41 protein-coding genes and 2 pseudogenes (1 of these 43 cut by a window edge) are annotated in these 43835 nt (G+C 69.9%); 24 read left to right on the top strand and 19 right to left on the bottom strand.

The genetic code is table 11. The annotated features are described in order from the left end of the window. Positions 1-270: 270 nt before the first annotated feature. Complete coding sequence (locus ACIP9H_RS32670; RefSeq protein WP_401596338.1) at positions 271-846, top strand: TetR/AcrR family transcriptional regulator; 576 nt, start codon at positions 271-273, stop codon at positions 844-846. Positions 847-1059: 213 nt separating this feature from the next. On the opposite strand, the gene ACIP9H_RS32665 is transcribed toward ACIP9H_RS32670, so the two are convergent. After that, positions 1060-1884, bottom strand: coding sequence for an SDR family NAD(P)-dependent oxidoreductase (locus ACIP9H_RS32665; RefSeq protein WP_401596341.1), 825 nt, complete (start codon positions 1882-1884; stop codon positions 1060-1062). A gap of 300 nt (positions 1885-2184) precedes the next feature. Here ACIP9H_RS32665 and ACIP9H_RS32660 point away from each other — a divergent pair, with 300 nt between their 5' ends. From ACIP9H_RS32660 to ACIP9H_RS32645, 4 genes are all read left to right on the top strand, one after another. Next, positions 2185-3630, top strand: coding sequence for an aldehyde dehydrogenase family protein (locus ACIP9H_RS32660; RefSeq protein WP_401596344.1), 1446 nt, complete (start codon positions 2185-2187; stop codon positions 3628-3630). A 114-nt stretch (positions 3631-3744) separates the two neighbouring features. Further along, positions 3745-4872 (top strand): MFS transporter, encoded by a 1128-nt coding sequence (locus ACIP9H_RS32655; RefSeq protein WP_401596346.1) that lies wholly within the window; start codon positions 3745-3747, stop codon positions 4870-4872. Positions 4873-4875: 3 nt separating this feature from the next. After that, positions 4876-5178 carry a hypothetical protein gene (locus tag ACIP9H_RS32650; protein ID WP_401596349.1) on the top strand — a complete coding sequence of 101 codons (303 nt, stop codon included), beginning with the start codon at positions 4876-4878 and terminating at the stop codon, positions 5176-5178. Between the two features lie 1040 nt (positions 5179-6218). Further along, the gene (locus ACIP9H_RS32645) at positions 6219-7181 is read left to right on the top strand and encodes a hypothetical protein (protein ID WP_401962422.1); all 963 of its coding nucleotides are present in this window, start codon (positions 6219-6221) and stop codon (positions 7179-7181) included. Positions 7182-7400: 219 nt separating this feature from the next. Here the strand turns inward: ACIP9H_RS32645 and ACIP9H_RS32640 are convergent, their stop codons facing one another. From ACIP9H_RS32640 to ACIP9H_RS32625, 4 genes and pseudogenes are all read right to left on the bottom strand, one after another. Further along, positions 7401-7805: a hypothetical protein gene (locus ACIP9H_RS32640; RefSeq protein WP_401596356.1), complete on the bottom strand. Its 405-nt coding sequence runs from the start codon at positions 7803-7805 to the stop codon at positions 7401-7403. Positions 7806-8119: 314 nt separating this feature from the next. Continuing rightward, positions 8120-9826 (bottom strand): annotated as a pseudogene (dnaK, locus tag ACIP9H_RS32635) (molecular chaperone DnaK); the annotation flags it as partial. Positions 9827-10213: 387 nt separating this feature from the next. After that, a pseudogene (locus ACIP9H_RS32630) lies at positions 10214-10849 on the bottom strand (caspase domain-containing protein); the annotation flags it as partial. Next, the gene (locus tag ACIP9H_RS32625; protein ID WP_401596359.1) at positions 10836-11228 is read right to left on the bottom strand and encodes a hypothetical protein; all 393 of its coding nucleotides are present in this window, start codon (positions 11226-11228) and stop codon (positions 10836-10838) included. The gene ACIP9H_RS32625 and the pseudogene ACIP9H_RS32630, both read right to left, overlap by 14 nt. A 352-nt stretch (positions 11229-11580) precedes the next feature. Between ACIP9H_RS32625 and ACIP9H_RS32620 the strand changes: the two genes are divergently transcribed. The 3 genes from ACIP9H_RS32620 (at position 11581) to ACIP9H_RS32610 (ending at position 13043) form a co-directional block, all read left to right on the top strand. Next, positions 11581-12132, top strand: coding sequence for a hypothetical protein (locus ACIP9H_RS32620; RefSeq protein WP_401596361.1), 552 nt, complete (start codon positions 11581-11583; stop codon positions 12130-12132). 300 nt (positions 12133-12432) lie between these two features. After that, a complete protein-coding gene (locus ACIP9H_RS32615; RefSeq protein WP_401596364.1) occupies positions 12433-12669 on the top strand; it encodes a hypothetical protein in 237 nt (78 codons plus the stop codon). Next, the gene (locus ACIP9H_RS32610; protein WP_401596367.1) at positions 12669-13043 is read left to right on the top strand and encodes a fic family toxin-antitoxin system, toxin component; all 375 of its coding nucleotides are present in this window, start codon (positions 12669-12671) and stop codon (positions 13041-13043) included. Before ACIP9H_RS32615 ends, ACIP9H_RS32610 begins: the two co-directional genes overlap by 1 nt. Before the next feature lie 139 nt (positions 13044-13182). Here the strand turns inward: ACIP9H_RS32610 and ACIP9H_RS32605 are convergent, their stop codons facing one another. The 4 genes from ACIP9H_RS32605 to ACIP9H_RS32590 all read right to left on the bottom strand — a co-directional run bounded on the left by ACIP9H_RS32605 (position 13183) and on the right by ACIP9H_RS32590 (position 17280). After that, positions 13183-14214, bottom strand: a complete 1032-nt coding sequence (locus ACIP9H_RS32605) for a PP2C family protein-serine/threonine phosphatase (protein ID WP_401596370.1) — start codon at positions 14212-14214, stop codon at positions 13183-13185. A gap of 852 nt (positions 14215-15066) precedes the next feature. After that, positions 15067-16407: an FG-GAP repeat domain-containing protein gene (locus ACIP9H_RS32600; RefSeq protein ID WP_401962417.1), complete on the bottom strand. Its 1341-nt coding sequence runs from the start codon at positions 16405-16407 to the stop codon at positions 15067-15069. Between the two features lie 194 nt (positions 16408-16601). Then, complete coding sequence (locus ACIP9H_RS32595) at positions 16602-16778, bottom strand: hypothetical protein (RefSeq protein ID WP_401596376.1); 177 nt, start codon at positions 16776-16778, stop codon at positions 16602-16604. Between the two features lie 178 nt (positions 16779-16956). Continuing rightward, the gene (locus ACIP9H_RS32590; protein ID WP_401596379.1) at positions 16957-17280 is read right to left on the bottom strand and encodes a hypothetical protein; all 324 of its coding nucleotides are present in this window, start codon (positions 17278-17280) and stop codon (positions 16957-16959) included. 293 nt (positions 17281-17573) lie between these two features. Between ACIP9H_RS32590 and ACIP9H_RS32585 the strand changes: the two genes are divergently transcribed. Together ACIP9H_RS32585 and ACIP9H_RS32580 are read left to right on the top strand one after the other, a co-directional pair. Then, the gene (locus tag ACIP9H_RS32585; RefSeq protein ID WP_401596382.1) at positions 17574-18452 is read left to right on the top strand and encodes a LuxR C-terminal-related transcriptional regulator; all 879 of its coding nucleotides are present in this window, start codon (positions 17574-17576) and stop codon (positions 18450-18452) included. A gap of 180 nt (positions 18453-18632) precedes the next feature. Next, complete coding sequence (locus ACIP9H_RS32580) at positions 18633-19709, top strand: hypothetical protein (protein WP_401596384.1); 1077 nt, start codon at positions 18633-18635, stop codon at positions 19707-19709. Positions 19710-19799: 90 nt separating this feature from the next. On the opposite strand, the gene ACIP9H_RS32575 is transcribed toward ACIP9H_RS32580, so the two are convergent. Further along, positions 19800-20681 (bottom strand): hypothetical protein, encoded by an 882-nt coding sequence (locus tag ACIP9H_RS32575; RefSeq protein ID WP_401596387.1) that lies wholly within the window; start codon positions 20679-20681, stop codon positions 19800-19802. A 510-nt stretch (positions 20682-21191) separates the two neighbouring features. Between ACIP9H_RS32575 and ACIP9H_RS32570 the strand changes: the two genes are divergently transcribed. Further along, positions 21192-23072 (top strand): ATP-binding cassette domain-containing protein, encoded by a 1881-nt coding sequence (locus ACIP9H_RS32570; protein WP_401596389.1) that lies wholly within the window; start codon positions 21192-21194, stop codon positions 23070-23072. Positions 23073-23256: 184 nt separating this feature from the next. Here the strand turns inward: ACIP9H_RS32570 and ACIP9H_RS32565 are convergent, their stop codons facing one another. The 3 genes from ACIP9H_RS32565 to ACIP9H_RS32555 all read right to left on the bottom strand — a co-directional run bounded on the left by ACIP9H_RS32565 (position 23257) and on the right by ACIP9H_RS32555 (position 25688). Next, positions 23257-23646 (bottom strand): hypothetical protein, encoded by a 390-nt coding sequence (locus ACIP9H_RS32565; protein WP_401596391.1) that lies wholly within the window; start codon positions 23644-23646, stop codon positions 23257-23259. A 122-nt stretch (positions 23647-23768) separates the two neighbouring features. Continuing rightward, entirely contained in the window at positions 23769-24854 is a 1086-nt protein-coding gene (locus ACIP9H_RS32560) for a hypothetical protein (RefSeq protein WP_401596393.1), read from the bottom strand. A 210-nt stretch (positions 24855-25064) separates the two neighbouring features. Continuing rightward, positions 25065-25688: a TetR/AcrR family transcriptional regulator gene (locus ACIP9H_RS32555; protein ID WP_401596396.1), complete on the bottom strand. Its 624-nt coding sequence runs from the start codon at positions 25686-25688 to the stop codon at positions 25065-25067. 174 nt (positions 25689-25862) lie between these two features. Here ACIP9H_RS32555 and ACIP9H_RS32550 point away from each other — a divergent pair, with 174 nt between their 5' ends. The 3 genes from ACIP9H_RS32550 to ACIP9H_RS32540 all read left to right on the top strand — a co-directional run bounded on the left by ACIP9H_RS32550 (position 25863) and on the right by ACIP9H_RS32540 (position 28357). After that, positions 25863-26477: a flavodoxin family protein gene (locus ACIP9H_RS32550; protein WP_401596399.1), complete on the top strand. Its 615-nt coding sequence runs from the start codon at positions 25863-25865 to the stop codon at positions 26475-26477. Positions 26478-26509: 32 nt separating this feature from the next. After that, positions 26510-26956 carry a nitroreductase family deazaflavin-dependent oxidoreductase gene (locus ACIP9H_RS32545; protein ID WP_401596402.1) on the top strand — a complete coding sequence of 149 codons (447 nt, stop codon included), beginning with the start codon at positions 26510-26512 and terminating at the stop codon, positions 26954-26956. A 189-nt stretch (positions 26957-27145) separates the two neighbouring features. Continuing rightward, positions 27146-28357 carry a HEAT repeat domain-containing protein gene (locus tag ACIP9H_RS32540; protein ID WP_401596405.1) on the top strand — a complete coding sequence of 404 codons (1212 nt, stop codon included), beginning with the start codon at positions 27146-27148 and terminating at the stop codon, positions 28355-28357. 44 nt (positions 28358-28401) lie between these two features. On the opposite strand, the gene ACIP9H_RS32535 is transcribed toward ACIP9H_RS32540, so the two are convergent. Together ACIP9H_RS32535 and ACIP9H_RS32530 are read right to left on the bottom strand one after the other, a co-directional pair. Beyond that, positions 28402-28653: a DUF3253 domain-containing protein gene (locus tag ACIP9H_RS32535; protein WP_401596471.1), complete on the bottom strand. Its 252-nt coding sequence runs from the start codon at positions 28651-28653 to the stop codon at positions 28402-28404. Positions 28654-28718: 65 nt separating this feature from the next. Then, a complete protein-coding gene (locus tag ACIP9H_RS32530) occupies positions 28719-29708 on the bottom strand; it encodes a helix-turn-helix transcriptional regulator (RefSeq protein ID WP_401596408.1) in 990 nt (329 codons plus the stop codon). Between the two features lie 94 nt (positions 29709-29802). On the opposite strand from ACIP9H_RS32530, the gene ACIP9H_RS32525 reads away from it, so the two are divergent. Beyond that, the gene (locus tag ACIP9H_RS32525; protein WP_401596411.1) at positions 29803-30201 is read left to right on the top strand and encodes a VOC family protein; all 399 of its coding nucleotides are present in this window, start codon (positions 29803-29805) and stop codon (positions 30199-30201) included. Positions 30202-30215: 14 nt separating this feature from the next. Here ACIP9H_RS32525 and ACIP9H_RS32520 read toward each other — a convergent pair whose 3' ends face one another. Both ACIP9H_RS32520 and ACIP9H_RS32515 read right to left on the bottom strand, forming a co-directional pair. Further along, positions 30216-30617, bottom strand: a complete 402-nt coding sequence (locus ACIP9H_RS32520) for a PPOX class F420-dependent oxidoreductase (RefSeq protein ID WP_401596413.1) — start codon at positions 30615-30617, stop codon at positions 30216-30218. Then, the gene (locus tag ACIP9H_RS32515) at positions 30598-31239 is read right to left on the bottom strand and encodes a TetR/AcrR family transcriptional regulator (RefSeq protein WP_401596416.1); all 642 of its coding nucleotides are present in this window, start codon (positions 31237-31239) and stop codon (positions 30598-30600) included. The genes ACIP9H_RS32520 and ACIP9H_RS32515 overlap by 20 nt, the downstream gene beginning before the upstream one ends. 97 nt (positions 31240-31336) lie before the next feature. Between ACIP9H_RS32515 and ACIP9H_RS32510 the strand changes: the two genes are divergently transcribed. Then, the gene (locus tag ACIP9H_RS32510; RefSeq protein ID WP_401596419.1) at positions 31337-32293 is read left to right on the top strand and encodes an oxidoreductase; all 957 of its coding nucleotides are present in this window, start codon (positions 31337-31339) and stop codon (positions 32291-32293) included. 64 nt (positions 32294-32357) lie between these two features. On the opposite strand, the gene ACIP9H_RS32505 is transcribed toward ACIP9H_RS32510, so the two are convergent. Continuing rightward, the gene (locus ACIP9H_RS32505) at positions 32358-33059 is read right to left on the bottom strand and encodes an SDR family oxidoreductase (RefSeq protein WP_401596422.1); all 702 of its coding nucleotides are present in this window, start codon (positions 33057-33059) and stop codon (positions 32358-32360) included. A 104-nt stretch (positions 33060-33163) separates the two neighbouring features. Here ACIP9H_RS32505 and ACIP9H_RS32500 point away from each other — a divergent pair, with 104 nt between their 5' ends. Together ACIP9H_RS32500 and ACIP9H_RS32495 are read left to right on the top strand one after the other, a co-directional pair. Continuing rightward, positions 33164-33760, top strand: a complete 597-nt coding sequence (locus ACIP9H_RS32500; protein WP_401596424.1) for a TetR/AcrR family transcriptional regulator — start codon at positions 33164-33166, stop codon at positions 33758-33760. Between the two features lie 804 nt (positions 33761-34564). Next, the gene (locus ACIP9H_RS32495; RefSeq protein WP_401596427.1) at positions 34565-35569 is read left to right on the top strand and encodes an L-dopachrome tautomerase-related protein; all 1005 of its coding nucleotides are present in this window, start codon (positions 34565-34567) and stop codon (positions 35567-35569) included. Positions 35570-35608: 39 nt separating this feature from the next. Here ACIP9H_RS32495 and ACIP9H_RS32490 read toward each other — a convergent pair whose 3' ends face one another. After that, positions 35609-36712, bottom strand: a complete 1104-nt coding sequence (locus ACIP9H_RS32490; RefSeq protein WP_401596430.1) for a Gfo/Idh/MocA family protein — start codon at positions 36710-36712, stop codon at positions 35609-35611. Between ACIP9H_RS32490 and ACIP9H_RS32485 the strand changes: the two genes are divergently transcribed. From ACIP9H_RS32485 to ACIP9H_RS32460, 6 genes are all read left to right on the top strand, one after another. After that, entirely contained in the window at positions 36700-37185 is a 486-nt protein-coding gene (locus ACIP9H_RS32485) for a hypothetical protein (protein WP_401596433.1), read from the top strand. The two genes, ACIP9H_RS32490 and ACIP9H_RS32485, sit on opposite strands and share 13 nt — an antisense overlap. Before the next feature lie 195 nt (positions 37186-37380). Further along, positions 37381-37881, top strand: a complete 501-nt coding sequence (locus ACIP9H_RS32480) for a hypothetical protein (RefSeq protein ID WP_401596436.1) — start codon at positions 37381-37383, stop codon at positions 37879-37881. A 755-nt stretch (positions 37882-38636) separates the two neighbouring features. Next, on the top strand, positions 38637-41531 hold the full coding sequence (locus ACIP9H_RS32475; protein ID WP_401596439.1) for an AAA family ATPase: 2895 nt from the start codon (positions 38637-38639) through the stop codon (positions 41529-41531). After that, the gene (locus tag ACIP9H_RS32470) at positions 41512-42459 is read left to right on the top strand and encodes a metallophosphoesterase family protein (RefSeq protein ID WP_401596441.1); all 948 of its coding nucleotides are present in this window, start codon (positions 41512-41514) and stop codon (positions 42457-42459) included. The genes ACIP9H_RS32475 and ACIP9H_RS32470 overlap by 20 nt, the downstream gene beginning before the upstream one ends. Continuing rightward, complete coding sequence (locus tag ACIP9H_RS32465; protein ID WP_401596444.1) at positions 42456-43181, top strand: 4'-phosphopantetheinyl transferase; 726 nt, start codon at positions 42456-42458, stop codon at positions 43179-43181. The genes ACIP9H_RS32470 and ACIP9H_RS32465 overlap by 4 nt, the downstream gene beginning before the upstream one ends. A gap of 176 nt (positions 43182-43357) precedes the next feature. Further along, on the top strand, positions 43358-43835 hold the 5' portion of the coding sequence (locus ACIP9H_RS32460; RefSeq protein WP_401962404.1) for a flavin monoamine oxidase family protein. It continues 1184 nt past the right edge of the window; only the first 478 of its 1662 coding nucleotides appear in the window; its start codon is at positions 43358-43360; the stop codon falls past the right edge of the window.

The raw sequence follows: 43835 nt of genomic DNA, 5'->3' as shown, positions 1-43835 counted from the left end.
CGCAACGGCCCCCCGGCCCCCTGGCTCCCTGACGACGCCCAGCGACTCGACTTCGAAGCCGGCGACTGAGCAAGATCGTGTTACGAGCTCATAGGCGCATTCCCGCAAGCGGAAGGGAAGGCACAAGCTGCCTGCGGCACCGAAGCGTCCGCCCTGTTCCGCAACAACGCCGGGGGCGAGGCCAGCTGCCGGCGACTGCCGAACGAACTGGTTCGAATCATACGCCTTCAACGTAGACGAAAGAGCTGGTTCGTTCGGTAGTCTCGCGGCATGCCCAAAGACTCCAGCGCCACCAAGGCACGCATCCTCGAGGCGGCCTACCGCGAGTTCGCCGCTTACGGCTTGGCCGGCTCCCGTATCGACCGGATCGCCGAGAACGCAAAAGCGAACAAGCGTGCGATTTACGAATACTTCGGCAAGAAAGAGGAGCTGTTCGACCTTGTGGTCGCGGAGCGCCTGGGGTTCGCCGTGGAGAGGGTGCAGGCTTCCTTCGAGGATCTCCCCCAGGTGGCCGGTGCCGTCTTCGACTACTACGCCGCCGAGCCCGACCGAGTGCGCCTGACCCTGTGGCGTCAGTTGGAGCGACCCGCCCCCACCCAGCCGGAGCTCGACTACTATCAGCAGCGCCTCGCCATGCTGGCGGAAGCGCAACCAGGCCAGGCGCTCGCGCCCGCCGATCTCTACGCAATCAACTGGGCCATCCAGCACGTGCAGGCACTCACTCCACTGGGCCTGCAAGTCGCCGACGGCGGCGCGCCATGGTCGGCTGATCGATGGCAGCAATTGAGGGCCGCGGTGGTCACCGCTGTCAGCCGGATCGTCCAGGACGAACCCTCGAAGCCCTGACAGCACGTCACATCGCAGCTGCCCTGGTTCCGGTAGACCTCACCCCGCACGCCTGCGCTCTGCCTCACAGGCATCTGCAGCGCACTCGCCGCTTGTTGATGTGCCGGATCGCGTCGAGCAGCGCGAGGACGCACCGCTCGACGCGGTCGGCGATGCCTTTCCACGTTCGGCCGTCACGCCGTTCGCTCGGGCCACGCCTTGGGTGCTTCCTCCTCAGGCCTGTGAGCCCTGGGCGAGCACTGCGAGGTGATTCCACTTCTCCCATTCGGCGAGACGCTGGGCGTATGCGGCCTTCGCCAACGTCAGCGGCCCGTCCCCGAGGAAGAGCCGCAGCGGCGGTTCGCTGCTGTCCACCAGTTCGAGAATGGCCGGTGCGGTGGCGGTCGGATCACCTTGCGGGACGGAGGCGCCAAGGGCTGCTCGTTCTTCGGTCAGAGCCTCGTACGCCGGGGAAGGGTGTGCCTGGACGGAGGAGGAGCGGCCCCAGTCCGTTGCGTAGAAGCCCGGTTCGACCATGGTGACTTTGATGCCGAAACCGGCCACCTCCTTGGCGAGTCCCTCGCTCAGGCCCTCCACGGCGAACTTCGTGGCGTTGTAGAGCGCGAAGAGAGGCCATGCGACGACTCCGCCGACACTGGAGACGTTGATGATGTGGCCCGTCCCTGCGGCTCGCAGGTGCGGTAGCGCGGCCTGGGTGACCCAGAGCGTGCCGAGGACGTTGGTGTCCATCTGCCGGCGGGCCTGCTCCTCGCCGATGTCCTCGACGGCGCCGAACAACCCGTAACCGGCGTTGTTGACCACGACGTCGAGCCTCCCGAAGTAGCTGTGCGCGCGGTCGACGGCCTCAACCGCGGCCGAGCGGTCGGTGACGTCGAGCGGCAACGGGAGGAGCCGGTCGCCGGCCTTCTCGCGCAGGGCCTCCAGTGCCCGCGTGTCCCGTGCTGTCGCCGCCACGAGGTCACCACGACTCAAGGCGGCTTCGGCCCAGATACGGCCGAACCCCCGGGAGGCACCGGTGATGAACCACACCTTCGTCATGACGTGCTTTCCTCTTCCGTCGGTCACTGCAGCTCCGGTCGCAGAGTGCTGTCCGGGCTGGTGGGCAAGCCTGTGTTGCGGTGCTTCGGGACGCCGTCGATCGCGCGGGTCCACCCGGAGACGGGTGCGCGCCGGTGCAGGTGCTCCACCCCTGATCAAGGGCCTCGCCCGAGCGGCTTCGCCACCGCACCGAACGAACTAGTTCTGGACAAACAGCGTCGCGGTGCATAGGCTCCGAACTAGTTCGTTCGGTACAAGGTCATCGCCGATCAAGGCGCGACCGCACAAGGAGGGACGCTCATGTCCACATTCACGCCGGCCACACCCCTGACGGCCACGATCGCCGGCCAGGCCCATCCCATCCGGGCCGGCATACCCGTGATCAATCCGGCCACCGGCGAGGTCTTCGCCTCCGCCCCGGACGCCACGGCGGAGGACGTCGACGCCGCGGTGAAAGCCGCCTACGACGCGTTCGCCGCCTGGCGGTCGGACCCGGCCGCGCGTCGGGCCGCCCTGCACGCCGCCGCTGACGCCGTGGGGGCGGCGCAGGACGAGATCGCGCAGATCCTGACCGCCGAGCAGGGGAAGCCGCTGGCCGAGTCGGCTCGCGAGGTCGCCACGGCCGCCGCCTACTTCCGCTACTACGCGGACATGGAACTCCAGCGCCAGGTGCTCCGTGACGACAAAGAGGCCCTGGTGCACATCGTGCGCCGCCCGCTCGGACCGTCCGCGATCATCACGCCGTGGAACTTCCCGCTGATCATCGGGGCCGGAAAGATCGCTCCGGCACTGTCCGCCGGAAACACGGTGGTGCTCAAGCCCTCGCCGTACACACCCCTGTCCTCGCTGAAGGTCGGAGAGGTACTGCGTGGCGTACTGCCGCCCGGCGTGTTCAACGTGATCAGCGGCGGCAACGAGGCCGGCGCCGCCCTGACCGAGCACCCGCTCATCCGCAAGATCAGCTTCACCGGGTCCACCGCCACCGGAAAGATCATCGCGCGCGTCGCCGCCGACGATCTCAAGCGCACCACGCTGGAGCTCGGCGGCAACGACGCGGCGATCATCCTGGACGACGCCGATCCGGCCACTGTCGCCGCGGGCCTCTTCCCGCGCGCCTTCCACAACACCGGGCAGGTGTGCGTGGCCCCCAAGCGCATCTACGTCCCCGAAAGGCTGCGCGGCGCGGTCGTCGAGGCATTCGCGGAGCTGGCCCGCACGGCCAGGGTCGGCGACGGCACGGACCCCACGACACAGTACGGTCCGCTCCAGAACCGGCCCCAGCGCGACCGTATCGCGGAGTTGGTCGACGACGCCGTGCGCCAGGGGGCGACCATCGCCGCCGGCGGCGGCCCGATGGAGGGCAACGGCTACTTCTGGCAGCCCACGATCCTGACCGACGTCAGCGACGGCGTCCGGATCGTCGACGAAGAGCAGTTCGGGCCCGCGCTGCCGATCATCGGCTACCGCGACACAGAGGACGCGCTGGCCCGGGCCAACGCGACCCACTTCGGGCTGGGCGGCTCGGTCTGGGGCAGCGACCCCGAGCGGGCCGCCGCCGTGGCCGAGCGCGTGGAGGCCGGCATGACGTGGGTGAACACCCACACCGCCGTGGCCTTCGACCAGCCGTTCGCCGGCATCAAGTGGAGCGGCGTCGGCGTGGAGAACGGCCACTGGGCACTGGAGGGATTCACCGATCTGCAGGTCATCCACCAGGCCGTCTCCTCCGATTCGGTGGGACACCGCTGAGCGCAGGCCACCGCCCGACAGCGGCGCACGCAAGACGGTGCCGCGCGCATCCGAAGGCGACGCGCGGCACCGTCTTGCGTCCTCCCCCTACCGATTCGAAGGACAAGCCACATCATGAGAAGCCTCCAGCGCACACCCGGCACCCGCATCCGCGGCACTGGCACGACGGACACCGCTCCCGCCGCAGGGCTGGTGACCGTTGCCCTGGCCTTCGCGGGACTGATCACATCGATGGCCCAGACGGCCGTGGTCCCCCTCATCCCACAGCTGCCGCACCTGCTGGACGCCTCCCCCTCCGGTGTGGCCTGGGCAGTGACCGCCGCCCTGCTGACCGGAGCGGTCGCGAACCCGATCATCGGGCGCCTCGGCGACATGTTCGGCAAGCGCCGCGTCCTGCTGTGGACGCTGATGGCCCTGTTCACCGGTTCCCTGCTCTGCGCGCTCGGCGACTCACTGCCCGTCGTGATCACCGGTCGTGCGATCCAAGGGTGCTCGCTGGCCGTGATCCCTCTGGGCATCAGCATCCTGAGAGAGGTACTGCCCGGCGCCCGGGTCGGCACGGCCATCGCGCTGATGAGCTCCATGGTCGGCGTCGGCAGCTCATTGGCCCTCCCGGGAGCGGCCCTGCTCATCCGCGGCGTCACCTGGCACCTGCTCTTCTGGGTCTTCTCGGCCCTGTCCCTGGTGGCGCTCGCAGGAGTGCGAGCCGTCGTGCCCCCGTCGTCCCGCCCGGCGTCGGCCCCCAAGATGGACATCAGCGGAGCCGTGGGACTCGCCGTGGGCCTGGTCGCCTTGCTGCTCGCGGTGTCCGAGGGCGGGGCCTGGGGCTGGACGAGCCCTCCCGTCTACGGCCTGTTGGTGGCCGCCGCAGCAGTACTCGCCTGGTGGGGCCGGTGGGAGTGGCGGCAGCCGCATCCGCTGGTGGACCTGCGGGTGTCCTCCCGTCGGCAGGTGCTCGTCACCAACGTGACCGCGGTCCTGGTGGGTTACGCCACCTACGCCCTGGCGTACTCGATGAGTCAGCTACTGCAACTGCCCAAGGGCACCCACTACGGACTGGGCCTGTCGACGCTCGCCAGCGGCCTGTACCTGGCGCCCCCCGGGCTCGTCATGCTGCTGTCCTCACAGCCGTCGGCGCGCCTGTCCGCACGGTTCGGCGCCCGCACCACCCTGGCGACGGGCTGTGCGGTGGTCACGCTCGGCTGGCTGCTCGGCCTGCAACTCACCCACACCGTCTGGTGACTCGTGCTCACCGCCTGCATCATCGGCGCCGGCGTCGGGCTGGCCTACTCGACGATGCCCCTGCTGGTCATGACCGCCGTACCGGCTACCCAAACGGCATCCGCCAACGGCCTCAACACCCTGATGCGGTCACTCGGTACCTCTTCGTCCGGGGCAGTGCTCGGCATGATCCTGACCACCAACGTGACCGTCTTCCACGGGACTCTCGTCCCCACGCAAAGCGCCTTTCACGCGGTGTTCCTCAGCGCGTCCGCCGCCTCCCTGCTCGCCACCATGACGGCACTGCTCCTGCCCCGAAGGGGCTGAACAGCGCAAGAGACATCTTCAGGGCTGGTTGGGCCCGGGGCTGCGGGCCTTGTCCCACCGCGAGTCGGCGGGGATCATGACGGCGTGCAGCGCCAAAGGGAACTCCACGCACTACTCGCACGCGCCGGGCTCACGGTCGTCGAGAACGTACGCCCGGGCAGCATCTTCCCGCCGGAGGCCGGCCGACGGATCGCCCGGGGAATCGCGGCGCCGGACGGAGCGGCCCGCCAAGCACTCGATCCGGAATGGTGGCACCGTCTTTGCGATGCCGACGGTGAGTTCCTGGTAGCCGTCCTCAGGCACCGGATCGGCGGCAACGACGCGTGGTGGACCCGGGTCCGGCACGCAGGGAGCGGCGTGCCGGAGTTGACCGGGGACCCCGGGTTCGTGGCGCTCTCCCTCGACGGGCAGGTGCTGCTGGCCGAGGTGCCCGGCGCGGACGGACCTCGGGTGACGGCCCTCGACCGACTGCCGGAGCGGCTGGAGGAGGCCGCCGCGGCCGCCGGGCTCGAGACGGAGGCCGAGCGCGCCGAGGTGTGGGCGGCGGTGCCCGGCCTACCTGCCTGGCCGCTGCACTGGGCGGAGGGGATCGGGTCCAATCCGGCCGCGACGGACGAACTGCTGATCCGGCTGCTGGATGTAGAGGAGGGCTTCCTGCACGGATGCGACCGGCCCGCCGTCCTCGACGCCGCCGTGGCGCACCCTGATCCGCAGGTGCGGTCAAGGCCGGCCGACACCTTCCGGCCCAAGCTCACCTCCGACCAGTGGATACGCGCGATTCGCTCCGAACCGTCGCCGGACCGGCGCGTGCTCTGGGCGGAGCACGCCGGCATCTGGGGCGCCGAACTCCCCGAGGACCTGTACGACGACCTCCTGGCCGGCCCGTCCCGCGCGCAAGCCGCCGAACTCCCGGGGCTCCCCGCACGGCACCTCCCCGCCTGGCGGCCGACACCGATCCCCGGGTGCGGGCCGCGGCCTGTGCCCGGTGGCAGGACCTGGCTGCGCCGCTGCGGGAGCGGCTGCTGGCCGACACCGAATCCGTGGTGCGAACGGCCGCGCTGCTCGCCCACCACACCGGGATACCGATCCCTCGCAACGTTTTCGCCACCCTGCCCGACCCGCAGCGCGCGCTCGAACGGTGCCGCCTCGCGCCCGAACTGGAGGCAGAGCTGGTCCGGGACACGGACGCGGAGGTACGCAGGGCGCTGGCCGCCAACCCGGGCCTGAGCACACACGGCGTCGCCGTGCTGGCACAGGACCCCAGGGACGACATCCGCTCCGTGGTGGCGCTGCGCCCCGACCTCACCGAGAAGCAACGTGCCTCGCTACGCCACGACTTCGACCCGACGTTGATGTCGCGGACCCTGCCTTGGGTCGAAGACCTGCACGGTGACGCCGACGCGATGCGCCGCCTCGCCGCGTCCTCCCACCCGCTGGTCCGCCGCAGCGTGGCACGAGCCCGGCACCTCCCGCCGGATGTCGTGGCGCGCCTGGCGCAAGACGAGGACCGCGTGGTCCGCCTGTTCCTCGCCGAATCGTGCGAGGACGCGCCGGCCGACATGCTGCTGGAGGTCTGGCGCTGGTGGGACGGCAGCTTCAGCCACCCCGGCCGGCCCCGCAGCCACCCCAACTTCCCCCGCACCGGCCTGCTGCGCCACATCGCCGACCCCAGCGGGCGGATGCGCCGCCTGGCCCTGGACGATCCCGAGTCGACGCCGGCCGACGTCGCCCGGCTGGCCCGGGATCCCGAAGCCGAGGTGCGCCGCCGCGCAGCTGAGGACCCCCGGGTGTCAGCGGCCGATGCGGTGCGACTGCTGAACGACCCGGACGGCTCTGTCCGCAGCGCAGCGGTACGCAATCCGCGGCTGCCGGCCCGCGTCCTGGCCGGACTGCTGCACGACCGCGACACGGCAAGCGCAGCGGTCACCAACCCGGCGATCCCGGTCCCCGTCCTGCACCGCATCCTCACGGTGGCCGCGGCAGCCGTAGCAGCCAGACGCTGAACTGAAACACCCACACCCGGCACGAAGGCCGTGCCGGTCCGACACCGAACGCGGCACACCAACCGGGTCATGCCTCAGAACGGGAGATCGTCCCGCCAGGAACCGCTCGACAACTGGGACATCGCCCACTCTGCTTGCGCGCGGTCCCCCGTCGCCGAAGGCGACGGGGGACTCTTCTCGTTGTCGTAGGAGTGCGAACGGACGTGGGCCTGAGTCGCTCTAACCTGCGGAGCAGAGGCCGTCGTTCGGACAGAACATGACCCACGTGCAGTTGTAGCCTGCGTGCACCGTCACGGGGTTCGGGTCGGGGCCGAAGTTGATGGACGACCCCGGGTCGGGCACGGCCGTGAAGGTGACAGTGGTGCCAATCTCGAAGCTGGCCGTACAGGTGCCGGTCGGGTACGGCTGGGACTCGTTGGTCGCGTACGGGTCCCACGCCGCCTGGTGGCAATTGATTCCGGCGGGCTGGCTGGTGATGGTTCCGCCGCCCCAACCGTCGCTGACCCAGGCGGACAGGTCTGCGGTGGAGGCGTGAGCCGGCGTGATGGAGAGGATTGCGGCTGCCGTGGCGAATGCGGTGGCGAGTCCCGTCGCGCGCCAGGCGCTGTGCCTGCTGTTACTCATGGGGAACTCCCTCGGATCGAACGTTCCTCGACCCGGCTAGCACCCTACGCCCCTTTGGCCAATATGCCTTGAGATCGGAAAAAATGTTAACTAATAGTCATTTCCATCTGATATTGACCACTCCGCCCCAATAGCGGACCTGGTTTGGCGATTCCGTCTTCGACACCACCTCACGCGTCGACGGAACGCGAGGAAGTGTTCGGCTTTGCGTTCGTTGCGGCGGTGAAGTCGGCCGCACGTGATCCCGGCTCGGGACTGTAGATCGTTCGGTGATCCGGGGTGCTCGCTCAGTTGGCGTCACGGCGTCGGCTGTCCATCACTCGGCTCAACTCGAGCGAGGCGGCAGAGACCTTTTCGGTGGCCTCGCGGATGGCGGCGGAGCCCTTGCCCTTCAGCTTCTCCTTCAGGTCCGCGACGGCGGCCTCGACCCGGGTCCTGACATCACTGGGGACCCTGTCCCTGTTGTCCTTGAGGAACTTCTCGGTCTGATAGGCCAGTTGCTCGGCCTGGTTGCGGGTCTCGGCGGACTCGCGGCGCTTGTAGTCCTCGTCGGCATACTGCTCGGCCTCGCGCATCATGCGGTCGATGTCGTCCTTCGGCAGCGCCGAGCCACCGGTGACGGTCACCTTCTGCTCCCTGCCGGTGCTGAGGTCCTTTGCCGTGACGCGCATGATGCCGTTGGGATCGATGTCAAAAGTAACCTCGATCTGTGGCACGCCTCGGGCGACCGGAGGCAGGCCGGTCAGTTCGAACACACCGAGCTTCTTGTTGTACGCGGCGATCTCGCGCTCACCCTGGTAGACCTGGATCTGCACCGACGGCTGGTTGTCCTCGGCCGTGGTGAAGATCTCCGAACGCTTCGTCGGGATCGTGGTGTTGCGCTCGATCAGCTTGGTCATGATGCCGCCCTTGGTCTCGATACCGAGGGACAGCGGGGTGACGTCAAGCAGCAGCACGTCCTGGACTTCGCCCTTGAGCACACCGGCCTGGAGCGCGGCGCCGATGGCCACGACCTCGTCCGGGTTCACTCCCCTATTGGCGTCCCACCCGCCGGTCAGTTGCTTGATCAGGTCGGTGACCGCGGGCATGCGGGTGGAGCCACCGACGAGGACGACGTGGTCGATCTCGGAGAGCTGGATGCCCGCGTCGTTGATGACGTTGTGGAACGGGATCTTGCAGCGCTCGAGCAGGTCCGCGGACAGCTGCTGGAACTGGGCGCGGGTGAGGCGCTCGTCCAGGTGCAGCGGGCCCTTGGTGGATGCGGTGATGTAGGGCAGATTGATCGAAGTCTCGGTGGACGAGGACAGCTCGATCTTCGCCTTCTCGGCGGCCTCGAACAGTCGCTGCATTGCTTTCTTGTCCCGGGCCAGGTCCAGCCCGTAGCCGCTCTTGAATCGCTTGACGAGATGGTCCACGATGCGCTGGTCCCAGTCGTCGCCGCCCAGTCGCCTGTCGCCGCTGGTGGCCTTCACCTCCACCACGCCTTCGCCGATCTCGAGCAAGGACACGTCGAAGGTGCCGCCGCCCAAGTCGAAGACGAGGATGGTCTGGTCGTCATGGTCCAAGCCGTAGGCCAGGGCGGCGGCGGTGGGCTCGTTGATGATGCGCAGGACGTTGAGGCCCGCGATCTCGCCGGCCTCCTTGGTGGCCTGGCGTTCGGAGTCGTTGAAATGGGCGGGGACGGTGATGACCGCGTCGGTCACCTTCTCACCGAGGTAGGCCTCGGCGTCACGCTTCAGCTTCTGCAGGATGAAGGCGGATATCTGCTGCGGGTTGAAGTCCTTGCCGTCGAGGTTGATCCGCCAGTCGGTGCCCATGTGGCGCTTGACCGATCGTACGGTCCTGTCGACGTTGATCATCGCCTGACGCTTGGCGACCTCGCCGACGAGCACCTCGCCGTTCTCCGCGAAGGCAACGATGGACGGCGTGGTCCTGGCACCCTCGGCGTTGGTGATGACGGTGGGCTCGCCACGCTCCAGCAGGCAGACAGCGGAGTTGGTGGCGCCGAAGTCGATGCCTATCGCCCTGCCATTGGCCGGGGCACGGGAGGCCGGCCTTCTCCGCGCTGATCCGGACGATTGCCTGACCTGTCGTGCCCAGTGGTCGCGGCTGACTTCCGCATTTCGCGCATCCTGCGATGCGGCGCCGTAGAGCTGGGCAAGAAGGTGGGCGACCTGGTCGTACCGCTGGGCCGCAGCCTCCGGGTCGCCGCTGCGCCCCAGCCTTTCAGCGTCCTCGACAAGCAACCGGGACGAGCCCCGGACTTCGCTGTCGGCGGTGCCGCGGCGGCTCTCGTCCGAAGGCGGGCGGTAGCCGATGTTTCGGGCGAGGATGAGATCCTCGACGGTGTCCGTGCCCTGTCGACGCGGTTCCGGCAGACCTCGACTGCGCAGTCCCCGATACAGGGACCGGTAGACATGATCCAGTGTCAACTGCTCGGGTGCCCGTGGATCTCCCTTGGTGAGGAGTCTCAGCAGCTCTGCAGTGAAGGCAGTGTTCCGCTCCCCTTCGGGCGCAAGCGCGGTCACCCCGCTCGCAGTGGCCGTGAGAGTGAAGGTGCCGGTGATCTGTGTCTGGTCCATCACCACGTCATCGGGGGCCATCACGTCGATGGCGCGTCCGGAGAAACAGCAGTCGAGTACAACGACACGATTGCGCGCGGGGCTGTCGGAGACGATCTCCCTCACACCGTCGAACGGCATGGCCGTGTAGCGCAGCAGATCCCTGCGGGTGTGGGACAGCCCCAGGTACAAATTCCCACGGCTGTCGAGCAGACCATGGCCGGCGTAGTAGACGAACAGGAGATCTTCCGCTTGAGGAGCGAGCAGAGCCAGGCGCTGGCCCAGTTCGGAGGCTGTGCCCGGGTTGCTGATGACCTCGCAGGTCTCCGGGGTGAACCAGCCGCGAGCCGCGGTGCTCAGCGCACTCACGATGTCCGTCAGGTTGTTCAGTACCGAGGGCAGATCGGGCAGCGAGACGTCGGCCGGGTAGTCGGCGGTGCCGATCAGGACGACGCGTGACCGCGCGCTGTCAGGACGTCTCATCGAGGACCGCACCCTGCTGCTCCTGCTGCAGGAACGTGACGAGGTCCGTGACCAGTGCATCGGGAGAGGAGGCCCGCTGGACGCTCACCTCGAAGCTGTCTCCGCTTGCTCTGACCACCTTCAGCGTCACGTCACTGGTCCGATGCCGCACCCACTCAACGGCTGCCTGGGCCAGTACCGCCACGGCCCCACCCGAGGAGAGAGCCACGACCAGGGCTTCGGGAAGCCCGCCCATTCGGTCACTGGGGATCTCAGCGCGTTCCAGTCGGACCCGACCACGCAGTTCTCGCTCGAACCGCAGCCACTCAGCCAGCTCACCGAGCTGTGCTGCACCCGCCCCCGCGTCGGAGCAATCGACGATCAGCCTGGCTTCCAACATCGCCCCCGATGAAGATGTGATCCGCACAAATCATACGAGAAATCCCCTTGACGCCGCAGGAAAACACAACTGCCCTCACCTGACATGCCAGTCGGCTACCGGAATCCGTGAACTCCACTTGCGCCTGATCCCGCTCGGTCCGGTAAGCGCGGGAGGAGTCCGTGCCGTCGACGCCGCCCGCATCCGCATGCCGGCGCACCGCCTGATCGCAGGACCGAACAGGGGGCTCCGGCAGGAGCGTTCGAGGGGAGTGCACGGCAGGCCGGCGTGCCGGAGCCGAGGGCGGCTTCCTTGTTTGCGCGTCGTCAGGAAGGACCAGGCTGACAGGAACAGCCGGGAAAAGGAGCGGGGCGTGGGTGCGGCGCTGTTGACCATCGTGGCTGCCCTGATCGGAGGCGCGGTCTCGCTGGCATCGGTGCGCCTGTCGCAGCGTGGTGCAGAACGTGCCCTGGGGCAGGAGCAGCAGCGGGTCGATCGGCATCGCGCCGAGGATCGGCGTCATGAGTGGGACAGCCGCATGCTCGAGGAGCGGCGCGCAGCGTACACCCGGCTGAACGCGGCGGCACGCAGTCTGCGGGACGCGTTGTCCGACTGCTCCCACGACATGGAGGCCACAGGTTCCGTCACTCCCGACACGCTCACGGACATGGAGGAGAGGTGGCGTCACTACGTGGTGCAGCACGCCGAGGCACACATGATCGTCTCTGATGAGGTCCTCGGCCTGCTCGGAGCCGTCAACGGGTCGCTGCGCGCCGCCCACGGCCTGGCCAAGGGCCTGAGCGGGGCGGGAGAGCAGCCCGAAGGCGGCCGCGCGGAGCTGAGGGATCGCCTGCGCGACCTGTGGCCCCGCCTCGAAGCCCTCCGCGACCAGATGCGCCGGGATCTCGGGATCACCGACCGCTGACCTTCCGCTTCCGGCAAGCGGAACACGTCGGAGCGCGCTTCGTACGGGCTCCCACCGGACCTCACAGCCGGTCCTCGCTACGCCGTATTCCGTGTGCCGCCGGCGGACGAGCCGTCCGCGCGTCAAGTACGGACCCGTTGCGCCAGGCCGCCGAGTGCGCCGTGGGGAGCATCTGCTGAATGCCGGGGTGCCCGCGCGGGGCGTGGCCCGGTGGGGGCGAAGCGGTAGGGCAGGGGTGTCGGCTCCTGGTCTTGGTTCGCAGCTCTCGCCGAACATGGTAACAGCTGTTACCATGCCGATATGGCCAAGACACAGCTCGGAGCACGCGTCGACGACGAGGTCGCGGAGATCGCCCGGAAGCGGGCGGCGGATCGCGGTCTGTCCGTCGGCGACTATCTCGCCCAGCTCGTCCTGGAGGACGCCAGCGGTCTGCGGGCCCGCGCCATGGGCGCGGCGGAGCGATTCCTCGCCGAGCACCAAGCAGTCTTTGACGAGGCCGAGCAGGGTCAGGGTGGGGCGCGGGTGGACGCCGCGTAATGGACCTGCACATCGATGTCCCGTGGATCCTGCAGGTGGCCGAGCTCGCGGGAGCCGGCGATCCGGCTCCTGACGACTACGGCGTCCCTGTGGCGGCGTGCGCCCGGCACCAGGCCGAGTTGATGGAGCGGTCGGTCTACGACGGCCCCTACGCGCGAGCTGCCGCACTGGTGCACACCTTGGGTCGGTGCCGGTGGCTGGAGCGGTCCAATCTTGCGGTCGCCGCGGCCACGGGTGTGATGTACCTCGAAGCTTCCGGGATCTCCGTCAAGCCCTCTCATCACGATGCGGTCGCCCTGCGGGACCTCCTCCTCGATCCCGCCTGCACCGCGAACAGGATCGCCGAGGCACTGCGGGCCTGGCCGTCGGTCTGATCCTCGTGGCAAGGCCGTTGAGCTGACACCCGCTGCACTACCTCACCTGCGCGCTCTCTCTCCCCCCCCCACCGTGGGCCGAGTCCCCAGAGGGGCTACCGCACGGCATCGCTCCTGCCCTTCGCGGGGTCGGCGGTGGTCAGGCCGCTGGTCGACCGGAGGTGTGCTGAACAGCCACCAAGGCGAGGTCGTCGCGCAAGTGCTTGCCCGTGTGGATGTCCAGGTCCTGGTTGACCTGCTGCAGCAGAGTATTGGGACATTCCCAGGTCCAGGCGGCGGCCCGATCGAGGACCGGGTAGAAGCAACCGGCGACATTTCGGGCTTCGATGAGGCCGTCGGTGTAGAGCAGCAGGGTGTCGCCTGCGTCGAACCCGAAAGTGTCCATGTGGTAGTCGTCCGGCCTTGTCCCGGACAGGCCGAGCGGTGGTGCGGGTCGAGAAGTGTGCAGCACGGTGACCTGACCGTTGTGATGCAGCAGCGGTGCCGGATGGCCGCAGCTGATGACCTTCAGGGCATGGTCTTTGTCGGGGATCTCGACCAGGAGGGCGGTCACGAAGCGCTCCCAGCCCTCCGGGTCCACGTCGGCCTCCTGAGCCAGATGCCTGCGGACGCTGTTCTCCAGGGCGGCAGCCAGTTCCGAAAGAGTGCCGTGCTGGTGGGCGGCCTCCCGAAAGGCACCCAGGAGCGCGGAGGCGTCCGCGATCGCCGGCAGGCCCTTGCCCCGAACATCTCCGATCAGGAACCGGGTCGTGCACCCAGCCCGGGCGGCGGCGTACAGGTCCCCGCCCACCATCGCGTAGGCCGTGGAGGCCCGGTACGCAGAGGCAACGCGCAAGGGGCCCAGCCGCCCGCACAGCGGTCGGAGCAGCACCCGCTGAGCCGCCTCGGACACCGCCCATACCTGGTGGAACTGCCAGATGCTCCGGTGCTGCCGCTCCCGAGCGCTCACGACGAGGAGTGCCACCGCCACCAATGTGCCGAAATGGATGAGCAAAGGGGGCGAGTGCAGCAGACCGCCGGCTCGGTCGACAGCGATCGCCGCGGCGCTCACGGCCAGGGTGACGCCGGCCGCGAAGCGGGTGCGCCTGGCGGGCAGCAGGGCCGCGGCCACCAAGGGCGCGAACACGGAGTAGTCCGACCAGGGAACTCCACCGCCCGCGGACGGGGCCATGATTACTGTGCAGGCCAAAATGATGGCACCGGCAAGCACTGGCCACAGCCGCCACGGGAGTGCTTGGACGGTAGGCATCGACGTCACCGCCTGCGCCGGGTCGGTCCCCCGGAGGCGCAGCCGCCACCGCCGTGGTCGGCTGTCGGTTCCGGCGGGGCGCACCGTCTCCCCGTTGCAGGGGAAGACTGCCGCAACAGAACTGGCGGAGACTGATTGGGGTCGATCAGAACTTACGTTCGCCACGGTTTCCCTCTTCCACACCCACGCCCGTCGGCGCTGGGCAGGACTGCCGACGCGGTGAGCCGAGACAGGTATGTACGGTCCGATTGCTTTCCGCGGAATGCGGGCGCCAGGGTCCGCTCAGGGGTGTGTCGCTGCGGCTACGCCCGGCGCCGGATCACCGCAACGGTAGGCATACCTTGCCGACGGGCGGCACCACGTGAACACGTAGTCCTGCCCGCGAAGCATCACGACTCCTCCACGTCCCCGGCCCGCGAGGTGTCATACCGGAACCCGAGCGCGACCAGCCCCCAGGCGGACGGGCGAGCGGGGCGCCAGCCGGAACCCCCGACCACGATCACGTCACGTTCGACTCGTGGGGGGGGTATCACGCGGTCGACAGCGGGCTCGATCGGCCCGGCACGTCATCCCCGAGCGCCCACAGCCGCTGGAAAACCCGACAGGGCCCACGCCGTGAGGCATGGGCCCGTACAGAAGGGCTCGCCCCTGGGCCGCAAGCGGCCCAGGGGCGAGCCCTTCATCGTTCCTGGCGCGGTTGCGCGGGGGCGATCCGTTGATCCGGTGAGCGGAAGGGGCGCCGGGTGGGAACCGGCCCGGGCAACGGAGCGGTTCTCAGAACAGGTACGAGAAGTTACCCCAGCTGGTGCCGATGACCGAGCTGCCGGCGAACCCTCCGGCGCCGCTGCCGCGGTAGAGAACCAGATCCTTGGTGGTGCTGTTGCGGGCGATGAGGTCGTTGTCCCCGTCGCCGTCGAAGTCGCCGACGCTGAAGATGAGGTCCAAGCCGGACCAGTTGTTGCCGATGTTGGTGGACCCGGACTTGAAACCGCCGGCACCGGTTCCGCGGTACAGGAACAGGTCACCGGTCGAGCTGTTGCGACCGATGACGTCGGGGTTACCGTCGCCGTCGAAGTCTCCGGGAGACATGATCAGGTTGAATCCGCCCCAGCTGGTGCCGATGACGGAGCTGCCGGCGAAGCCGCCGGCGCCGTTGCCCTTGTAGAGCAGCAGCTCGTTGGTGGTCTTGTTGCGGGCGATGAGGTCGTTGTCGCCGTCGCCGTCGAAGTCCCCGGGTGCGGTGATGTTGTCCAGACCGGACCAGTTGTTGCCGATGTTGGTGGACCCGGACTTGAAACCGCCGGCACCGGTTCCGCGGTACAGGAACAGGTCACCGGTGGAGCTGTTGCGACCGATGACGTCGGCGTTGCCGTCGCCGTCGAAGTCTCCGGGCCGCACGATGGCGTTGAACGCGGACCAGTTGTTGCCGATGGTGGTGGACCCGGAGTTGAAGGCGCCGGTGCCGGTTCCGCGGTACAGGAGCAGGTCGCCGGTGGAGCTGTTGCGACCGATGACGTCGGGGTCGCCGTCGCCGTCGAAGTCGCCGCGGTCACCGGAGTTGCTGATGTTCTTGTAGCGGATGGGGTCGTAGGTGGTCAGTTCGGACCAGGTGTCGAAGCCGAGGTTGCCGAAATTGGAGTTGGTGTAGGGGTTCCGGACGGTCTCACCGTCCTGGTTGAAGGAGTAGACGTACGCGCCCTGGCCGTGATCGGAGGGGTTCTTCCACTTGGCGAACAGTTCCATGTGGCCCGACCGCAGTACGGCGTCACCGGGCTGCAGCTGGTCGAGAGTGGACAGGTAGGTGATCAGGCCCGAGCCGGGAAAAGAAGCAGTGCTCTGGCTGCTCGACAGATGCCAGGTCATCGAGACCAGCCCGGAGCAGTCCTTGCGGTAGCCGCGCCCCTGCGGGTCCGGAGCGGAACTGCCCTGGTCGTAGGTGTATCCGTGGTCAGCCCAGTACTGGGCTCTGGACAGGACCTCGGAGCGGGTGATGGTCCCACCGACGCTGGAGGCGGCGTGCGCGGCCGACGACGGCAGGGCAACCAGCACGCCCAAACCCAGGGCCAGGCCAAGGGTGGCGGTAGCCACACGGAGCGGCATCGTGTTCATCGACATGGCGGAAGTCCTTTTCAAGCGGGAAGGGAAGCGGTCGGGGCCGAGAACCGGCAGAGCTGGGTCCCAGATCAATTCGCCGGCCCTCGCAGCAGCGACGCTGCCCCGGACGGCGCCGCGGGCAGCCGTGCTGATGCCAGCAGGAGGGGCGGTCGCTCGCGCAGCGGGCAGGGGGGCAGGGGGCAGGGCGGGCGAAGTCAGTCCCAGATCATGTCGTCCGTTGTCGCAGCAGCGACGTGGTCCCAGACGGCGCTGCGTGCGGCTGTGCTGGTGGCGCCGGGAAGGGTGGCGGTTTGCGCAGCGGGCAGCAGGGCGGTCGAGCCGACGATGACGGCGGTGACAACGGCGGCCTTCACGATCTGGCAGAGAATCACGGGTGTCCCGTCCTGTCCTGATAGATGGGTGTCAGGGGCTGTCTCCGGATGTCGCGTCCCGCGGTTGACGCGTGGTCCGGCTGCCGTACCGGCGGTTCCCTGCCGGCGGGTACTAGCTTCGTCGCAGGTCAGCAGTGGTGGAAGGTGCATTGGCTGGACGGAATCGGCCCTGGACGGATCAGTCCAGGGCGGTCGGTGGGGCCAGCAGCACCTCGTAGAACGGTGCGATCATCGGTGCGCGGGCATCGACGAGGTCCCAGCCGGCCAGCTCGGCGCGGGCGCGAAGCACACGGCGGCACACCTCGGCAGCGCGGACCTCGGCATGCTCCAGCCGGTCGGCGAGCAGGTACAGGCCCAGCACCGGATACGGCTGGGCGGCGGGGTGCGCGACGATGTGCTCGACCCTGTCCCGGGTCTGCGTATGTGCCCGCATCCAGGCGGCCATGTCCGCAGGCAGCACGGCCTGCTGGGGAGCCCTGAGCCGGGCATGCACGAGATACATGCCCGGGATCCTGGCAACTGACGTGGAAACGCCACCAGTTGGGCAACCTGGACTGTTCGGGCAATGGCCGGAACGGTCCACCGGAACAGTTCCCGTGAACTCCTCACGCAAGCGCACCGGGCCTGCGAGGATCACGGCTGCCACGCGGGCCGCACGTCGCATCAGGGGGTTTTGTTCATGCTCACGGCGCTGGGGCTCGACTCCGCCGCGGAAGCGTCTACCGGGCCATGCTCGCCCGCCCCGACGACGGCGTGGCCGCTTTGAGTGGTCACCTGGGCCTACCGGAGGCACAAGTGCGCGGCGCTCTCGACACCCTGAGCGAACTCGCCCTCGTCCGGCCCTCCTACGACCACGCCGGTAGCCTGCGCGCTCTCCCGCCCGAGCTCGGCATGGAAGTCCTCATGGCCAGACAGCAAGCCGACTTGGCCGCGCAGCAGCAGCGCGTCCAAGCATCCCGTGCAGCGGCCGCCCAGCTCATCGCCGAATGCGCCGACCTGCGTCCCGGAACCCCACCCTCCGGGGTTGAGCAGCTGCTCGGACTGGACCAGATACGCGACCGTCTGGCCTCCCTGACCCGGGAACTCACCAGCGAGGTCATGACCTTCGCCACCGGTGGTGCCCAGTCACAGCAGGCCATCAACGCGGCCAAACCCCTCAACGAGGACCTGCTGGCCCGCGGAATCCGCATGCGCACGATCTACCTCGACAGCATCCGCAACCACCAGCCCACGATGGACTACCTCATCTGGCTGACCGAGAACGGTGGCGAGGTCAGAACCGCTGCGGCCCTGCCCTGCCGCATCATCATCACCGACCGCACCCGTGCTGTCATCGCCGTCGACACCGACAACACCGCAGGCGGCGCCGTCGTCCTCACCGGACAAGGCACCGTCACCGCCCTGTGCGCACTGTTCGACAGCACCTGGACCACCGCCCAGCCACTGGGCACGCGTCCCCTCCGCGACGGGAAGGGACTGACCGCGCAGGAAGCCGCGACGCTGCAGCTGCTTGCGGACGGCCACACAGACGTAGCCATCGCCAAACGCCTCGGCGTCTCACCACGCACCGCGCGACGCATAGCAACGGACCTCATGGAACGACTCAACGCCCGTAGCCGCTTCCAAGCCGGCACCCGCGCAGTCCAACAGGGCTGGCTCCCCGACCAACCCTGAACTCCTTCGAGCCGTGGACATCTCGAAGATCGGCCGGTGACCGTCTCTGTATCCGGACCTTCACCCCGACGCCGGGACAACCACGCGGATCAGGTGGGAACCCGTACACCACTTCCGAAGACGCAACCCCGGGGCATCCTCGGCGGAGCGATGTCAGTGCACGGCCGCATACTGACGCCCATGCAGATCACGGAGGACGCACTCAAACGGGCCTGGCATGAGATAGCCGCAGGCTCTGAGCTTCTCGATGACGCCATGTTCCCGCCTACCGGCACATCACCCGGCCAGTACCCGCAGCGCGTCAGCGATCCCGATGGCCTCTTCCTCGTCCTGGACGAAGACGGCGCGGTGCACGGCCACCACGGCCCCTATGCGTCGGTTTTCACCACCCGGGAACTCGACCAGGTGCTGTACTTCGCCGCCGAAGAAGCGGTCACTCGGCTCGTGGACCGTACCCGCTCCTCCACTCTGGGGCTGGCGACCAATCTCGTCACCGAGCAGGCCGAGATGATGGACCGAATCGACCCCGCGTGGGGAAGGAGGTTCCGCAGCGGCGGCATCGACGGCACGCGGACGGCGCAGCCGTGCGGACGTGACCCGCTGGAACGCCTCGCCTGGATCGCCGACACCTGGCGCGACCAGGACCCCTACACCCACCTTGCCTTCTTCCGCGGCAAGGACGTCAGCGCCGAACAGATCGCCCTGCTGCATGGAGCCGACCCGGAACAGATCGCTACCGGGATGCGCTTGTCGGACCTGCGCGCGATGGAAGCCTCCGGCCGTGATCACGGGGACATTGCCTGGGAGTCCTGCTGCTTCGGGCAGGCGGGCGACTGGGCGTTCCTGATGTATCACGAGACGCCACCGGGCATCCGGGCCGACCATGCGGCTCTCTCCCGGCTCGGAGTCACAGAGACCGTGGAGTTGAGCGCCACAATGGGGAAGGGCATCTACAGCTTTTACTACACACGCGACGGCCGCAGCCTCGACGACGGCTGGGGGATGCTGGAACTGATCTGGTACAAGGAAGGCCGCGCGCCCTACTACCGGGGCGGCCAGCTCGACTTCCTCAACCAGGCCATACGCCGCGCCGAACTCGACCACCCAGAACTGATCGACACATTCGACCTGTACTTCCACGCCCTGGACGACGCACTCGGCCTTCAACTGCCCCAGCAGGACATCAAGGACGGAACGGTCCGTTCCGCACTGTGGGCAGGAAGCAACTCAGGCCGAGGCCAAAAGTACGAACAGTGAGGCAATCAGGTCGGCGTAGTCGGCGGGGAGAAGGCCGGTGCGGATACCGCGGCGCCATCACCGGGGCATGCCTTCGCCGGATGGCTGTCCTCAGGCCCTGCCTGTGGCCTGCTCGGGCGGGGAAGTTTCTGGGCGAGACCGTCCCGGCTGAGGGCGGAGGCCGTCGCTGAAGGCCGCCAGCGCCGCGCGGGCGGCGGGGTAGACATCCGCGGGGAAGCTCCGGTCGGACGACAGTGCCGCTTCGAGCAGCGGCGCCGCGGCGGAGGCCGGTGCGCCGATCCGGGCGACGTACCGGACCGCCGCGCGGCAGGGCTCGTCGGCGTCACCGGACCTCAGAGGTTCCAGGGCCGCCAGGAGGACCGGCACGGCGGCGCTGGTGTCGCCGGTGATCCGCCACCAGGCGTGGGCGGCCTGGACACGGGTCCACGGTCCCGGGGACTGGAGCAGGGGCCGGACCGCGGTCGCGCATCGCGTGGCCAGCGGCCCCAACTCCGCCAGGCGGGCGAGGTCTGCGTACCCCAGGCCCCTGGCTGCCGCGTCCTGCGCGAATGCCAGGAAGACCTCCGGTCCACCGGTGATCCGCCAGTGCGCCCACGCCGCGTTCTGCGCGCCGTGCCATCTTCGTATGCCGTTGGGCAGAAGGGTGCTGCCGTCGTGACGTGGTGGCTGTGCGTCGCCACGGACGAAGCCGGCGAGGACGCGACGGATCCCGGGGAGCAACTCGTCGGCCCGTGTCAGCAGCGGCTGCAGGACCTGCCCGAGTGACGTCACGTAGAAGAACGGGAGCCGGCTGCTTGCCGCCAGCCACCGGTGCACCGGGTCCAGCACTCCTGGATGGCCGAGACGAGCAAGAGCGACGGCCGCGGGCCCGGCAACCCGGTCGTAGGAATCGTTGGCGGCCACGAGCAGGGCGGGAACGGCCGGGGTGATGTCCTGTGCGGAGTCCGCCGACACCAACTGCGCCAGCACCATCGCCGCAGAATGTCCGACGCGAGACAGACCGCGCCCTCGGCAAATTCGGCGCGCCCGGAGTCGAACCCGCCCAGCGCGAGCGCGACACCGCGGTCGACGTGCTCGTACAGGTCCAGCCGGAGAGCGTCCGGATCCACCCCCGCCTCGGCCAGCAACTTACGTGCCGAGAAGCTGTATTCCGTCCCCGTGCCCAGCGTCATGGCTCGCACGCTACAGCCCCGGACTTGCTCCGGATCACTACGGGGCGTGAGCCGACTGGACCCTCGCCGCACCGGAAACCGGGCCCGCGGGGTCGGTACGGGGCGAAAGCTGCGAGCGGGGCACCGTCGGCGATTCGGCCAACCTTCGTTCCCCGTGCTCCTGTTGCTGGAGACGGATCGGTGCATCCTCCACCCTCCGACACGCGCCCCGTGTCCGGGTTCAGGGAACGTCTGAAACACACCAGTTCGACACCCGGGCCGACTCGTTGGGCCTCACGACCACGCCGGACGACCCTCGGGGAGAACCACGTTGACCTCGGCCGCCACGAACCCGCAGCAGCACACCCCGCCGCCTCCCGCGCAGATCACCTACAGCGGGCAGTACTCCGTCAATCCGCTCGCCGAGGTCTCCTTCCGGCGGATGTGCGCGCAGATCCCGGCCGTCCTGGGCCGCATCGCCCGGCTGTCGTGGCGGACCGACCGGCGCGCCGTGCAACTGCTGCTGGGCTGCCAGACGGTCACCGGTGTCTCGGCCGCCGTGCTGCTGGCCGCCACCGCCCGCGCCATGGAACCCGTCCTCGGCCACGGCACCGCCGGCGAGCGGCTGCGCGACGCCCTCCCAGCGCTGCTCGTGGTGGCGCTGGCAGCCGCGCTGGGCCGCTCGGCGGGAGCGGTGGCCACGTACGCCGAGCGGCGGATCACTCCGCGGCTGACCACCGAGACGGACTGCGCGCTGGTCGAGGCGGTGTGCCGGGTGGAGGCGGCAGCCTACGCGCAGGACGGCTTCTCGGATCGGCACGAGGCGGCCGAGATGGGGGTGCTCCGCACGCACGTCATGGTGAGCGACGCCCAGCGGTTCCTGTCCGCGCTGATCCGTATGGTCACCGCCGGCGGCGTGCTGTCGGTGCTGAACCCGCTGATGCTGCCGCCGCTCCTGCTCGCGGTACTGCCGGCCGGTGTCGGCGCGGTGCTGACCGCCCGGGTCGACTACGAGATCCACTACGCCAACATCGCCGACCGCCACGTGCGCGGCATGACGCGCTGGTGGGCGACCGAGTCGAAGTACGCGGACGAGGTCCGCGCCAACTCGATGACCGACTACCTCACCTACTGGTACCGGGCCCTGTCCGAGCGCTGCGACCGGCGCACCCTGGCCGCCGCGCCGCGTACCCTGCGGATCGCCCTGCTCGCCGCGCTGGCAGGCGGTGTCTTCCTCGTCGCGACCTGGAGCGCGCTGGCATGGCTGGCCGTGTCCGGCCGCGTCGAGCTCGCGGTCGCGGCGACCGCCGTCATCGCCGTGCAGACCACGCTCGCCGCGCTGTCCCAGGTGGTCGTCAACGGCGCCGCGGTCTTCCACACCAGCCTGTACCTGGGCGACCTGCAGGCCTTCCTCGACGACGCCGCCGCCCGCGCCCCCAGGCGGGGCCGGCGCACACACACCGCGCCGACCGAGGAGATCCGCCTGGAGGAGGTCGTCTACCAGTACCCGGGCAAGGACAAGCCCGCCGTGGACGGTGTCTCCCTTTCCCTGCGGCGCGGCCAGATCCTCGCGATCGTCGGCGCGAACGGCTCGGGAAAGTCCACGCTCACCCGGCTGCTCACCGGGATCTACCTGCCGGACAAGGGCAAGGTCACATGGAACGGTACCGACCTGGCCGACATCGACCCCGCCACGGTATGGGCCAACACCGGCCTGGTGCCGCAGATCTTCGCCCAGTGGCCGCTGCGGGTCCGCGAGAACATCACCCTCGGCCAGCCCCGCACCCACGACGACACCCCCGTGTGGCAGGCCGTCGACGCCGTCGGGCTGCGCGAGACCGTCGAGGACCTCCCCGCCGGCCTGGACACCCTCCTGGCCCGCGACATCTTCGGTGGCACCGAACTGTCCGGGGGCCAATGGCAGCGCATCGCCTGCTCACGCGCCCTGTACCGGCGCCCGGACCTGCTGATCCTGGACGAACCGACCTCCCAGACGGACCCCCGCGGCGAACACCGGATGTTCGAGCAGATCAAAGCCATCGCCGGCGACCGCATCACGATCGTCGTCACCCACCGTCTGGAGAACACCAAAATCGCCGACCACATCATCGTGATGGAACACGGCCGGATCACCGAACAGGGACGCTACGACGACCTCGTCCACGCCGGCGGAACCTTCGCCGAACTCCTGGAACTCTCCCACCACCGCTGACCCCGTCGACCCGTTCCGCTTCGTGGGTGAGGGCGGCCGACGCCGGCGAACACACCGGGCGTCGCGCCGTCTCCGCGGCCGACCGCGTCGTCCTGATCCGGAACTCGGGCCTCAATCTGCTCGTCCTAGTAATCCAGTCTGACTTCGCCATGTGTTCGATCGTTTGTGGGTGGGCCGGGTGGGGTCAGGACGTCGGTCCTGCATGCGGCCAGGCGCTCAGTAGCTCCGCCAAGGCGGCTGCGGCTGCTTCTTGCTTGCTGGTGGTCATCGTCATTGACGCTGAGGCGTCGTAGGGCTTGCCCCTCCAGACCGTGAACCCTGCCTCTGGATCCAGCGCAACGAAGGCCGGAGCGATCTCTCCCTGCCCCGCCCACCACTGCGGGCCGTCACTCAGGCAGAATCTGTTATGGCTGGTGAACGGATAGAGACGTGCCAGGCTGGTGAGCCGGACCGCAGCGACCAGGACGCCCAAGATGGGCGGGATCCAAGAGCGCCCTGGTTCGCGTCCGATAGTGTCGGCAGCCTCGGCTGCTTCGGCCTCGAAGGCCCATGCGGCACTGAGTGTGTTGTTCACCGCGTCATCGTCCCTCGCATGAGACCTCCGTGGGACCGCATGATCACGTCAGGAGATCCGAGAAACAGCACCTAGGGCGGCCCGTCCCCTCGGCGCACGAACGGGTCCGCTCGCTGAGGCGGTCATGCCGTCTCGGCGTACCGCTCCCCCGCGTACGCCCGCAGCACCGGGATCACCGCCTCCGCGCCCCCCGGCAGCCTGTCGATCCGGTCAAGGACGTAGGCCCGGTGACCGTCGATCAAGTGCCGGGCGTGGTCGGAGTCATGCGCGCCCGGCAGCGGCCACACCGTCAGGCAGGGGCGGGGGTCGAGGCTGTACGGCTGCCGCCCGACCGTCACGGTGGCTACGTCGCTCCACCGGAAGAAGTTCCCCGGGTTGGCCACCTCGCGCATGGCGATGCCGGTGGCATCGATCCGCAGCTCCATCGGCTTGCGCCAGCGGACGTAGGAATCGCGTACCAGGCCCCAGCAGATGACAGTGCCGAGCATCGACACCGTGACGGGGATCCCGATGCCCGAATCGCTGTCGAGCCGGTCGTGGAAGAGGATCACCAACACGTTCACCGATACGAACACCGCGCTGAACAGCAGCGCCCACATCGTCCGGACACGCATCCGTCGGCCGTCGCCCAAGTCGGCGGTGAAGGTCCGCTCCCCGCCGGGGACGCTCAGTTCGGGTCCGGCAACCGTCACCGGGATCGGCGGCCGTACCGCGCGTGGCGCCGTCTCGAAGCGGTCGCCGGCGTACTCGGCGAGCGCGTCCCTGAGGTGCCCGACATACTGGTCCAGGTCCGCGCAGTTCAGCAGCGTGTAGCGGTCAAGGGCGTTCCGGCCGCGGTCCGGTTTGCGCGGCAGCGTCACACCCGGCGCCGTCCACAGCCGCAGCCGCGGCTTGGGGGGCGTGGTGTCGCTGTCCGCCGGCTGCTCGTACCACAAGGAGACCGCGTTGATCTGCCCCCAGGGCAGTACGGCGTCGTGCAGCGTGATCCCGAACGCGTCGATGCGCAGCCGGAACGGCCGCCGTGCCCTGCGCAGTTCGCTCCACCCGTAACCGGCGACCGGCACCGACAGGGCCGCGAAAAGTCCCTGACCCGGCTCGGGACTGCCAGAGGCAACCAGCCACACAATCGCTCCCGCCAGCAGGGCCAGCCCCCACGCCAACCACCACGACCCGCGTTTTCTCAGCGTCCGCTCAATCGTGAATTCCACCGCTTCACAACCCCCTTTGGCCGTCCCCCTACGGCACCATCATGCGTCGCGACCCACCGACACCCCGCCCTCGCAGATGGGTGGTTGCCCCACCGTGACAGCCATGGGACATCAACACCGCCCGTTCACCGGGCTGCCACCCCGCGGTGTGCCGGAGGCGTACCTTGTGCACCGCGGTCACTCACGCGGCCCGGAGGCGCCTGGGGCGATTCAGCCCGCCTCGTGGGAGGCGCCGGCCCTGGGGACGAGGGCCACCGCGGAGCGTGCCGTCCGCTCCAGTGTCGCCGCGTCGACACCCGCCTTGGCGATCGAATCGATGCCCCTGATGACGCTCAGCAGCACATAACCCAGGGCGTCGGCATCGGCGTGGTCGGCCACTTCGCCCGCCGTCTGGGCGTCGCGGATCGTCGCCGCGAAGATGCCGGCGAGCTCGTCGAACGCGCGGCGGGCGACCTGCGCCACCTTCTCGTCCTCGCCGGCGAGGTCCGCCGTGGCCTTCGTCAGGAAGCACCCGCGGTGGGGCGACTCGGCGGCGAAGGCACTGGCGATCGAGACGAGGTACTGCTCCAGTCGCGCCACGGGTGAGGAGAGTACGGCCCGGGGGCCGTCCTGCAGCTGGTCACGGGCCTGAGCGACCAGACCCTGGCAGTAGTCGGCGAAGACACGCACGTACAGCTCGCGCTTGTTGCCGAAGGCCTTGTAGATGCTGCCCTTGCCCAGCCCTGTCGCATCCATGAGGTCGTACGTGGACGTGCCGGCGAAGCCGGTCGTCCAGAAGCGGTCCCGTACGACGTCCAGGACCACGGTCTCGTCGAAGCCTCTTTTTCTGCCCATGTCCGCAGCCTACGCGATTGTGGTCCATCCAGACCACAATGCCCCCTGCCGACCGCGAGCACAGGCCCCCCGCGTGAGCCGTGCCACCTTCCCGCACACCCGGGGTACGTTATTGTGGTCCACCTGGACCACAAAAATACCGTGTCCCACCACCCGTTTCCCAAGGAGTCCTCCATGTCCCAGCTCGCGACCCCCCAGCCGCGCGTCGCCGTCGCCTTCCACTCCGGATACGGCCACACGGCCGTCCTGGCCGAGGCGGTACGGCGCGGAGCCGAGAAGGCGGGCGCGCACGTGACGCTCGTCGCGGTGGACAGCATCACCGACGCGCAGTGGCAGCAGCTCGACACCGCCGACGCGGTGATCTTCGGGTCGCCGACCTACATGGGCGGCGCCTCCGCCGGCTTCCACGCGTTCGCCGAGGCCAGCAGCGGCAGGTACCTGAACAACACCTGGGCGGACAAGATCGCCGCCGGCTTCACCAACTCCGCGTCCAAGAGCGGCGACAAGCTCAATACCCTCAACTTCCTCGCCGCCTTCGCAGCCCAGCACCACATGATCTGGGTGGGCCTCGGCCTCGCCCCCGGCTGGAACGCCCTGACCGCCGACGAGCACGACCTCAACCGCCTCGGCTTCTGGGTCGGCGCGGGCGCCCAGACCCCCCAGGACGGCGGCACCGACACCGTCCACGCGGCCGACATCGCCACCGCCGAACACCTCGGCACACGGGTCGCCGAGCAGGCGACGGCTCTCGTCGCCGGCCGGGCCGTTCTGGCCGACTCCGCCGCCTGACCCCTCCCCCACGAACAACAAGGAGCACCACCATGCCCGTTGACGGCGAGTACGAGCCGAGCGCGACCGAGTGGGTGCGCGAACAGGTCGCGCAGTACGAGGCCACCGACGGCGCGGAAGGCGGGACCTTCCTCGACCTGCCGGTCATCATCCTGACCACCAAGGGCGCGAAGTCGGGAAAGATACGCAAGATGCCCCTAATGCGAGTGGAGCACCAGGGCTCCTACGCCGTGGCCGCCTCCAACGGAGGCTCCCACACCCACCCGTCCTGGTACCGCAACGTGCTCGCACACCCCCTCGTCGAGGTACAGGACCGCGCCGTCAAACAGGACATGGTCGCCCGCGAACTCCACGGCGAGGAGAAGGCCCAGTGGTGGAAGCGTGCGGACGCCGCCTACCCGCCCTTCGTCGACTACCGCGCCGGAACCCGACGCGACATCCCCCTGTTCGTCCTGGAACCCGCCAGGCCCGAGGACTGACCGCGCCCACGCCCCGGGTGGGGTGCAGGCAGCGACCGGCAACACCCCACCCGGGCTGCCCGACTCCCCCGCGGCCTTGCCCACGCCTCACCCCACCGGCCGTAGACTGCCCGAGCTGAAGGGGAGGCGACGGGGATCGTGGTCACAGGTGTCGGTGCGAGTGATGCGGCGGACGGCGATTCCGCCCTGATGTCCGCGGTCCGGGCCAAAGACACCGCCCTCGTGCAGCGCCTTCTCGACGAGGACCGTGAACCCGGCATGCTCGACGCCGCATTCGGCCTGGCAGTCCGGATGCACGCCGGCGGCCTTGCCTCACTGCTGCTCCAGTACGGCGCGGATCCTGACCGGTGCGGACCGGGCGAGTTGCTGTCGCTGCGCGAAGCTGTGGAATCAGGCTCGCCCGCGTTGGTCGAGGCGCTCCTGGACCCCAGGATCCTGGGCCGGTGTCCCGCGTCCGAGTTCTCGCAGATGCGCGATCTCGCGCGCCACTGGCACGAGGTGGGGGCGGAAGCCGAACTGCGGCGCCGCACGGGTTCTCAGGAGGCCGTCGTCCGTACGCGTGTCGAGGACGACGAGTACTACAGCGTCGACGAGTTCACTCTCGGCCGGATGACCGTCCGCGACGGCCACGGGGCGATCCTCACCGACCTGGAGCGGCTGGCCGGCGTGCGCACCGCGTTCGAGGAACTGATGGCACGCGCGCTGGGCCACGACGAGGACCACGCCATGTGGGGAACAGCCACCATTCTCCTGGCCAACCGGCGCGACCAGGAGACCTGGTCCGCGGCCGCCGCGCTCCGCACGCATGCGGCGCCGTCCCACAGGCTGTTCGGTGCCCAGGTACTGCGACTGACACATCTTTTCGACGACAGCGACGAGGACGCGTTCGCGCGCCCGGCGCTGGACATCTTCACGGACTGGTCGGCCGGCGAGGAGGACCTCGCCGTCCTGATCGAGGTACTGGTCGCCCTCGGGGAACACGCCGACCCCCGCGCCGACACGGCGCTTCTGGCGCACGCCGGCCACCCCGATCCCCGCGTACGGAGCGCGGTCGCACGCGGAGTCGGCACGCGGTCCGAATCGCCCGCCTTCCGCGATGAGGTCCGTGAGGCACTACTGGTGCTGATGACGGACGTGGACCCGGCAGTACGGCTCAACGCCTGCCTCAGCATCGGCGAAGGCAAGGACCGCGATACCGTCCTCGCGGACGCCCTGGCCGCGCTCCTGGACGACACCGACCGCCAGGTCCGCATCGCCGCCGTGCACGGCCTCGCCCTCCACCGCGACGAGCGCTGCGTGGAAGCGGCGAACCGCCTCGGCCCGCCGCAGCCCGACGTTCCGTCCGAGGAGCACTACCTCGCCTCGGCATGGCGCTACGAACGGTGCCGCGACCACTGCTGATGTCCGCTGTCCGAGCGGGTCGACGGGCCCCCGTGCATCGCCGGTCAGTGACGGCGGCGTATACGGATGGGACCGCGGGCCTCGGTCGGCTCGACGGGACGGCCGCCCTGCGTGATCTCCACCTCGCCGGCGGTCGCCAGCCGCCGGGCCGCACACCGTACCGGTTCCATCAGCCCCCGCCAGCCGTCGTCGTCCCTCTCGTACACCGCCCGCGCGACGTCGCAGGGGCAGATCGTCGCGGTCGGGGCACGGCGTTCCAGCAGCTCCAGGATGGCTCGCTCCAGGCGCTCGTCCATCTGCCGTTCGCTGCGCCGCACACCACCAGTCTCGCAAAGACGACCCTCCTGGCGATTCCCCGCTGTCAGGCCTCACGGGCGCAGGCGGTGAGGCGATCGGCGAGCGCGGTGACGAGGTCGCGCAGCTCGGCGGGGCGCTCGATGACGAACGGCCGGTCCAGTGAGGCGAGTACCGGCGGCAGCCAGTCCAGCCGCTCCGCGTGCAGCTCGACGCGCAGCCAGCGCTCGGCCGCCTGGTCCTCGCCCGCCGCGGGCGGGTACTCCTCCACGCTCGCGACGCTGGCGGGAAGGCGGGCACGGACCTGTGCGACCGTGCCGTGGATCCGCAGGGTCACCTCATGCCGGTACTCGGCCGTGGCGAACGCCGTCACCACGCGTTGTGCCGGATCGAGGTCCTCGGGCGCTTCGAAGGAGCCCGGCAGGGTCCGCGCGTCCGCGATGCGGTCGAGGCGGAAGGTCCGGTCCTCGTCGAGCCGGGCGTCCTTGCCCGTGACGTACCACCGGCCCGCATGGGCGACGATTCCGTACGCGTGCAGCGGGCGTTCGCTGCGCCGTCCGTCGCGGTCGGTGTAGCGGATCGAGACCGGCCGGCAGTGGCGCACCGCGTCGGCGAGGGTGAGCAGGACGTCGGCGTCCGGGGTGTCGGACTCACCGGGTTGATCGGTGAAGGCGAGAGTTTCCAGGAGTGTGTCGAGGCGGTGGGCGATGTGCTGGGGCAGCACTCGCCGGATCTTGGCCGACGCCGTCTCGCTTGCCGTGCGCTCCGTCGTGGTCAGCCCCGCCCGGCGGCCGGCGACCAGGCCGAGCAGCACGGCCAGTGCCTCGTCGTCGCTGAGCATGAGCGGAGGCAGCCGGTACCCGGGGGCGAGCCGGTACCCCCCGTAGCGGCCGCGCACCGATTCCACCGGCACGTCCAGGTCGATCAGCTGGTCCACGTACCGCCGCACCGTGCGCCCTTCGACGCCGAGCCGGTCGGCGAGTTCCGCCACGGTACGGGTGCCGCCCGACTGCAGCAGTTCCAGGAGGGTCAGCACGCGGACAGTGGGGCGGGACACATTCACAGCCTAGCGCGAATACAGGACCGATTCTGTCCCCTATTTCTCCTAGCCTGCGACATGCAACACCACAAGCACAGCCAAGGAGATTCCCATGGACTTCGTCTCGATCCGCATCATCACCGGCGACGTCGCCCGCCTCGTCGCGTTCTACGAGCAGGCCACCGGGGTGCGCGCGACCTGGGCCACCGAGGGCTTCGCCGAACTCACGACCGCGAGCGCCACGCTCGCCATCGCCGGCACCCGCACCGTGCCCATGTTCGCCCCGGGCTCGGCCCGGCCGGCGGAGAACCACAGCGTCATCACCGAATTCCTCGTCGACGACGTGGACCGCGTCCACCGGAACCTGGCCGGCTTCGTCACGGACTTCGTCACCGAGCCCACCACCATGCCCTGGGGCAACCGGTCCCTGCTGTTCCGTGACCCCGACGGCAACCTCGTCAACTTCTTCACGCCCGTCACCCCGGCAGCCGTCGAAAAGTTCGCACGCTGACACCCCACCGCGCCTCACGCGGAGACGGCGATGGCCACCAGCGGGCGTTCGCGGCCCAGCATCCGGTCGGCGAGGAGCACCGCGCGGTACATGAGGAACCGTTTCCGCATCAGGTTCCGTACGCGAGCGGTGCCGGCCCCGTCGAGGAGCCGGGCCGTGCCCGCGGTGACGGGGGCGCCGACCGGGACCGTGCCGTGCATGGTGCAGGGCGCGAGCGTGACGTGGGGGTTGTTGCGGATGCGCTTGATCTTGCCGGAGTCCGGCGGAGTCAGGGCGTACAGGATGCCGTCGCGGACGACGCAGCCGACAGGGGTGGCGACCGTACGTCCGTCCCTGCGGAGCGTGGTCAGGCTGACGTACTTGCCCCGGCCGATGCGGTCGAGAGCGCGCGCGAAGTCATCGGTCGTGGTGGACACGGGCGCCCTCCGCGCTGGTGGGGCGGGCCAGTTGGTCGATGAGGGCGCGGGCCGTGCGTGCGGCCTGCGCCTCGACCGCTGCCAAGGTGTTCCATGTGCCGGGCAGCATGTCCTGCTGCAGGAACAGGGCGAGTCCGTGGGCGGCGGCGGAGATGCGGACGAGGAGGCCGAACGCTTCCTGCGGGTCGGCGGCGATCCGGCTGGTGACCGGCATCAGGTCGTCGTGGAGGGCGCTGCCCGCCCGGGCCAGTTCGGGGTGGCGGCTCTTGTCGAGGCCGGCCAGGAACGTGATGTCGAAGAGGGCGCGCTCCTCCGCGGCGAAGCGCACGTAGGCGGCGGCGAACGCCGCCAGTTGTTCGGCGGGGTCGGTCCCGGAGGCCAGTGCGGCTCGGTAGCGGCGCTGCTGCTCCTGGTAGCCCTTCAGCGCCAGTGACGCCAGCAGGGCGTCCCGGTCGGCGAAGTGCTTGTAGGGGGCGGACACGCTCACCCCGGCCCTCCGGCACGCCTCGGCGAGGGTGAAGCCGTGCGGGCCGCGTTCTGCCACCAAGGCGAGCGCGGCCTCCTCCAGCGCGTTGCGCAGGTCTCCGTGATGGGTGCCGCTGGGGCGCCTGTTGACTGTCACAGCTCCGAGGTTAACACTATTAACCATGAGGTGAACAGCATTTACCTCATGGCGGTCCCGACCGCTGGGCCGCCCCGGCACCACACGTGGAGACTCCATGCCCCGACCGGCTCCCGCACGCTGGACCGCAGACCGCATACCCGACCAGCGCGGTCGCACCGCGGTCGTCACCGGCGCCAACACCGGCATCGGGTTCCAGATCGCCACGGCGCTCGCGCGGCGCGGCGCCTCCGTGATCCTCGCGGTCCGCGACCCGGACAAGGGCAAGCGGGCCGCGGCCGAGATCACCTCCGCACTGCCCGCCGCGGAGGTGCGTGTGCTGCGCCTGGATCTGGGCTCCCTGGCCTCGGTCCACGATGCCGCCGACGAGTTGCGCGCCAGCCGCTCCCGGATCGATCTGCTGATCAACAACGCCGGCGTGATGTACACCCCGCACGGGACGACCACCGACGGTTTCGAGCTCCAGTTCGGGACCAACCATCTGGGGCACTTCGCGCTCACCGGGCTGCTGCTCGACCTGCTGCCCGCTTCCACCGGCTCGCGCGTCGTCACCCTCAGCAGCGCCGGCCATCGCATGGGAGGTCCCATCGACCTGGCCGATCTCGGCTGGCGGACCCGGCCCTACAACCGGACCGCCGCGTACGGGCATTCCAAGCTGGCCAATCTGCTGTTCACCTACGAACTCCAGCGCAGGCTGCCCCCGGGCGGGCCACTCGCCGTCGCCGCGCATCCCGGCGGCGCCGACACCTCGGGCTCCAAGGACGCGATGACGCATGCGTCCGCTCTCACCCGTACGGCCTTCGCGGCCGTCCGGCCGCTCCTCCTCCAGTCCCCGGCGATGGGGGCGCTGCCCGTCCTGCGTGCCGCGACGGACCCGGGCGTCCAGGGAGGGGAGTTCTACGGCCCGCGCGGATTCCAGCAGAGCAGGGGCTACCCGAAGGCCGTCCGGTCGAGCGGGCCCTCCTACGACACGTCGCTCCAGCGCCGGCTGTGGGCGGTGTCCGAGGAGCTGACCGGGGTCACGTTCCCCGGAACCGGGCTGCCCTCCGCCTGACGCCGGGTCCCCCATGACGCTTCGGGGGACCCGGCGCGGAAGACGGTACGGCGGGACGCTTCGGTCAGCCGGCCAGTTGCGGGTACAGGACGGCGAGGTCGGCGGTCAGACCCGCCTTGACCTGGTGGGAGAGCTCGTCGGCCAGCACCTCGTACGCGTCGGATTCGATCCCGTCCAGCGCCTGCTCCGCGACACTCTCCGGCGACGTCTTCGGGGCGTCGATGTGCGCGGCCAAGTCGGTGTCCACGTAACCGACGTGCAGCCCGGTGACGGTGATGCCGCGCGGCTTCAGCTCCAGACGCAGCGAGTTGGTCTGGGACCACAGCGCCGCCTTGGACGCGCTGTAGGAACCGGCGAGGGCGACCCAGGACAGGACGGAGTGCACGTTGAGCAGGTGACCGCCGCCGTTGGCCTCGATGACCGGGGCGAAGGCCTGGGTCATCAGCAGCGGGCCGTAGAAGTTGGTGTCGAACTCGCGGCGGACGTCGTCCACCGGGGAGGTCAGGAACGAGGCCTCCACGGCCCCGGCGGCGTTGTTGATCAGGATGGTGACGTCCTGCGCCTGTGCCGCTGCGGCGGCCACCGCGGCGGGGTCGGTGAGCTCCAGTGGCAGCGCGACGGCGTCGGGGTGGGTGATGGTGCGGGGGTCGCGGGCGGTGGCGTAGACCTTCTTGGCCCCCCGGGCGTACAGGGCCTCGACCAGGGCCCGGCCGATGCCTCTGCTGCCCCCGGTGACGAGAACAGTCGAACCTGCGATTGCAGTCATGAACGTACTCCCAGCGTGACGACCGACGGCGGAAACCGATCGGTTTCCAACCACCGTAAACCGATCGGTTTCGTCAGGGCAACACAAGGCGTAGGCTCACTCCCATGACGTCCAGCACACCGGCCTCGCCCGCACCCGCCGCGGCGGCGGCCCCGACTCGTGAGCGGCTCCTCGATGCCGCGGCCGTGCTCTTCTACCAAGAGGGCGTCCACATCGGCATCGAGGCGCTGTGCCGGGCGGCCGGGGTCTCCAAGCGGTCGATGTACCAGCTCTTCAGCAGCAAGGACGACGTGCTGGCGGCCAGCCTGGACCGCGCCGGGTCCGACTATCTGAGCCAGGTGCTGCCCGCCCCCGGCACCGACCTGCCGCCACGCGATCGCATCATGCACGTCTTCGACCGGCTCGAGTCGCTGTCGACGTCACCGGAATACCTCGGCTGCCCGTTCCTGGCGACCGCGTTCGAGCTCAAGAACCCCGAACACCCCGCCAGCGTGGTCGCCCGGCGCTACAAGGACGCGCTCACCGACTTCTTCCGCGAGGAGGCGCGACGCGGCGGCGCACACGACCCCGATCTCCTCGCCCGCCAACTCACCGTCGTCTTCGACGGATCCAGCGCCCGCGTCGCGGCCCAGGCCCAGAGTTTGAGCGGGCTGGCCACAGGCACCGCCACGGCCCTCCTCGAGATGGCGGGAATGGACTGACAGCTCGCGGCCCGGTCCACGCTGCCCAGCAGTCGTCCACCCGGCCCGATATTGCCGCGCGCATGACGACGGCCGGATCGGAAATCTCCCTTGTCTTGCCGACGAGAGCATACGGCGGCGGCCCCGCGAAATACCGCGCGATGTTTCCCGCGGCGATCGGACGGAAGTCGCGACGGACATCACCCCTCTCCGGAAAGTGCCGTGCCGAATTCACGACGCCCGGGTCGTCGCACGATAACCAGCCTCTCCCCCGGTCGCCCGCAAGTCCAAGAAATATTTGGTATGGCGACTATGTGCCGAGTTCATGGCAGCGCTGCGGGAACAGCCGGCCCATCACGCCCGGCTCACTGCGGGCGGCCCGGCCGGTACCGCCTGCCACCTGCACCAACGTGGTCCTCGTTCCGGACACGGCCGAACACTGACATCCAGTCCGTGAATTCCGGAGAGTTTTTGAACAGACGCTCAGCGTGTGCGCCTGCCCCACCCCCGACGGTCCGCTCCCAAACGTTCTGCTTGCGATCCCGACGCACAGGTCATATGTTTTTGGTACTCCGGTGATCGCACATCAACAGATGGAATATTCTCCTGGAATTGCCCGTTCCTCGAATTCCGGAACAGGAGCAGAACGTGACTGGTAGCTCTATATCGAGCCGCGGCGTCATCGCGCTGCTGGCGGCCCTCTGTATCGGTGGCGGCGTCACGCAGGCCTCCCGAGCAAGCTCGCCGACCGATTCCCCCACGCAGAGAAAGGAACGCCTGGAACCCGTCGCCGAGTTCGACGGGGCAATGCCCACGGGAGTGACCGTGTCACGCACCGGGCGCGTGTTCGTGAACTTCCCCCACTGGGGCGACAAGGTGCCCTTCTCCGTCGCCGAAGTGCGTGACGGGAAGGCCGTCCCCTACCCGAACCGCGAGATCAACACCGCCGACACGCACGATCCCGCGCACCACTTCCTCGGTGTGCAGAGCGTCGTCGTCGACGCGGCCGACCGGTTGTGGGTGGTGGATACCGGACGCATCCAGTTCGGCAACGCACCCATGGGCGGCCCCAAGCTCGTCGCCATAGACCTGCGCACCAACAAGGTCGTCCGGACCATCCTGCTGCCCCGTCAGGTCGCCGGTCCCCGTAGTTTCGTCAACGACGTCCGGCTCGACCTCAGCCGTGGCAAGGCGGGCACCGCCTACCTCACGGACGCCTCCTCGGACGGCCCCAACGGCCTGATCGTCGTGGATCTGGCGTCGGGGACCTCCTGGCGGCGACTCGACAACGTGCCCTCGGTGCGCCCTGTGCCGGACTTCGTTCCCGTCATCGACGGGAAGCGGATGCTCAACCGGCCGGCACACGGCCCCACCAGCCCCATCAACATCGGGTCGGACGGCATCGCTCTCAGCCCGGACGGCAAGACCCTCTACTACTGCCCCCTTTCCAGCCGCACGTTGTACTCCGTGCCGACCAGCGGCCTGACCGACCGCCGGGTACCGGATTCCCAGATCGCGAAGACCGTGCGCGATCTCGGCAAGAAGGGGATGTCGGACGGGCTGGAGACGGACAGTGCGGGCCGCGTGTACGGGGGCGACATCGAGCACAACTCGCTCGTGTTCCGCGACACCGACGGGCGCTTCCGCACCCTGGTCCACGACAAGCGGCTGATCTGGCCCGACACGTTGTCGATCGGCTACGACCGGAACCTCTACGTGATGGCCAATCAGCTCAACCGGCAGGCGGCCTACAACGCCGGCGTCGACCTCCGGCGCAAGCCGTACGTGCTGTACCGGATCCCGGTCGACGGTGGACCCGCTCGGCGGTAGCAGGCGGGCGCGGGCGGAGCCGGGGCGGCCGGCGCGGGATCAGCGGGCCGCCCACGCCTCCACCGCGGTCGTCACCGGCGCCCCGGTGAGCGCCGACTCCTCTACGGCCAGGGCCAGCAGATGGTCCTGGCAGCCCTCGGCCAGCGGATACGGTTCGGGACCGGCGTCCCGGACCCAGGCGCCGGTGCGGCACAGGAGGTCCACCACGGCGAGGTCGTCCTCGGACAGGCTCGCGCCCAGATAGTCGTTGCGCCACACCACGCGTCCGTCGAACGAGATGTGGTGCACCTCCGCCCCTTCGAGGTTGAGGTCGGTGCCGGTGCGACGGCGCAGCAGCGGGGACTCCACGGGCGTGCGCGGATCGGCCATCCGCACCACGGTGTCGTCCACGATCTCGCCGAGCGAGCCGCGCACCACGATCCGGCGGGCGCGCAACGGATTCCACCACTGGTTGTCCGTGAAGTCGTACAGGCCCGTACGGGCGCCGCCGAAGTCCAGGAGGGCGAGGGTGGTGACGGCGTCCTTGGGCGTGAGGTCGTCCGACCAGCCGCCGGGGGACAGCGGGTCGGCGAGCGGTGCGGTGAAGGCCCGGGCCGTCACCGTCGCGGGCCCGCAGCCGACGCCCAGCGTGTGCCGGATCAGCGACATCGCGTGGTACATGTGGGTCGAGGACACCTGGACGGACGTGACCTCGCCGATGACCCCTTCTCGTACGAGGGCGATACGGGCGGCGTGGCCGGGCATCAGTGTGTACTGCTCCGCGACCTGGACGAGTGCGCCGCCGCCGGCGCGTGTCGCTCCCCCCACGGCATCCCACAGCCGCCGAAGCCCGTCCGCGTCGGGCGCGGGCGGTGTCTCCGCGAGGACCGGCAGGCCGTGCTCGACGAGTTCGCGCACGACCTGGGGCGAGACCTCCCACGGGACGGACGGGATCACGAACTCCGGTTCGCGCCCGCACAGTTCGTCGATCGTCCGGAAGGCGGGCACTCCCCACTCGGCCTCCACCTTGGCGGCCCGTTCGGCCGAGCGCGTCACCACGCCGGCCACCGCCAGCCGTTCGGGCAGCGCCTTCGCCAGCCGGACGAAGAACTCGGCCCGCCAGCCACTGCCCACGATGCCGAACCGTATGGGTGCTGCGCTCACCTGTCCGCTCCTTCCCGCGTCCGGGGCGCGAGTCTAACCCGGCGGCCTGTGCCGCGCGCCGCCGCGAGGGCATCCGGCTGGACGAGGTCCTCAAGGCGGCCGCCGAGGAGCGGGCCGAGCGCCGCGGCCTGAGCTCGCAGGGGTACCTGGCCGACTTGATCGAGGCCGACGGGTACCAGTCACGCGCCTTCATGGCCGGCGCCTCGGCGTTCCTGGCCGCGTACACGGAGGAGGGACGCCGCGTGAATCTGCGCATCGATCGCGCCTGGATCCTGGCGGTGGCACAGCGGATCCCGAGTGATCCCCCGGTCGTCGACCACGGCGTGCCGGTCGCGGCGGAAGCACACCACCGGGCGGAGACCTCGACCACGAGGTCCACCCCGAGGCCCGTCACAAAGCCGCGGCACCGCTGTGCGAATCGGCGCGAAACCCCGGCCTGGAGGTGCGGAACCTGCTCTTCGCGGCCACGCTGACCGCGGCCCACCTGTGGGCGTGCGGCCTGCCGGTCAGCCCTACCTGGACGAGCTGACTCCCGTCCGCTCACCGGTTGTGGGGACGATGCCGCAGAGGGTGGTTGACCCGGCGACGGGAGCCTAGATTGAAATGTCCACAACCAGCGAGGGGGCGGCATGAGGCGCACGGAGGCAGCCAGGCGGTTAGGGGGGTTCGTGCGGGAGCACCGTACCGACGGTGCGCGGCGCCTGCGGCAGGCGGGGATCTGCCTGGCGGTCGGGACCGTCGGCGCGGCGTTCGGGATTCCGGTGGCGGTCGCATCGGTGGGCACCACCGAGGGGGCTCCGGAACTGGCAGGGTTGCTGCTCGGGGTCGGCCTGGCGGGGTGGGGTCTGGGGATCTGGCGCCTGGTGCAGGCGTTTCGTACCCGGGAGCAGTGCTTCGACGTCCACGAGCGGGGGTTCACCTATCGCGTGGCAGGCACCGCCACCCTCGTCCCCTGGGAGGACGTCGCCCGGGTCGGCACGTCCGGCGGTGACGACCGGCCGCTTGCCGAAGCCCGGGGCATGGGTTCGACGTGCGAGATCCAGCTGCACAGCGGACGCCGGATCCGCGTCGACACCTTTACCGAGGACATGCACGACCTGGCCGCGGTGATCCACCGTGCGGTCCACCTGGGGCAGTTCCCCCAAGGCCGCGGGCACACAGGCCGATAGAGCGCCGTCGCGCGGCGGCAGGGCGGCCGGATCCGACGGTACGGGCGGGCTGCCGACGGCCCGGCCGCTCAACCTCAGTGCGGCGAAGCGCAGTTCGCCTCCGCCTGCACTCAACCGAGCGCATGCGGTCGGCACTTGTCGGTGGAAACGTGATCTTCCTCACCGCTGATCAGGTATAGGTCCGCGAGGAGCTGTGCGTAGGATCATGACGCTCCACCGATGCGGATAGAGCGCCCCGGCGCTCTTGTGAGCGTATTTCGCGCCACCTGTTCGGGTCCGGAGCCGCGAGCGATCAATTCGGGCCCTCCGAGTGCGGGTGCGTCGCTCATCCCCCATTTTCCCCCGTCTTGGGCCCTGCCTGGAACCCCTTCCCGCGCCCGGTTCCAGACGGCTGCATTCCGCATTTGAGGTTCTATTGAGGTTCCGATTCTTGTTCCCGCCGCCCAGCGCCCATGACCTGTGACAACACACATCCTCCCGGCAACCGGACGTCCATCGGCTGCTCACTGTGCGGCAATACCCGGGCGACAGATTGAGATGCCGACGCGCTCAGGACGTTGATACAGTCCGGAACGGGGTCGGAATGAAATGACCGGGGGTGTCGAAATGCGCCTTGTGAGCACTTGCGAGTTTCTCTATGTTACCGCCGCGTCATTTTCGGGATCCCGCCCGCGGAACCACGCGCAGTGGCCGGCCATCGGAAAACACGCCCACCGTGGCGCTATTTCACAACGCATTACGGAGGGTCTGACGTCATGCTAGTGGAACGAAATGGACAGATCGCAAGCCTGGTCGCGTTCGCATCCGGTCGGAGCTCCGGAACGGCCTTCGGGTCCGACCGGACAGCGGTGATCAGCGGGCCGGTGGCGTCCGGGAAGACGGCACTGCTCCACCGCGTCCTGGAGGACCGCGCGGTCGCGGAGCACAGGCTGCTCACCGCTGTCGGCTCACCCGCGGAACACTCGATACCGTTCGGCGTGATGGAGCAGTTGCTCCGCGATCCGAGGGAACCCGAACCTGGTTCCCTGCCGCCCTTACTGGCCGACGCGTCGGGGATGGGCGGCACGCGTTCGAGCGGGGAACCGGTGGCGACCGAGGTCCTGCAGTGCTTCAACGCCGAACTGGGCAGGCTGTCCGCGCGAGGACCCGTCCTGATCGCCCTGGACGATGTCCAGTACGCCGACGCCGAGTCCCTGCAAGTCCTGTCGTACGCGCTGCGCCGGTTCCCCTCGTCGGGCCCGGGGGCCGTGTCGGCGATCGTGACCATCGGTGCCGACACACGCCGCAGACCGCCCGGCACGCTGATGGAACTCCTGCACCCGATGCGGGGGTTGCACGTGCGGGTCGGCCCGCTGGGCGTCGCCGGGGTGGAGCGGCTGCTCGCCGCGCGGGCGCACGGAGGCGAGCCGGGCGAGGGCCCTGTCGGCACCGCGGCCACCGGCCGGCTGGCCGGTGCGGTGCACGCGGCCACCGGCGGCAATCCGCTGCTCGTCCACGGCATGGTCGAGGACCACTTCTCCCACGAACGCCCGCCGGCTCAGCCCGGCGACGGCGCCGCGGACGGGTCACCCGCCGCGGGCGAGCGGTTCCTCCGCAGCGCGCTGCTGATCGTCCACCGCGTCGGGGCCGACGGCCTGCGTGTCGCCCAGGGGATCGCCCTGCTGGGCGGCGTGACCCCGCTGCCGCTGCTGGCCCGGCTGGTGGAGGTCGAGGAGAGGGCGGTCCTGCAGGTGGTGTCCGCCCTGGACGACGCGGGCGTCCTGGACGACGGCCGCTTCCGGCACCCCGGCGTGCGGACGGCGGTCGTGGAGAGCCTGGACGACGACGGGGTGACGCGGCTGCGCCGGCGTGCCGCCCGCCTGCTGTACGAGGACGGCGCTCCGCCGCTGCTCGTCGCGGAGCAGTTGCTGGGGCACGCCACGTCACCACCCGACGAGGAGTGGGCGCCGCAGGTGCTGGTGGACGCCGCCCGTGAGGCGATGGCCGCCGGGCGGGTGGACCTCGCGGTGAGCTGCCTGCGCATGGCCGAGGGCTGCTGCCGGAGCGAACGCGAGCGTGCGCAGGTGCGGATCTCCCTGGCCAGGTTCATCTGGCGGGTCACGCCCTCCGCGTGGCCGCGGCAGGTCCGTTCCCTCACCGGGACGGTCCGCGCCGGTCAGCTGCCGGCGGCCGACACCCTGCGGCTCGTGGGCGACCTGCTGTGGAACGGCTGGACGGACGACGCGGTCATGGCGATGCGGCACGCGGCCGCCGGGGAGGCGTCCCAGCCCGACGCCGAACTCGCGGCGGAAGTACGGTGGTTGCGTTCCATCCTGGCGAGCACGTTCCCCGGCGTCCTGGAGCGGGCCGACGAGACGCTCGCCCCTCTGCACGACAGCGCTGCGCACGTCCCGGTGTCTCGGCCGGACGAGAGCCGGCTGGCGGCGGCAGCGGCGCTGCACGACGCGCTCGCCGACGACCCCGCCGGGGGCGGGACATCGCCGGTGCGGGAGGACGGCCGCCTCTCCGACACCGCCGACCGGATCCTCGCCGCACTCCGTCTGACGGAGGAGACCGAGCCGACGGTGCAGTCCTGCCTGCTCGCTCTCGTCTTCGCCGACCAGTTGGGGACGGCGATGCAGTGGGCCGACCGGCTGCTGGCGGAGGTCACGGCCCGCTGGCCCGCGAGTTCGACGGCGATCCTGCGGACCGTCCGGGCGCACATGGCCCTGCGTCAGGGCCACTTGACGCAGGCGCGGCAGTTGGTCGAGGAGGCCCTGGAGGACCTGCCCCCGCACTGCTGGGGCGTGGGCATCGGCGCCCCGCTGTCGGTCCTGATCGAGGCGAGCACCGCGATGGGCGACCACGAGGTCGCAGCCGAGATCGTGGGCCGGCCGGTGCCCGAGGAGATGTTCGCGAGCCGCTACGGGGTGCAGTACCTGTACGCGCGGGGCCGGCACGAACTGGAGACGGGCCGTCCGCACGCCGCCCTGCGGGACTTCTCCACGTGCGGCCGCCTGATGAGGCGCTGGGGCATGGACCGCGCCACGCTGGCGCCCTGGCGCGTCGGGGTCGCGGAGGCATGGCTCGCGCTGGGGAGCCGCGATCAGGTGGAGCACTTCGCGCGGGAGCAGCTCGCCCGTGACGCCGGTCCTCGGGTCCGCGGGACGGCGCTGCGCGTGCTGGCGGCGGCGCGGCCCGTCGGCGAGCGGGTGCCCCTGCTCTCGGAGGCGGTCTCGCTCCTCCAGTCGAACGGCGACCGCTACGAGTTGTCGCGCTCCCTGAGCGATCTGGGGCAGGCCCACAAGCAGCTGGGCGACCCGGTCCAGAGCAAGTTGCACATCCGCAGGGCGCTGCGGATCGCCGAGAGCTGCGGCGCCGACAAACTGCGTCAGTCCCTGCAGTCCGAGCAGCCGGGCCAGGCATCGCCGAAGGCGCCCGAGCGGGCACTGCCGCCGGCGACGGCGGCGGCCGCGGCACTGACGGACGCCGAACGCAGGGTGGCCTCACTGGCCGCACAGGGTTACACCAACCGGGAGATCGGGGCGAAGCTCTTCATCACGGTGAGCACCGTCGAACAGCATCTGACCCGCGTGTACCGGAAGATCAACATCTCTCACCGCAGGGACCTGCCCGTCAGTTTGGACCTCGATGTCGCCCATATCGCCTGACCCCGCCGTATCCCGCACCCCCCTCTCGACGGGAGGGGCGCCGCCTCCCGGCCCGAGGCTGCTCGCCGTCAGCGACCTGCATGTCGGCATGGCCGACAACCGGCCGATCACGGAGTCGCTGCGGCCTACCCACGACGACGACTGGCTGATCGTGGCCGGTGACGTCGGCGAGCTCACCGAGGACATCGCGTGGGCCCTCGGTCTGCTGGCCGGACGGTTCGCGAAGGTCGTGTGGGCGCCCGGCAACCACGAGTTGTGGACTCCGCGCGAGGACGCGGTGCAGCTGCGGGGCGAGGAGCGCTACCGGTACCTGGTGGAGATGTGCCGGGGGCTCGGCGTGCTCACCCCGGAGGACGACTGGCCGCTGTGGGAGGGGCCCGGCGGGCCGGTGCGGGTGGCGCCGCTGTTCCTGCTCTACGACTACACGTTCCGGGTGAAGGGCACGTCGACCAAGGAGGAGTCGCTGGCCCGGGCGCACGAGGCGGGTGTGGTGTGCACGGACGAGTACCTGCTCCACCCCGACCCCTACCGCGGCCGTGACGACTGGTGCCGTGCCCGGGTGGCCGAGACCCGGCGGCGGCTGGCCGCGCAGGACCCGTCGGTGCCGCTGGTGCTGGTCAACCACTTCCCGCTGGTGCGCCAGCCCACGGACGTGCTGTGGCACCCGGAGTTCGCCCAGTGGTGCGGCACCGTGCTGACCGCCGACTGGCACCGCAGGTTCACCACCGCCGCCGTGGTCTACGGGCATCTGCACATTCCGCGGACCACCTGGTACGACGGGGTGCGGTTCGAGGAGGTGTCGATCGGCTATCCGCGCGAGTGGCGGCGGCGCGGCCACCCCAAGGGGCTGCTGCGGCAGATCCTGCCGTACACAGGTCAGGAGCCGAAGGCGGCCGCGACCATCGGAGTGCGGGAGGGGCGGTCATGATCGAGGCACTGCTGCCCGGGGCGGCCACCAGCGAGGTCTTCGGGCCCGACGGCTCCGCGGCGCTGTACCCCGAGGAGGCCGCGGTCGTCGCGCGGGCAGTGGACCGGCGCCGCGAGGAGTTCGCCACGGTGCGGGCCTGCGCCCGGCGTGCCCTGGCCGCCCTCGGGATGCCGCCGGTCCCCGTGCTGCCCGGTGTGCGCAACGTCCCGCAGTGGCCGGCCGGGGTCGTCGGCAGTATGACCCACTGCGAGGGCTACCGGGCGGCGGCACTGGCCCGGGACACCGATCTGGCGATGATCGGCATCGACGCCGAGCCGGACCTGCCGCTGCCCGGCGGTGTGCTGGAGTCGATCGCGCTGCCGGGCGAACTGGCCTGGGCCCGTGGCGGCGGGGCCGTGCCGCGGTTCAGCCGCGACCGGCTGCTGTTCAGCGCGAAGGAGGCCGTCTACAAGACCTGGTACCCGCTCATGGGCACCGAACTGGACTTCGACGACGCCGACATCGCGTTCCAGGAGGACGGCGCGGCCGCCCGGCCGCAGGGCACGTTCTCGGCACGCATCCTGCGCCCGCGGCGCGCTCCCGACGGCCGGCTCGTCGAGCGCTTCGCCGGCAGCTGGCTCGCGGACCGGGGACTGGTCGTCACGGCCATCGGCTTCCCCGCCGCTCTCGGCGCGGCGAAGCCGGAAACCCGTGCGGGCACGGTCGGTTACCAGGGTCCATAGGGGTTGTTGCCCCGACTCCCGCCGAAATAGCGTCATTGCCTGGCGCGACTGCGCAGCCGCGGGCCGCGGCGCCCCGAACCCGGGGCCCGCGGCGCGGCGCTGCGATCCCCGGCTCCCGCTCGACTGGTCTCCGGTTTCCTGGAAGCGCCGTGGAATCGGCCCGAGAGGTATTCCCGATGACGTCAGTCAGCCCGGCCCCCGTCACCATGCTCGTGCCGGACTTCCCGTTCTCGTACGACGGCTGGCTCCGCCATCCGGCCGGGCTCGGCACCCTCCCGCCGGAGCGCCTGGGGTCCCCCGTGGCCGTGGTCGGCGGGGGGATGGCGGGCATGACCGCGGCGTACGAGCTGATGCGGCTGGGGCTGCGCCCCGTCGTGTACGAGGCGGAGCAGATCGGCGGGCGCATGCGCTCGGTGCCGTTCCCCGGGCAGCCGGACCGCGTGGCGGAGATGGGGGCGATGCGTTTCCCGCTCTCCGCCCGGTCCCTGTTCCACTACGTCGACCTGCTGGGGCTGCACACCACCCCGTTCCCCAATCCGCTGGCACCGAGCACGCCGAGCACGATGATCCACCTCATGGGCGAGCGGCACCGGGCGCGGGTGGCCGACGACCTCCCGGACGTGTACGTGCAGGTGGCGTCCGCGTGGGAGAAGG

This window comes from Streptomyces sp. NPDC088732 (assembly GCF_044751205.1).
Lineage (GTDB): Bacteria > Actinomycetota > Actinomycetes > Streptomycetales > Streptomycetaceae > Actinacidiphila.
The sequence above is the reverse complement of the archived record's forward strand: the minus strand, read 5'-3'. Positions and strand labels throughout refer to the sequence as shown.

What these genes read in the sequence shown, in the direction of transcription:
- ACIP9H_RS32670 (WP_401596338.1), top strand. Translation starts at nt 271, where the DNA reads ATGCCCAAAGACTCCAGCGCCACCAAGGCACGCATCCTCGAGGCGGCC.
- ACIP9H_RS32665 (WP_401596341.1), bottom strand. Translation starts at nt 1,884, where the DNA reads ATGACGAAGGTGTGGTTCATCACCGGTGCCTCCCGGGGGTTCGGCCGT.
- ACIP9H_RS32660 (WP_401596344.1), top strand. Translation starts at nt 2,185, where the DNA reads ATGTCCACATTCACGCCGGCCACACCCCTGACGGCCACGATCGCCGGC.
- ACIP9H_RS32655 (WP_401596346.1), top strand. Translation starts at nt 3,745, where the DNA reads ATGAGAAGCCTCCAGCGCACACCCGGCACCCGCATCCGCGGCACTGGC.
- ACIP9H_RS32640 (WP_401596356.1), bottom strand. Translation starts at nt 7,805, where the DNA reads ATGAGTAACAGCAGGCACAGCGCCTGGCGCGCGACGGGACTCGCCACC.
- ACIP9H_RS32625 (WP_401596359.1), bottom strand. Translation starts at nt 11,228, where the DNA reads ATGTTGGAAGCCAGGCTGATCGTCGATTGCTCCGACGCGGGGGCGGGT.
- ACIP9H_RS32615 (WP_401596364.1), top strand. Translation starts at nt 12,433, where the DNA reads ATGGCCAAGACACAGCTCGGAGCACGCGTCGACGACGAGGTCGCGGAG.
- ACIP9H_RS32610 (WP_401596367.1), top strand. Translation starts at nt 12,669, where the DNA reads ATGGACCTGCACATCGATGTCCCGTGGATCCTGCAGGTGGCCGAGCTC.
- ACIP9H_RS32605 (WP_401596370.1), bottom strand. Translation starts at nt 14,214, where the DNA reads ATGGCCCCGTCCGCGGGCGGTGGAGTTCCCTGGTCGGACTACTCCGTG.
- ACIP9H_RS32600 (WP_401962417.1), bottom strand. Translation starts at nt 16,407, where the DNA reads ATGTCGATGAACACGATGCCGCTCCGTGTGGCTACCGCCACCCTTGGC.
- ACIP9H_RS32590 (WP_401596379.1), bottom strand. Translation starts at nt 17,280, where the DNA reads ATGTATCTCGTGCATGCCCGGCTCAGGGCTCCCCAGCAGGCCGTGCTG.
- ACIP9H_RS32580 (WP_401596384.1), top strand. Translation starts at nt 18,633, where the DNA reads ATGCAGATCACGGAGGACGCACTCAAACGGGCCTGGCATGAGATAGCC.
- ACIP9H_RS32575 (WP_401596387.1), bottom strand. Translation starts at nt 20,681, where the DNA reads ATGGTGCTGGCGCAGTTGGTGTCGGCGGACTCCGCACAGGACATCACC.
- ACIP9H_RS32555 (WP_401596396.1), bottom strand. Translation starts at nt 25,688, where the DNA reads ATGGGCAGAAAAAGAGGCTTCGACGAGACCGTGGTCCTGGACGTCGTA.
- ACIP9H_RS32550 (WP_401596399.1), top strand. Translation starts at nt 25,863, where the DNA reads ATGTCCCAGCTCGCGACCCCCCAGCCGCGCGTCGCCGTCGCCTTCCAC.
- ACIP9H_RS32545 (WP_401596402.1), top strand. Translation starts at nt 26,510, where the DNA reads ATGCCCGTTGACGGCGAGTACGAGCCGAGCGCGACCGAGTGGGTGCGC.
- ACIP9H_RS32540 (WP_401596405.1), top strand. Translation starts at nt 27,146, where the DNA reads ATGTCCGCGGTCCGGGCCAAAGACACCGCCCTCGTGCAGCGCCTTCTC.
- ACIP9H_RS32535 (WP_401596471.1), bottom strand. Translation starts at nt 28,653, where the DNA reads ATGGACGAGCGCCTGGAGCGAGCCATCCTGGAGCTGCTGGAACGCCGT.
- ACIP9H_RS32525 (WP_401596411.1), top strand. Translation starts at nt 29,803, where the DNA reads ATGGACTTCGTCTCGATCCGCATCATCACCGGCGACGTCGCCCGCCTC.
- ACIP9H_RS32510 (WP_401596419.1), top strand. Translation starts at nt 31,337, where the DNA reads ATGCCCCGACCGGCTCCCGCACGCTGGACCGCAGACCGCATACCCGAC.
- ACIP9H_RS32505 (WP_401596422.1), bottom strand. Translation starts at nt 33,059, where the DNA reads ATGACTGCAATCGCAGGTTCGACTGTTCTCGTCACCGGGGGCAGCAGA.
- ACIP9H_RS32500 (WP_401596424.1), top strand. Translation starts at nt 33,164, where the DNA reads ATGACGTCCAGCACACCGGCCTCGCCCGCACCCGCCGCGGCGGCGGCC.
- ACIP9H_RS32475 (WP_401596439.1), top strand. Translation starts at nt 38,637, where the DNA reads ATGCTAGTGGAACGAAATGGACAGATCGCAAGCCTGGTCGCGTTCGCA.
- ACIP9H_RS32470 (WP_401596441.1), top strand. Translation starts at nt 41,512, where the DNA reads ATGTCGCCCATATCGCCTGACCCCGCCGTATCCCGCACCCCCCTCTCG.
- ACIP9H_RS32465 (WP_401596444.1), top strand. Translation starts at nt 42,456, where the DNA reads ATGATCGAGGCACTGCTGCCCGGGGCGGCCACCAGCGAGGTCTTCGGG.